The sequence below is a fragment of the Clostridium sediminicola genome, from assembly GCF_050402865.1.
Taxonomy (GTDB): domain Bacteria; phylum Bacillota; class Clostridia; order Clostridiales; family Clostridiaceae; genus Clostridium_AF; species Clostridium_AF sediminicola.
The window spans coordinates 1-57,671 of the sequence record NZ_BAABMF010000008.1; the positions used below are offsets into that span (position 1 = coordinate 1).

General features: G+C 29.6%; 57 protein-coding genes (1 of these 57 running past the window's edge). 2 read left to right on the forward strand and 55 right to left on the reverse strand.

Features of this window, described 5'->3' with window-relative positions; genetic code table 11:
• Nucleotides 1-393: 393 nt before the first annotated feature.
• The 28 genes from ACQ3F0_RS13810 to ACQ3F0_RS13945 form a co-directional block, all read right to left on the reverse strand.
• Nucleotides 394-954 carry a DUF2812 domain-containing protein gene (locus tag ACQ3F0_RS13810; protein WP_428865896.1) on the reverse strand — a complete coding sequence of 187 codons (561 nt, stop codon included), beginning with the start codon at nucleotides 952-954 and terminating at the stop codon, nucleotides 394-396.
• On the reverse strand, nucleotides 938-1,294 hold the full coding sequence (locus ACQ3F0_RS13815; RefSeq protein ID WP_428865897.1) for a PadR family transcriptional regulator: 357 nt from the start codon (nucleotides 1,292-1,294) through the stop codon (nucleotides 938-940). Before ACQ3F0_RS13815 ends, ACQ3F0_RS13810 begins: the two co-directional genes overlap by 17 nt.
• A 310-nt stretch (nucleotides 1,295-1,604) precedes the next feature.
• The gene (locus ACQ3F0_RS13820; RefSeq protein ID WP_428865898.1) at nucleotides 1,605-3,122 is read right to left on the reverse strand and encodes a helix-turn-helix domain-containing protein; all 1,518 of its coding nucleotides are present in this window, start codon (nucleotides 3,120-3,122) and stop codon (nucleotides 1,605-1,607) included.
• A gap of 89 nt (nucleotides 3,123-3,211) precedes the next feature.
• Nucleotides 3,212-5,263, reverse strand: a complete 2,052-nt coding sequence (locus ACQ3F0_RS13825; protein WP_428865899.1) for an FtsX-like permease family protein — start codon at nucleotides 5,261-5,263, stop codon at nucleotides 3,212-3,214.
• The gene (locus ACQ3F0_RS13830; protein WP_428865900.1) at nucleotides 5,253-6,020 is read right to left on the reverse strand and encodes an ABC transporter ATP-binding protein; all 768 of its coding nucleotides are present in this window, start codon (nucleotides 6,018-6,020) and stop codon (nucleotides 5,253-5,255) included. Before ACQ3F0_RS13830 ends, ACQ3F0_RS13825 begins: the two co-directional genes overlap by 11 nt.
• Nucleotides 6,021-6,091: 71 nt before the next feature.
• Complete coding sequence (locus ACQ3F0_RS13835) at nucleotides 6,092-7,114, reverse strand: sensor histidine kinase (protein ID WP_428865901.1); 1,023 nt, start codon at nucleotides 7,112-7,114, stop codon at nucleotides 6,092-6,094.
• Entirely contained in the window at nucleotides 7,111-7,779 is a 669-nt protein-coding gene (locus tag ACQ3F0_RS13840; RefSeq protein ID WP_428865902.1) for a response regulator transcription factor, read from the reverse strand. The genes ACQ3F0_RS13835 and ACQ3F0_RS13840 overlap by 4 nt, the downstream gene beginning before the upstream one ends.
• A 12-nt stretch (nucleotides 7,780-7,791) precedes the next feature.
• Complete coding sequence (locus ACQ3F0_RS13845) at nucleotides 7,792-8,559, reverse strand: sensor histidine kinase (protein ID WP_428865903.1); 768 nt, start codon at nucleotides 8,557-8,559, stop codon at nucleotides 7,792-7,794.
• A 17-nt stretch (nucleotides 8,560-8,576) separates the two neighbouring features.
• Nucleotides 8,577-9,614, reverse strand: coding sequence for a HAMP domain-containing protein (locus ACQ3F0_RS13850; RefSeq protein WP_428865904.1), 1,038 nt, complete (start codon nucleotides 9,612-9,614; stop codon nucleotides 8,577-8,579).
• A 95-nt stretch (nucleotides 9,615-9,709) separates the two neighbouring features.
• Nucleotides 9,710-11,092 (reverse strand): sensor histidine kinase, encoded by a 1,383-nt coding sequence (locus ACQ3F0_RS13855; protein ID WP_428865905.1) that lies wholly within the window; start codon nucleotides 11,090-11,092, stop codon nucleotides 9,710-9,712.
• Nucleotides 11,083-11,742: a response regulator transcription factor gene (locus ACQ3F0_RS13860; RefSeq protein WP_428865906.1), complete on the reverse strand. Its 660-nt coding sequence runs from the start codon at nucleotides 11,740-11,742 to the stop codon at nucleotides 11,083-11,085. The genes ACQ3F0_RS13855 and ACQ3F0_RS13860 overlap by 10 nt, the downstream gene beginning before the upstream one ends.
• Nucleotides 11,743-12,051: 309 nt before the next feature.
• On the reverse strand, nucleotides 12,052-12,798 hold the full coding sequence (locus tag ACQ3F0_RS13865; RefSeq protein ID WP_428865907.1) for a lantibiotic immunity ABC transporter MutG family permease subunit: 747 nt from the start codon (nucleotides 12,796-12,798) through the stop codon (nucleotides 12,052-12,054).
• 1 nt (nucleotide 12,799) lies between these two features.
• Complete coding sequence (locus ACQ3F0_RS13870; RefSeq protein WP_428865908.1) at nucleotides 12,800-13,531, reverse strand: lantibiotic immunity ABC transporter MutE/EpiE family permease subunit; 732 nt, start codon at nucleotides 13,529-13,531, stop codon at nucleotides 12,800-12,802.
• A 1-nt stretch (nucleotide 13,532) separates the two neighbouring features.
• Complete coding sequence (locus ACQ3F0_RS13875) at nucleotides 13,533-14,240, reverse strand: lantibiotic protection ABC transporter ATP-binding protein (protein WP_428865909.1); 708 nt, start codon at nucleotides 14,238-14,240, stop codon at nucleotides 13,533-13,535.
• A gap of 229 nt (nucleotides 14,241-14,469) precedes the next feature.
• On the reverse strand, nucleotides 14,470-15,282 hold the full coding sequence (locus tag ACQ3F0_RS13880; RefSeq protein WP_428865910.1) for a MerR family transcriptional regulator: 813 nt from the start codon (nucleotides 15,280-15,282) through the stop codon (nucleotides 14,470-14,472).
• A gap of 165 nt (nucleotides 15,283-15,447) precedes the next feature.
• On the reverse strand, nucleotides 15,448-16,182 hold the full coding sequence (locus ACQ3F0_RS13885) for a hypothetical protein (RefSeq protein ID WP_428865911.1): 735 nt from the start codon (nucleotides 16,180-16,182) through the stop codon (nucleotides 15,448-15,450).
• Nucleotides 16,175-16,891, reverse strand: a complete 717-nt coding sequence (locus ACQ3F0_RS13890; protein ID WP_428865912.1) for a hypothetical protein — start codon at nucleotides 16,889-16,891, stop codon at nucleotides 16,175-16,177. The genes ACQ3F0_RS13885 and ACQ3F0_RS13890 overlap by 8 nt, the downstream gene beginning before the upstream one ends.
• The gene (locus tag ACQ3F0_RS13895; protein WP_428865913.1) at nucleotides 16,881-17,744 is read right to left on the reverse strand and encodes an ABC transporter ATP-binding protein; all 864 of its coding nucleotides are present in this window, start codon (nucleotides 17,742-17,744) and stop codon (nucleotides 16,881-16,883) included. Before ACQ3F0_RS13895 ends, ACQ3F0_RS13890 begins: the two co-directional genes overlap by 11 nt.
• On the reverse strand, nucleotides 17,731-18,117 hold the full coding sequence (locus tag ACQ3F0_RS13900) for a GntR family transcriptional regulator (RefSeq protein WP_428865914.1): 387 nt from the start codon (nucleotides 18,115-18,117) through the stop codon (nucleotides 17,731-17,733). Before ACQ3F0_RS13900 ends, ACQ3F0_RS13895 begins: the two co-directional genes overlap by 14 nt.
• A 214-nt stretch (nucleotides 18,118-18,331) precedes the next feature.
• A complete protein-coding gene (locus tag ACQ3F0_RS13905; RefSeq protein WP_428865915.1) occupies nucleotides 18,332-18,625 on the reverse strand; it encodes a hypothetical protein in 294 nt (97 codons plus the stop codon).
• A 44-nt stretch (nucleotides 18,626-18,669) separates the two neighbouring features.
• A complete protein-coding gene (locus ACQ3F0_RS13910; RefSeq protein ID WP_428865916.1) occupies nucleotides 18,670-19,383 on the reverse strand; it encodes an ABC transporter permease in 714 nt (237 codons plus the stop codon).
• A complete protein-coding gene (locus ACQ3F0_RS13915) occupies nucleotides 19,383-20,228 on the reverse strand; it encodes an ABC transporter ATP-binding protein (protein WP_428865917.1) in 846 nt (281 codons plus the stop codon). Before ACQ3F0_RS13915 ends, ACQ3F0_RS13910 begins: the two co-directional genes overlap by 1 nt.
• Before the next feature lie 234 nt (nucleotides 20,229-20,462).
• Nucleotides 20,463-21,539 (reverse strand): LytTR family transcriptional regulator DNA-binding domain-containing protein, encoded by a 1,077-nt coding sequence (locus ACQ3F0_RS13920; RefSeq protein WP_428865918.1) that lies wholly within the window; start codon nucleotides 21,537-21,539, stop codon nucleotides 20,463-20,465.
• A 129-nt stretch (nucleotides 21,540-21,668) separates the two neighbouring features.
• A complete protein-coding gene (locus tag ACQ3F0_RS13925; RefSeq protein ID WP_428865919.1) occupies nucleotides 21,669-22,781 on the reverse strand; it encodes a DUF5808 domain-containing protein in 1,113 nt (370 codons plus the stop codon).
• Between the two features lie 128 nt (nucleotides 22,782-22,909).
• Entirely contained in the window at nucleotides 22,910-23,272 is a 363-nt protein-coding gene (locus ACQ3F0_RS13930; protein ID WP_428865920.1) for a GntR family transcriptional regulator, read from the reverse strand.
• A gap of 346 nt (nucleotides 23,273-23,618) precedes the next feature.
• Entirely contained in the window at nucleotides 23,619-24,812 is a 1,194-nt protein-coding gene (locus ACQ3F0_RS13935) for a CD0519/CD1768 family membrane protein (protein WP_428865921.1), read from the reverse strand.
• A 166-nt stretch (nucleotides 24,813-24,978) separates the two neighbouring features.
• Nucleotides 24,979-25,686 carry an AraC family transcriptional regulator gene (locus tag ACQ3F0_RS13940; RefSeq protein WP_428865922.1) on the reverse strand — a complete coding sequence of 236 codons (708 nt, stop codon included), beginning with the start codon at nucleotides 25,684-25,686 and terminating at the stop codon, nucleotides 24,979-24,981.
• Nucleotides 25,687-25,742: 56 nt separating this feature from the next.
• Nucleotides 25,743-28,148 (reverse strand): bifunctional diguanylate cyclase/phosphodiesterase, encoded by a 2,406-nt coding sequence (locus tag ACQ3F0_RS13945; protein ID WP_428865923.1) that lies wholly within the window; start codon nucleotides 28,146-28,148, stop codon nucleotides 25,743-25,745.
• A gap of 229 nt (nucleotides 28,149-28,377) precedes the next feature.
• On the opposite strand from ACQ3F0_RS13945, the gene ACQ3F0_RS13950 reads away from it, so the two are divergent.
• Both ACQ3F0_RS13950 and ACQ3F0_RS13955 read left to right on the forward strand, forming a co-directional pair.
• Nucleotides 28,378-28,998 (forward strand): TetR/AcrR family transcriptional regulator, encoded by a 621-nt coding sequence (locus ACQ3F0_RS13950; protein ID WP_428865924.1) that lies wholly within the window; start codon nucleotides 28,378-28,380, stop codon nucleotides 28,996-28,998.
• 23 nt (nucleotides 28,999-29,021) lie between these two features.
• Nucleotides 29,022-30,275, forward strand: coding sequence for a cation:proton antiporter (locus ACQ3F0_RS13955; RefSeq protein WP_428865925.1), 1,254 nt, complete (start codon nucleotides 29,022-29,024; stop codon nucleotides 30,273-30,275).
• Nucleotides 30,276-30,342: 67 nt separating this feature from the next.
• Here ACQ3F0_RS13955 and ACQ3F0_RS13960 read toward each other — a convergent pair whose 3' ends face one another.
• The 27 genes from ACQ3F0_RS13960 to ACQ3F0_RS14090 form a co-directional block, all read right to left on the reverse strand.
• On the reverse strand, nucleotides 30,343-31,512 hold the full coding sequence (locus tag ACQ3F0_RS13960) for an MFS transporter (protein ID WP_428865926.1): 1,170 nt from the start codon (nucleotides 31,510-31,512) through the stop codon (nucleotides 30,343-30,345).
• A gap of 268 nt (nucleotides 31,513-31,780) precedes the next feature.
• On the reverse strand, nucleotides 31,781-32,239 hold the full coding sequence (locus ACQ3F0_RS13965) for a GyrI-like domain-containing protein (RefSeq protein WP_428865927.1): 459 nt from the start codon (nucleotides 32,237-32,239) through the stop codon (nucleotides 31,781-31,783).
• 214 nt (nucleotides 32,240-32,453) lie between these two features.
• Nucleotides 32,454-32,939, reverse strand: a complete 486-nt coding sequence (locus ACQ3F0_RS13970) for an FMN-binding protein (RefSeq protein ID WP_428865928.1) — start codon at nucleotides 32,937-32,939, stop codon at nucleotides 32,454-32,456.
• Between the two features lie 666 nt (nucleotides 32,940-33,605).
• Entirely contained in the window at nucleotides 33,606-34,316 is a 711-nt protein-coding gene (locus tag ACQ3F0_RS13975) for an MgtC/SapB family protein (protein WP_428865929.1), read from the reverse strand.
• A gap of 22 nt (nucleotides 34,317-34,338) precedes the next feature.
• Nucleotides 34,339-35,403: an ABC transporter ATP-binding protein gene (locus ACQ3F0_RS13980; protein ID WP_428865930.1), complete on the reverse strand. Its 1,065-nt coding sequence runs from the start codon at nucleotides 35,401-35,403 to the stop codon at nucleotides 34,339-34,341.
• Nucleotides 35,404-35,413: 10 nt separating this feature from the next.
• A complete protein-coding gene (locus ACQ3F0_RS13985; protein WP_428865931.1) occupies nucleotides 35,414-37,102 on the reverse strand; it encodes an ABC transporter permease in 1,689 nt (562 codons plus the stop codon).
• A gap of 76 nt (nucleotides 37,103-37,178) precedes the next feature.
• Entirely contained in the window at nucleotides 37,179-38,231 is a 1,053-nt protein-coding gene (locus ACQ3F0_RS13990) for an ABC transporter substrate-binding protein (RefSeq protein WP_428865932.1), read from the reverse strand.
• 157 nt (nucleotides 38,232-38,388) lie between these two features.
• The gene (gene ulaA, locus ACQ3F0_RS13995; protein ID WP_428865933.1) at nucleotides 38,389-39,645 is read right to left on the reverse strand and encodes a PTS ascorbate transporter subunit IIC; all 1,257 of its coding nucleotides are present in this window, start codon (nucleotides 39,643-39,645) and stop codon (nucleotides 38,389-38,391) included.
• A 1-nt stretch (nucleotide 39,646) separates the two neighbouring features.
• The gene (locus ACQ3F0_RS14000) at nucleotides 39,647-39,913 is read right to left on the reverse strand and encodes a PTS sugar transporter subunit IIB (RefSeq protein ID WP_428865934.1); all 267 of its coding nucleotides are present in this window, start codon (nucleotides 39,911-39,913) and stop codon (nucleotides 39,647-39,649) included.
• Nucleotides 39,910-42,036, reverse strand: coding sequence for a BglG family transcription antiterminator (locus ACQ3F0_RS14005; protein WP_428865935.1), 2,127 nt, complete (start codon nucleotides 42,034-42,036; stop codon nucleotides 39,910-39,912). The genes ACQ3F0_RS14000 and ACQ3F0_RS14005 overlap by 4 nt, the downstream gene beginning before the upstream one ends.
• 281 nt (nucleotides 42,037-42,317) lie before the next feature.
• Entirely contained in the window at nucleotides 42,318-43,322 is a 1,005-nt protein-coding gene (add, locus tag ACQ3F0_RS14010) for an adenosine deaminase (RefSeq protein ID WP_428865936.1), read from the reverse strand.
• Between the two features lie 20 nt (nucleotides 43,323-43,342).
• A complete protein-coding gene (locus ACQ3F0_RS14015; protein ID WP_428865937.1) occupies nucleotides 43,343-44,275 on the reverse strand; it encodes a nucleoside hydrolase in 933 nt (310 codons plus the stop codon).
• A 5-nt stretch (nucleotides 44,276-44,280) separates the two neighbouring features.
• Entirely contained in the window at nucleotides 44,281-45,201 is a 921-nt protein-coding gene (locus ACQ3F0_RS14020; protein ID WP_428865938.1) for an ABC transporter permease, read from the reverse strand.
• The gene (locus ACQ3F0_RS14025; protein WP_428865939.1) at nucleotides 45,202-46,242 is read right to left on the reverse strand and encodes an ABC transporter permease; all 1,041 of its coding nucleotides are present in this window, start codon (nucleotides 46,240-46,242) and stop codon (nucleotides 45,202-45,204) included.
• Nucleotides 46,235-47,788, reverse strand: coding sequence for an ABC transporter ATP-binding protein (locus ACQ3F0_RS14030; protein WP_428865940.1), 1,554 nt, complete (start codon nucleotides 47,786-47,788; stop codon nucleotides 46,235-46,237). The genes ACQ3F0_RS14025 and ACQ3F0_RS14030 overlap by 8 nt, the downstream gene beginning before the upstream one ends.
• Before the next feature lie 110 nt (nucleotides 47,789-47,898).
• On the reverse strand, nucleotides 47,899-49,002 hold the full coding sequence (locus ACQ3F0_RS14035; protein WP_428865941.1) for a BMP family ABC transporter substrate-binding protein: 1,104 nt from the start codon (nucleotides 49,000-49,002) through the stop codon (nucleotides 47,899-47,901).
• Nucleotides 49,003-49,195: 193 nt separating this feature from the next.
• On the reverse strand, nucleotides 49,196-50,161 hold the full coding sequence (locus ACQ3F0_RS14040) for a LacI family DNA-binding transcriptional regulator (protein ID WP_428865942.1): 966 nt from the start codon (nucleotides 50,159-50,161) through the stop codon (nucleotides 49,196-49,198).
• 246 nt (nucleotides 50,162-50,407) lie between these two features.
• A complete protein-coding gene (locus tag ACQ3F0_RS14045) occupies nucleotides 50,408-50,899 on the reverse strand; it encodes a DUF4358 domain-containing protein (protein WP_428865943.1) in 492 nt (163 codons plus the stop codon).
• Nucleotides 50,900-51,037: 138 nt separating this feature from the next.
• Nucleotides 51,038-51,472, reverse strand: a complete 435-nt coding sequence (locus ACQ3F0_RS14050) for a hypothetical protein (RefSeq protein ID WP_428865944.1) — start codon at nucleotides 51,470-51,472, stop codon at nucleotides 51,038-51,040.
• A gap of 5 nt (nucleotides 51,473-51,477) precedes the next feature.
• Nucleotides 51,478-51,675, reverse strand: a complete 198-nt coding sequence (locus ACQ3F0_RS14055) for a helix-turn-helix transcriptional regulator (protein WP_428865945.1) — start codon at nucleotides 51,673-51,675, stop codon at nucleotides 51,478-51,480.
• 206 nt (nucleotides 51,676-51,881) lie between these two features.
• Nucleotides 51,882-52,739: a CPBP family intramembrane glutamic endopeptidase gene (locus tag ACQ3F0_RS14060; protein WP_428865946.1), complete on the reverse strand. Its 858-nt coding sequence runs from the start codon at nucleotides 52,737-52,739 to the stop codon at nucleotides 51,882-51,884.
• 41 nt (nucleotides 52,740-52,780) lie between these two features.
• Nucleotides 52,781-53,449 carry a DUF6198 family protein gene (locus ACQ3F0_RS14065; RefSeq protein ID WP_428865947.1) on the reverse strand — a complete coding sequence of 223 codons (669 nt, stop codon included), beginning with the start codon at nucleotides 53,447-53,449 and terminating at the stop codon, nucleotides 52,781-52,783.
• Nucleotides 53,450-53,621: 172 nt separating this feature from the next.
• Nucleotides 53,622-54,356, reverse strand: coding sequence for an ABC transporter permease (locus ACQ3F0_RS14070; RefSeq protein WP_428865948.1), 735 nt, complete (start codon nucleotides 54,354-54,356; stop codon nucleotides 53,622-53,624).
• Nucleotides 54,357-54,368: 12 nt separating this feature from the next.
• Entirely contained in the window at nucleotides 54,369-55,115 is a 747-nt protein-coding gene (locus ACQ3F0_RS14075) for an ABC transporter permease (protein ID WP_428865949.1), read from the reverse strand.
• Nucleotides 55,108-56,028 (reverse strand): ABC transporter ATP-binding protein, encoded by a 921-nt coding sequence (locus ACQ3F0_RS14080; RefSeq protein ID WP_428865950.1) that lies wholly within the window; start codon nucleotides 56,026-56,028, stop codon nucleotides 55,108-55,110. The genes ACQ3F0_RS14075 and ACQ3F0_RS14080 overlap by 8 nt, the downstream gene beginning before the upstream one ends.
• Nucleotides 56,029-56,141: 113 nt before the next feature.
• Nucleotides 56,142-57,050, reverse strand: a complete 909-nt coding sequence (locus ACQ3F0_RS14085) for a sensor histidine kinase (RefSeq protein WP_428866084.1) — start codon at nucleotides 57,048-57,050, stop codon at nucleotides 56,142-56,144.
• Nucleotides 57,050-57,671, reverse strand: the 3' portion of a protein-coding gene (locus tag ACQ3F0_RS14090; protein ID WP_428865951.1) for a response regulator transcription factor. It continues 83 nt past the right edge of the window; 622 of the gene's 705 nt are visible here — the last part of the coding sequence; the start codon falls outside the window, past its right edge; it ends in the stop codon at nucleotides 57,050-57,052. The genes ACQ3F0_RS14085 and ACQ3F0_RS14090 overlap by 1 nt, the downstream gene beginning before the upstream one ends.

Below are 57,671 nucleotides of genomic sequence, written 5' to 3' on the forward strand. Positions count from 1 at the left end.
CGCCAGCGTTCGTCCTGAGCCAGGATCAAACTCTCAATTTGAAAAGTTCAATCATTTACTCATTACTTAAATTCATTGACTGGCATTTATTATCATTCTCTGTTTAATTTTCAAAGATCAAATCTGTTAAATCTTTCTCGCTGTTTTTTCGACAGCTAAATCAGTTTAACATTTCAATTTCTCGTTGTCAAGAGTTTTTTTTATTTTTCTTTCGACCGTTTTTTCGGTTTCTCTTGGCGACAAGGAATATCTTATCAAATAAAATAAGATTGTATTTTTGTATACAACCTTATTATTTGAAATTATATTCTATTTACTCTATATTAGTATTTATTTCTTCATTTTTCGCATACTGATACTCCAGGATGTGTATCCTATACATCTATCCTATATTTATAGCATTTTTGATTTATTATTAAGAATTCTCTTTTTTCTTCTATGATAAGCAATGGCTACCATAACAGATGGTGCAGCAAAAACTGCTGATATAGCACCTATAAAGAATAAAACATTTTCCAGCATTGTACCCAATATTTTATTACTTAATAAGATTTTAATTAAAGCTACTAAAATAAGAAGTGATACTGATATAGCTGCTGTGTTTTTATATGTTTTGTTACACCTAGAATACTTATTCAAATAATTTTCTTTATCTGTATATATTGGAACAGACCCAGGTGAAGCTGCAAAGAAATGAAAAGGACCATATGAACACATATGTTGCCACCCACTATTCTCAAACAATAGAAAATACTCGTCATCCTTTTTTTCTAATTCTTTATAGTCCATCGAATAAACCAAATTCTTCCTTTCACTTTTAACTAGTCTATAACGAAACAATGTCATCTTTTCCAGAATCCATCCCTTTTTCGCCATTGCACTAAATTTTTTTATAGCTCTATCTTCATCAAATGCTAAACCCATATTCAATATATATTTATATTTCTTTTCCATTCTTCTCACCCTCCTCTAAAAATTGCAAAGCTTCTTTACCATGTTCAACCATACTAATCCTTCTATTAATATCTTTTTTCAATATTTCTTTACCCTTAGAAGTTAGAGTATATATTTTTTTTCTTACATCTTCACTAACTACTAACTTTATTAAATCTGCATTAAGTAACTTTTTTATTATTGTATAAAGACTTGCAGGGCCTATTATAAATTGACCTTGTGAAAGCTCTTGAACTTTTTGCATAATACCATATCCATGAATAGGTTCAACCAAAGTTAACAAAATATAATAGGTTGAATCTGTCAGTATATCTTCATCTAATGATTTTCCTCTAGCCATTTGATTACCTCCTTATTAGTTTAACTATCGATGATTTTGGTACATGAACGCTACATTTGTTTCGTCTTTTATTTCATTTACGAACCACATATTCGCTATCAAGATTATTTGAAAGCATAATCATATCATTCAATAATATAGTATTAAATGATATATTATTGAATGATATATCATTTAATGATATATTAGCATTCATTCCAAATTTAGTCAAGTTTTAATTTTGAAATAACTTTCAGTACATTTCTAAATTATTAAGAACCTACCGTTGTGTTTCACGACGGTAGGTTCTTTCAATTCACAGATAAGCTTTTTACAATTCACTATAAATCTGTTTTAAAAGCTCACAAGCCTTATAATCATATTCTTTTGCTTCTATAACTAAAGATGCTATTTCCTTCCTTACTTCGGGCTCCAAAAATTTTCTAAGTGCTTCTTCATTTTGGCAAAAGCCACCTTTAACCTCATTCATTTTAAATGAGCATTGCGCCGCTGCTCTGAATTGTTTTGCAGCTTCATTACATATTACAGAAATATTTTCATTGGTGCTACCTACCCATTCAATAAAACATGCTGCATATGAACGCCCCTCTCCAACCATTGCTTGAGCATCATTTTGGCACATAAGACGTTCAATCAAAATAGGTATTATTGTATTGTTTGTAAATTCATTATCATTTGTGATTTGTTTTGCCCATTCATCATAGGCAAGCTGTCCACCAGCATAAACACGTTCATATTTTCCATCTTGTGATTTTATAGAGATACTTTCTTTTGTCATAACACTAATAGCATTTTTTATTATAGATTTTTGACTTATCATACTATGTTGATTCTCTCCAACAGCAATTAATGCAATAGTGCTTTCATTTTCCCACCAACTACTACATATATAATAGCCACTATCATCTATTGTAACCCCTTTTGAAAATTCCTTATTCTCTTGAAAACAGTTCCAACCTAATAATGTGTTTCCATCTTCTCTGTATCCTGTAACCAGACATGCTTCTGGTGGCCCTATTATTCCTAATGCAATTACAGGTCTACCTTCATCTATCTCTTTTTTGATGAAATTAATAAAATCTTGTTTAGAAGAGTTTTTACGTTCTAAAACTGTATAATCTTTTCCGACACCTTCAAAAGAACGCTTAAAAACTTCATTTGGTTCTTCATAAATATTCATAATATCTACATTGCCACAATCCCAGCAATTTTTATTCCATCTTAATCTGAAAGCTGCTCCTGATACTGCCATTATATATGCATAATCCATTTTTTGACCCATATAGTTTAAACACGACTTAAGCGCAACTGGAAAAGGTGTACATTCTTCAAAAGTATATGCCACTTTAGGGACTCCGTATAAAATACAACTATCTTCTGATTTATTCATTTTTCTTTCCATATTAATACCCTCCTGAATGCTCAGGTGAGAAAATGTCATATCTTCATTTTTATAAATTACAGGAGCATATATTCCCATAAGTATTCGTCTTCGTCCAACCTTATAGGATTTCTTACGAAATTCAGAAGGATAAACTTTTGTATGTCGTTTAAATGCTCTGGTAAAAGCATCATAACTATTAAACTTGTATTCATATGCTATATCAGTCAACTTTTTTCCAGTATGAATAATATCAAATGCAGCATTTGCCAATCTTCTCTCTAGAATATATTTTGATAATGAAACACCTACATATTCTTTAAATGTTTCTCTGATATGCCTATAGGAAAACCCTGTAGCTTTTTCTAAATCATCATATTCTATATCTGACTTTATCCTTGCTTCAATAAATATTGCTGTTGACCATATAAAAAGTGAGTAATCCATTTTCAACCACCTTTCTTAGAAAATTCTTCCGGAAGTAATATTATTATAGAACACAATTTAAATAAAAACTCGACATTTTTGACCTTCATCTATAATTCTATATTTCTCTTAAATGCAAAATATGTTGCAAGAAAATAACTTATATAAACTAAAACTATTAGTGTAATTGAAATACCAATGTTCATTATAAAAACATCTCTACCCATATATGCATGTATCTCCATAGAAGTCTGCTTACTAAATACATATAAGAATATCCCAGAGCCTAACAATGCTACTATGATAGGAATATTAAAGTAAATACCTATTTGTTTCAGAATCAGTTTATTTGATTCTCTATTATCAACCCCAATTTTTCGTAGGATCTTGAACCTTTCCTTGTGTTCAAAAGAATCCGATAATTGCTGAAGTGACAGTATTGTTAAGCATATTATTAGAAAAACACCACCACAGTATATACCTAGGAATTTCATCATCAAGGCTGTTGTCTTAGTTTCATTAACTTGCTCTGTTCTTGTAGTTACACTAATAACCTCTTTGAACCCAGATTCATCACCATATTTATCATATAAATATTTATAATTCTTGATAAACCTTTCTTTTGCAAAAAACTTAACTGTTTTTGCAAACTCATAATCCATCATCTTATCTGTATTTGCATAAAAGTTTACATTTGCAATGGTTAAATCTTCACATGAATTATCAGGTATTATTATAGTAAAGTTTGTATACTTGTTATACACTCTTTCTCCTAAAGGCTCAGTATAGCATTGATTTAAATCTATATTATATGATTTCCCATGGGATTTAATTGAAGGATTTTCCTTTGTATAATTCTCAATATCACTTCTCGTAACAGTTTTTCTCCACTGCATGGCAAATTCATCATCACTTAATCTTATACTTTCATAGCCTGCCATAATTCTAAGTTTATTGTAATCACTTAAGCTAATAGCTAAAGGTGGAAATGAATCTTTTCTTCTTTTATAAAAGTCTTCTTTTTTGAGAAAATACATCTCTAGCTGACAATAATCTTGTATTTTAAATTTACTTTCATTTATATAATTATAAACTTCTTCATAATCAATTATAGCTCTATCCTTTATGTCTCGTATATCCTTATAACTTGTATCTATTTTCACATCAAAAACACTTCTCAAAGGAAGATAACCTGTAACCCATTCTGACATTATGGGTCCCATAATAAAACATACTATTGATGCAAACAATGTAACTGTAATCGTAGCCATTAATATAGATGTAGTATTTATTTTTGAAAGTAATTGACCTATTAAAAATAGGTTAGTATTCTTATATTTAAACCTAATAAACTTGTTTTTTACAAGTACAATCATGTATGCTGCTGAATAAAAGCCTGCATAAATACCTATAATCATCCCTATAGTAACCATCAAGAGAATTTTATTTTTTCCAGGTACATACTCACTAGATATGTGCATCACTTCAATATATTTTCTAATATTAAAAAATGCAAAAACATAAGAACTAAGAGATATTAATGCTATGGTTATATAACCCCATTTTCCCCTTGAAAACTGAATTTCCGTTTTTTTATCATCATTAAACATATCAATAAGCTTGATTTTTGATAAAGTCTTAATATTGAACAAACCTATTACAGTAAAAATTATTAAAAAGAATATAATTGTTTTAAAAATTGTATCTCCATAAAGTCTGAAACCAAAAGCTATTCTGCTATCAACTGTTGCAAGTATCAACACAGTCAACACATGTGAGAAGAGACTTCCTAAGACAATCCCCATTAGAATTGATATCAATCCCATTATGGAAGTTTCGATAAAAAACAGAAAAGCAAGATTTCTTTGTTCCATTCCTAAGAGTATATATGTAGCAAATTCCTTTTTACGTCTTTTTATAATGTATTTATTTACATGTGCAACTAATAAAGATAATACAGCCGTAATAAAATATGATGCATATTTCAAATATGTATATAAGAACGTAAGCTGAAATTGCCCACTAGTTATCAATTCATATTTTGAACTGGACAATGACATAAAAGAATAGAATAGAGCTACGCATGAAGTAAGGGTTACAAAATATATCAAGTAGTCTTTTATAGAACGTCTAGCATTTCTAAGAATTAGTTTAGCATACATCTCTTATATCACCACCTAGTAAAGCTACTACGTCAAGAATTTGATTAAAAAATTGTTTACGTGTATTTTCACCTTTAACCAATTCCGTAAAAATTTTTCCATCTTTGATAAACAAAATTCTATTACAGTAGCTAGCTGTAAATGAATCATGTGTTACCATTAGAATTGTTGCTCCTAATTTCTTGTTCATATCTGAAATTGTTTCAATAAGCATTTGTGATGACTTAGAATCTAATGATCCTGTTGGTTCATCAGCTAGTATAAACTTTGGATTTGTAACAATTGCTCTTGCACAGGCTCCACGTTGTTTTTGGCCTCCAGATACCTCATATGGATATTTATTTAAAATGCTTTCAATTCCTAATTGTTTAGATATCATTAGCACACGTTTTTCAATCTCATCAGCATTACATTTGTTGATTGTAAGTGCTAATGCAATATTTTCATGTATAGTTAATGTATCAAGGAGATTAAAGTCTTGAAATATAAACCCTAAATTTTCACGTCTAAACTTTGATATTCCCTTTTGAGAAATTTCTGTTATATCTTTATCTTCAATATAGATATGTCCTGCACTAACTGTATCAATAGTTGATATTACATTAAGTAAAGTTGTTTTACCGGAACCTGAAGGACCCATAACACCAACAAATTCTCCCCCGTTAATATCAAAACTAATATCATCAACCGCTTTAACTACGTTCCCTTTGTTTCCATAGTATTTTTCAATATTTTTTATACTTACTATTCTTTCCATTGTTATCACCTCTCTTTTAATTCTACAAAATTTAATATAGCTTTTGTATCACTTTTGCTTACAATAACCTTTCAACTTTGTAACATAGAGGCTTGGATAGTCCCTTTAGGGAAAGATATAGCTACCCTTGTATATTGATTTTGCTTTGATTCAATCTTAATCAAAAGTCCCAGCTTACCACATAACTTTCTAGATAGATACAGACCTATTCCTGTTGATTTTTCATTGACTCTTCCATTACTTCCTGTAAAACCTTTTTCAAATACCCTTGATAATTCATTTTTTGATATTCCTATACCATTATCTTCAATAACAAGGTTAACTCCATTTTTTAACTCTTGAGTATATATTTTTATTTCAGGAGATATGTCACACCTATATTTTACTGAATTAATAAGCAACTGATTTATAATAAATTCAATCCATTTACTATCTGAATATACTGTAGTTTGGAGATTAAATAATTCAATGTTTATGTTGTTTTTAATAAACATTTGTTTGTTTCTAATCATAACAGCATTAACGCATTTTTCTAGTGATACCTCTTTAACAAGATAGTCTTTTTCCACATTTTCACAACGTGCATAAAACATAGCTTGTTCCACAAAATTATCTATTTTTTCAAGTTCTGATAAGATAACTCTTGTTGTTTGAGATTTATTATTTTCACTTACAAGCTTTATTGAAGATATTGGGGTTTTAATTTCATGTACCCACTGCTCAATATACTCTTTGTACTCTTTTCGTTCATTCTTTATTCTAGTTATCTCTTCAATCATAGATTTGTTAGCCATCTTTAGCAAAGTATAATATGGTAATGAATCAACATACTTAGGTTCATTAATTATTTCAGAAATAAGATACCTTTTATCTAATCCTTTTGCAATCTTATACAGACTATTAAAATATTTTTTTCTTTGTATGTACTGAAAAATATAAAAAGTTATCAATATTGAATACCAAACTATAAGAATTATAAACAAGCTATAAATATTATTTCCTGAACTCATCAAAAAACATATTAATGCAACAGAGCTAATAATATTTAAAACTATTACAGATATTTTATCCTTTAAAAAATAAAAGAAGCTCATATCATATACCCCTGTCCCCTTTTAGTCTTTATAAAATCTGAAATTCCTAATTCATCAAGTTTATTTCTTATCCTTGTTATATTGACAGTTAAAGTATTATCGCTTACAAATAGCTCACTATCCCACAAATATTCAACAATATCTAGTCTAGAAACAATTTTTTCTTTATTCATTAGAAGATAATAAAATATTTTCAATTCATTTTTTGTAAGTTCCACCTCTTTAGATTTATACTCTACCTTACTTGTCAAAATATCTAGTTTTATACCTTTGTACTGAATAACATCCTGTGAATCCGTATTAGGATATGCTCTTTTTAGCAAGGCTTCTATTCTTGCAACAAGAATAGAAGTATTATATGGTTTTGTAATAAAATCATCTCCACCTAATGTAATGCTCATTAGCTCATCTACATCTGTATTTCTACTTGTGACAAATATTATAGGTATGTTTGAAAAACTTCTAATCTCAGTACACACCTTAAATCCATCATAACATGGTAAGTTGATATCAAGTATTATCAAATGTGGATTAGTTTCCTTAACTAATAAAGGTATGTTAGTAAATTCTTTAGCTAGTATAGCTTTATAACCATTCTTTGTGAGCAAATAACTTAACTCATTTCTTATCTGCTCATTATCTTCTACTATCATTATTTTAAACATTTAATTTCCCTCCTACTCTTCCTCTTCTATTCTCTTCAGACAAAAGTACACTCTTACTCCAGTTGATGTGTTCTCTATACCATATTCACTATCATGGCTCTCGAAAATCGTTTTTGCCATATTGAGTCCTAAACCAGATCCACCTAACGTCTTATTTCTAGACTTCTCAACACGGTAAAAAGGTTCCCATATTTTACCTAAATCCTTTTTTGGAATTTTTGCAGGGCTATTTTCTATAATTAAAAAACATTTATCCTCTTCTTTTTTCATACAAATATTTATTTCACCCTCTTCAGGTGTATATTGTACAGCATTACAATATAAATTACTAATTACCCTTTCGATTTTATCTTCATCAGCTAATACAAAATCTTCGTAAAGCTCCAATAAAACTTTTAGTTTCTTATCCTCAATTAAATGTTTTAATTTACTATGAGTTTTTAATACAACATCAGATAATTGAAAAATTCTTGTTTTAGATTCAACATTACAAGATTCTAGCTTAGAACTTTCTAATAAATCATGTACTAATTTGCTCATATCATTTATTTCATTTAAAATATTTTTAAAGTTTTCATTATCATTACCATCATATATTCCATCTCTTACCCCTTCACAAATACCTTTCATAACTGTTAGGGGTGTCTTTAATTCATGAGATGCATCGGCAATAAATCTTTTTCGAAACTGATCCATTTCTTCTCTTAATATGATATCCTGTTTTAATTTTTCATTAGATTTTTTAACTTCATCTAAAGTCTTTTGAAGCTTATTTGACATAGTATTGATATTTTCGCCTAGATCACTATTTCATCTTTTGATTGAACTTCACATTTTTTAGAAAAATCTAAGTTTGCCATTGTTTTTGTTACATCATTTAAATGTAACAGAGGTGTTGTAATTTTTTTTGAATAAAAATATGATGCTATAATTGCAAGAAGCATTGCTGCCAATAGTATAAATAAAAAATAACTTTTCATGATTTCAGTTGTTTCTTTTATTGGTTGCAAAGAGCTTAATGCAAATATAATCATAGGCTCTTTGTTTGGAAATAAAATAGGTTGTGCGAAAACTAAATTCTTCATCCCTGTATAATTATCTTCTTTTGAATATTGAATTACTTTATTATCTGAAAAAAGGGTATTTAAATTTTTTTGTTGCCCCAAGAACCAAAATGTTTCTTGTAATAATTGACTTTTTCTATATTCCATACTTAAATCTTTTTCACTAGTTAAATTTATTTCTGTGATAATCCCATTCAACTTTACCTCATCAGGAATATCAATTGCTATTCCTTCAGCAAGTGATATTCCTGTTCCATTTGTTATCATTATCCCTTCTTTATCACCAAATACTCCAAACAAATTATAATCTGTTGAATCAATAGTATTATTAGTTTCATAAGAGTAATCTTTACCATCAATACTAATAGTATCAGGATATACTTTATTTTGATTGTAATCAAAAAGTACTCCTTTTACTTCAATTCTTTTATTATCACCAATACTATCTATAAATTCATTATTACTGAAACCATCAATATAAATTTTATAACTCTGATTAATATCATCTTCTATCTCAAGATATGGGATATTGTATTCTTCATTTAATCCAAATTGTGGTACACCATATCTATCAAAAATTGCTACAAAAATATCACTTTCAATAGAAGCTTCCTTTAAAGAAGCCTCTATCATATCTTCTTCCATCATATTTTTTTCAATCTTATCTTTTAATGAGTTTAATGTACTAGTTACCGTTTTTTTCTTATTGTATACATAGTATTCCTCCAACTTGAAATACTGAAAAGCAAATTGAGATACTAATATAATCAATAGTACCCCTGCTGTCATAGTAAAAAGTTTTATAAATTAAGATGTAGTCCTTTTCCACTTATCTTTATATTCTCTTAACTTTTACTTCTATAAATTCATCCTTCATTAATTGGAACACTTATAGATACCTTTCCTCCTCCCAGTTCACAAGAGTTCTCAATATAAAGCTTCCCTTTATGTAATTCCGTAATAGACTTTACAATATAAAGCCCCATACCGTAATGTGTTTTTGACATTCTGCTGCTATCACCCATATAAAATTGCTTTGTAGCAAATTTTAAATTTTCCCCTGAAAATCCTTTTCCGCTATCAATTATTTTAAATATAATACTAGTATCATTACCTATAACATAAACTTCAATGGAATTTCCTTTTGAAGTATGTTCAACAGCATTTATAATAACATTCATAAGAGCTCGAAATAATAACTCTCTATCAATTATTATTTCTTTTGGAAGATTTTTTTTCAAAAATTTTACTTTTATTTCTTTAGGTACTGTAAGTGCTTTAAGTTGATTGAATATATCTTCTGTAAATTCATTTGTATTTACCTTATTTAGCTTTATACTCACCTTTGATTCCGCCTTCGAAGCATCAATAAGCATCTTTACATACTTCACTATTTGATTTGTATTTTTTTTAATAAATTTTATATAAATCTGTTGCTCTTCATCCAAATAAGAATCTTCCAGTAACTCTGCATTTCCTTTAATAATAGTAAGTGGTGTCTTTATATCATGTGCCAATGAAGATATTTGTTCTCTTTTTGTCTGTTCTAGATTCCACTGTTGTTCTAAAGAATTCTTTAATGCTAGTTTCATATCAGAAATTGATGATAATACATCATTGAATTCTTTTATTTTAGAATTTTCAACATCAAAGCTTAAGTCCTGCTCTTTTATTTTTTCAGTTGCATTCATTAAAGGTTTTAAATGCTCCTTTAAATTCTTTGCAAAAAATATGGCTATAACGAATGAAGCAAGTAAGCATCCTATAATAATTAAAATAATTATACACATTTCAGGCTTTGGAAAATGATTATTCAGCCATTCATCACTATAACGCATTTCCATATAATACTGTAGTACACATAAACCATCTTCTCTTTCAATAAAATAGTATTTTTTTGTACCTGTCCCTTGTGTTGTTAAACCTTTTGCGTATTCAGTTGCTTCCTTTAATTCTTTAGTATCCATGTTGTTGTTAACAATATTAAACTCTTTATCAAACACAACATATTTACATCCCTTTGGAATCATACTGTTTGAAATCTCAGGGGATGAAACTAAAATAGGTTTCACTTGCCGAGCCAAATTTTCTGAGTAATTAGCAGGTGTACAAAATGCAATTTTCATACTTGCCTCTATAATAGCCATACCAACTATAAATACTAAAATAAAGGAAATACCTAGTGCCATTATATATTTTAAGAAAACAGATTTCAGTGTCATGGTTCTTTTCTTAGTTTTTATCTCCATTTGTAACCAATCCCCCAAACTGTTTCAATTGTAGTCATATTAAATTTAGCTAACTTTGCTCTTATATTTTTAATGTGTTCAGCAATACAAGAACTATCGCTTTCCCCCTCATATCCAAACACGCCTTCATATATTCTTTCTTTTGAGAATACCTGTCCAGAATTTCTAGCAAGATATTCACAAATGGCGTATTCACTTTTTGTAAAAGGTACTTTTTTATTATCTACATTTACTTCTTTTGCAGATATATTGAAAGTAACTCCTGAAGCCACAAACACTCTATGCTTTTCACGGTGCTCTCTACGCAAATGAGCATTTATTCTAGCACATAATTCTCCCACTCCAAAGGGCTTTGTAATATAGTCATCTCCCCCAATTCCTAAACCATACATTATATCATTTTCCATTGTTTTTGCAGTAATAAAAAGAATAGGACAATCTACAATATCTCGAATTTTTTCACATAAAGTAAACCCATCTATATCCGGCATCATTACATCCAACAAAATCAAATCGTATCCTATAAAATCATTAATCTCAATATCCTTCACCTTACACATAGTCGTTACCAAGTGATTATCCTTTAAAAGCACGTTTTTTATAAGAATTAAAATATCCACCTCATCATCTATTACAAGAATCTTAGCCATTATATCCTCCTAAACTCTTTATCAGTGCACTGCTTATATATAAAATACTTTCAAACTAAACTTTTAAGATAATACAAAAATATAGTGACAAGTTACAAATTATGGACACCTTTCACTAACGTGAAGCTTTTAATTAAAAAGAGATTTAAATAATTCCTTTTGCTCACCAAAAGATCATTATTCCAGTTAGCGAAGCTAATAAGTCTTAGTTAAAGATTTTCTGCAAGAAAATCAACTTATCACTTATCACTTGTCACTTGTCACTAATATAGATAAACTTACGAAGTAATTTATCTATATAATATTTTTTTAGCTTTCCCATCTAGAGAACCATACAAGACTTATGGATAATAAGATATTTATCGCAAATATTATAATCAGCAATGCTCGCTGCAATTCTCCACTAACTATACCAAACATAGGCTTATTAATCTCAGAAAGAATTGCAAAATCGCATAACCTTGTTCCCCAAGCCCAAGGAACGTACTTCCAACATTCATCTCCTAAACCAGTCATCATAAGAGCAGCTATCAAAGAACCTGCTATTCCTAAACCAATTGAAGCTCCTCTACCAAGTTTCAGACTGATAACTAAATGTATTATATACAAAAATATATTTCCAAAAATTAATGCACCAGCTACTTGTGCATAGCAAATAGTTGAAACATTTTTCTCATGTAAAACAAATTGAAATCCAACAAAGAAAATTCCTAATGCTAAAACCACTGAAAAAGCAGCGATCAATAATAATAAAAGGATTTTACTTATTAATGTTGTTCCTCTCCAACTTGTTGCACTAATAAGTTCTTTATAACTACCTGCCTGTTCTTCCTGAGAAATAACCATACTGCATATTAATCCAATTAACAAAGGAAAAGCTATTGCTAAAACTTCAAAATAGCTAGTAATCTTAATTACAGTATTCCATTTTGAAAAAGAGTAATAAGCCAAAAATAATAATGAACCTATAAGGGGTATAATCAAGTGAATTATCAAAATAGGAGTATGTTTTATCTTATAAAAATCTGCTTTTAAACACCTACTTAACATAGTCATATTACGCCACCTCCTGTTTTTGGAACCATTGTACAGTTAAAAGAAGTAACAAAATGAATAAAATAATAGATAAAACAACCCCAACAAAAATAACGTTAGAATTTAACAATGTGCTTCCCTTTTCTGCTAAAAGACCATTTGGTAAAATACCCAATACCGGACACATTAATCTCGCTGTCCAGCTATATGGACACAACCACCATAATGACCCATTTGCCATTATCACACTCAAGACTATTCCTACACCACAATTTATCAATAATGCTGAAAAAACACCCATTTTCTTCGCTAAAAATAAGCAAAGGGGAATTTGCCATAATGTAGTTATTACTATCAGTATCATTGCTGCTACTCCCTTAAATAAAGAAATTAAATGAGATGAAGGAACCCATAAATATCCTACTGCAATACCACATAACAATATAAAACAAGAAAAGAAAACATATATAGTCACTAAAAATATTTTAGCTTTCCACAGTTTTTTTAATGAAATTGGCAAAGGGAAAACCCCTCTATAATTTAACTTTTTTTCTTCTTTATTATTTACTAAAACGCAAAAAAGAGGAATACAGCCCGGTAACATCAACATATACCACCAATTAAATCCATTTACCTGGTACCACATAGGTGCCAAGCCTGTAATAAAAAGTGTAACAATTGGTGCAATAAAAATCAACTTTTTAGCAAATGTTCTTTTTAATTTCATATTTTCCACTTTTATATAATCAAACACATTATTCACCACCCTTAGCATTTCTTTTTATAACATCCATGAATAATGTTTCCAAATCTTCTTCAGAATTAATTTCAGATTGATATCCTAAAACTCCGTTACTAATAATCCCAATATAATCAGCAGTTTGCTGTATCTCTGATAAATTATGGCTTGATACAATAACACTTATTCCCTGCTTTGCAAAAGAACGAATTAGTTTACGCAAATCTTGAATACCTAATGGATCAAGGCCGTTTGTAGGCTCATCTAATATCAACAATTTTGGGTGATTTAATAATGCAATGGCAATTCCTAGTCTCTGCTTCATTCCCATAGAAAACTTTCCAGCACGTTTTTTTCCTGTATTGGTCAAATTAACTATTTCAAGAACTTCTTCAATTCGTGAATCTGGCAATCCAAGAAGGATAGTTCTTACCTTTAGATTTTCTCTTGCTGTTAAATTTTCGTAAAGAGGGGGAGCTTCTATTAATGTCCCTATTTCTCCTAAATCCTTACGACTCCATAAATGATCTTTAAACAATATTTCCCCTGAAGTAGGGTGTAACATTCCAGTTATCATCTTTAAAGTAGTTGATTTTCCCGCACCATTAGGTCCAAGTAATCCATAAACTGTATTTTCTTTTACTGTAAGTTCAATGTTATTTACAGCTAAATATCCTTTGAATTTTTTACTAAGATTCTTTGTTTGTAAAATGTAATTGCTCATATTTATCATCCTTTCTATACTATAGATTTACTATAGATTATAATTTTAAGGATTTTATAAGGATTCTAAAGACAAACCATACGTAAACTTAATATATACATGTACAAAATCTCAGATATCAATGAGTTTTGGACTTTTATAGATTTATAGTGAAATGGTTTGTCCATAAAATTTAAAGTTTTACAAAAAAAATACCTAAAGCCTTTCATTAGACTTTAGGTATTCATAATTATATTTTTTTAACAGGTATCTGTATCTCGTTTAAATAATTATTTGGATTACTTTCATTCCAAGGCCCTTTTATAGGTAATTGACGAGCCATACCACATATTGTATATCCTTTTTCTTCAATCCACTTACCTAGAAAAACAAAAGCTGGTGCAATATTTGAATAATCACCTGGAACTAGAACACTAGCAGCTTGTTCTATAGGTTCAGTTTCTTTATAAACAAACCCATCTTCATCTTTTAACAATTTCTTTACACTCATAACAATTTCCACATCAACATCGCTTTCCTTATATCCCTCATCATAATAAGTTGCATAATAAAGATTGTTGCAAGAAAGTTTTTTCTTTTCAACATAGCCACTTAACTTTTCCCAAAGCATACCTTCTGAATCATAAGTTGGAATTACCTCCCTTAAAGAAATCACTTTGTAAGATGGTACTGATTTTAGTGTAACATTATAACTCATATTGACTCTCTCCTTTTTCAAGTTTTTGATGGCGGAATCGATTTTTCTGAGTTTTTCTTTCTCATCTCTAATATTAAGTTCTACTTCATTTCTTTTTTGCTTTAACATATCTTTTTGTTTTTCTACTGAATCTTCATTAATAACTAATGCTATCTCCGCTACGTTAAAGCCTAAATCACGAAGTGAAACAATAAGATTAAGAGTTTTAATCTGTGTTGCAGAATAATACCTATATCCAGTAAAACTATCTACACTTGCAGGATTAAAAAGTCCCATCTCATCATAATATCTAAGCATTCGAACAGAAACTCTTGTTAATTTTGAAAAATCTCCAATCTTAAACATTAAAACCAACTCCTAAAAATTCTTTATCTCTACATCTAGATGATAATTTAAGTATAGTGCCTCACATCATGTGAGAGTCAACATCTTATTTCTATATTTTAACATAATATTTTTTACCTTGAAATAAATCTACCGTCGTGAATCACGACGGCAGATATTATCAATTTATTTATACATTTTATTCCCAAAAACAACGGAAGATATACATAACATAGTCCCAACAATTGTAGCAAGAATGAGAATAATATTAGCCTGTGGCATTGCAGAAAAACTTTCCATAAAATGAACTTCTAATTTATACGGAGCTAGTGGGAGATTCAATCTCAAAAAGTATAAAAGACCATATCCAATAGCTATCTCCCCTAAATAGCATATAGTTCTCACTCCTTTTTTCTTGATAAAAACAATAGCTGTCCCTACAATCAAAACTATAATTAATACTATAAACATTAGTATGTATGCTCTTATATTCCCCATATCTATTGCACCCATGATAACTTTTACCGGTGCAGCATTAAGTTCTCCATCAATAATAAAATCTATAATTCCATGAAATAAAAGCAAAGAACCACAGGTCAATATAATATATAAACTTATTCCTAAAATAATAGCAAAAATAAATGTATTAACTACTGTAAACTTCCTAGTAACAGGTACATATTCAAATAATCTTTCTTTTTCATGAAATATCATATTAATTTCCCATACACACAGGGCAGGTAAAAATATAATCATAAAGGTTAATGGTGAATCCCATCCAAATATTACTCCATTCATTAAAATCATAATAAATATTCCAAATATTGTTCCAATTAACTTTAGAGGATTATGATTTTCAACTCTATTCATTGATAAAGTATTAAACAAAAGTCTTTGATATGCGATAATACTCTTAACCATATTTAACACCCTTCCCTTTATATAATCTATAAGAAATGAAAAGTGACAACGGCAATGCAATAGCAACAATAGACAATAAGTCAAATAGTATTTCATTAAAATTTGTCATAGTGTTAAGTGTTTTAATAAGATTAATTTTGTTTGAATCAAGTGTAACAAGGAATGTCTTCTTATATATTACCAAGGAAATAAACATCACAAAATACCCTATAATATAGAGAATCCATCTTGTTATTCTTTTATTGACAAAAAACATTGGTATAAAAATACTCATTATAATTAAGTATATTAAAAATAGTACTACCACCACTTTCCATCCATATATAAATGATAATATTGTTTCGAAACCACCAAAATCTAATTTAGGAATAATGTGAGTAATCAACCCAAAAATAGATAATATCCCCATAATAATTAGCCCTGCTAACACTAAAGCGCCAATAATAAATAGATAAATATTTACTATAGTATATATTTTTGAAACAGGAAGAATTTCTAGTATTTTATTCTCTGATTTTATAATGTTTCTAACCATAACTAATCCTAACATTATAGGAACATATGTCATAGCTCCATAACCTAAAATATCAGATAAAAAAAACACACCCATATAAGTAAAGAAATATTTAAGAGCATACATTTTTGATTTACTCTGTAAATCAGTAGAAATTGATAATATCTTATGAAAGTTCACGATTCTATTCATCATTTGCTGCACCTCTATAAATCATAATATCTTCAATAGTTGGTCTAGATGTTTTTATTCCTTCAATATCTTGTAGGTTATACTTTGATAAAGCTACCCCTTGATAACCAAAAATTGTTTCTCTTACACCAATAATTTTTTCTTTTATCTCATCTGTCATAGCTTCTTTATCTACATGAACGACAGAAAATTTATTAACTAATTCATCTTTTTCTTCCGTGAAAACAATATTCCCATTATCAATAGCAGTTATATAATCCGCTATTTTCTCTAAATCACTTGTTATATGAGTAGATAATAATATTGCCATTTCTTCCTTTTGCATAAGTTCCATAAAAAGTTCAATAACCTCTGCCCTTGCAACAGGATCTAATCCTGCAGTAGGCTCATCAAGTATTATTAAATCAGGGTCATGACATACAGCCATTACAATATTGAATTTCATCTGCATTCCCTTTGAATAAGCTGAAAGTTTTTTCTTTGGATCAAGTTCAAATCTTTCCATTAACTCGTAAAATTTATCATAATCAAACTTTTCATAAAAAGGTGCTATCATCTTCATTACTTTTATTGGCTTTATATTTAAAGGATACATTAATTTATCATAAACAACCCCAATTTTTGATTTAACTATTTTTTCATTACCATACATGGGAATACCATCAAAGAGAACTTCACCATTGTCTTTTTCAATTTTATTTATTATTGTATTTATAAGAGTTGTTTTACCTGCTCCGTTTTTTCCTATAAGACCCATTATAGTACCTTTCTCCACAGAAAGATTAATATTATTTAAAGAAAACTTACTAACTTTAGCACTTAAATTATTTATCTCTAATGCTCTATTCTCCATCATTACTCCCCCCATATATTTCATTTAGAACTTGTAGCATTTCATCTCTGCTTATTCCTGTTGTATTAGTAAATTCTTTTATTTCTAAAAGTCTCTCTTTTAACATTTCAAGATGTATCTCTTTTACTTTTTCTTTATCAATATCTGCAACAAAACAACCTCGTCCTTGTAAGTTTACGATAATACCTTCATTTTCTAATTCTTTATATGCACGTTTCACAGTTACAATGCCAACTTTCAAATCCTTTGCCATAAGTCTTATGGATGGTAACTGCTCTTTAGCTTTTAATTTTCCGCTAAGTACCATCTCTTTTATTTGATTTTGGATTTGTTCATAAATAGGTGTTTGTGAAAGAGTAGAAATTAAAATATTCATATATTTTCCTCCTTGCTTACTGTAATTATATAATAGACACAGTAGATAATCAATATGGATACTCAAAAAAAGACTACAAATGATTTTTATTTGTAGTCTAGTTATTTTTATTTGAATTTATCATATCCACTAATAAAATCCTCTATTACGGTTAAACCACAAAAAGTAATTTAGTTCAACTTACTTTTTGTGGTTTAACCTTATTACATTATGACTATTTTAGGAATACTGTCATTCCATATGATACCGCCCAACTTATTACTATTACAACTGAAATAACTGTTGTTAAAATACTTCTTTTTTCACATATACCTTTACCTGATTTGACATTATGAGCTTTTAATGATAAATAATTCACTAATATACCACATAGTATTACAAGGGTAAATCCAATCTGTACAAGTGATTCAGAAACAATATTTGAACAAAACAAAACATTAACTATGGTGCTGCAGACCATCAACGATAAATATACACTCAACAGCACATTATTTCTAAAAGATTTCATAATATATCTCCCCGCTTAACCATTTTTATAATATAATCAACTATTTATTCATCCAGTTTCTTTATTTTATAAACATAAGCAAAAGCTAAACTTGCTATAACTATCCATACTAATAAAACTAAAATACTAACTTTTCCGCTTAATAAACTCTCTCCATTAATTAAATTTTCCATAAGCTTATTTGCATGATATGTTGGAATGAAATTAGCGATTATTTCAAATGTTTTATTCAGACTTGCAAGTGTCGGTATTATAAGAAAACCCATAGTAATAGGCATACCTACAGTTCCTGATGCCATTTGATTCTTTGATAATAAACCAATCACTGCTCCAATAATAACCATGCTAATAGATAAAATAAGTCCAACAATAAAAAACTGAACGAAATATTGAAAATCTAATCCAAATATTATAAAAATAAAAATATTACTAAAGTTAGCTATAAGAATTGTTACTAATGCTTTCCCTAATAAAAACTCCATCGGTGAAACTCCAGATAGCATAAGCGTTTTTAGAGTGTTTTTTTCCTTTTCTTCTGCTATTAACATAGCTATAACAAAAGATGCTACCATACAAAAATTCATATTTGTACAAGTTGCTAAAATCATACTTACTCCCTCACTACTTTTGAAAAGCCTTGAGTATATTAGTGAAAATATTATAGGTAGTGCACTCATTAGTAAAATATTTGCATTTTTCTTTAAATCCTTTGTTTCTTTTATAAATAAAGCATTGACTTTTTTCATCGAAAATTCCATTATAATCCCCTCCCAGTTAAGCTTAAGAATATTTCTTCTAAATTAGGTTCCTTCGAATGAATGGTAAGTAATTTATTGTTCAACATCCAATTTTTAATCTTATCAGCGCCCTCTTTATCATTTTTAACCAAAACCTTTTCCCTATTTGGTTTTAATTTAACTTCAATAATATTTTCAGAATAATTCAGTTTAAGATTTTCCGGTGTATCTATCTCAACTATCTCTCCATCATTCAAGAATGCAACTCTATCACATAACTTATCTGCTTCTTCCATCTTGTGAGTAGTTAAAAAGATTGTTGTACCTTCTTCATTCAATCCTTTAAGTAATTTATGAATTTCTTTTGCAGTTCCAGGATCTAAAGCTGATGTTGGTTCATCTAAAAATAGTATCTTAGGCTTATGAATCAAAGTCCTTGCTAACATAAGTCTTTGTTTCATCCCTTTTGAAAGCTTTTTAGCTTCTTTTTTCTTATCCTCAAAAAGGTTAACTCTCTCTAATATTTCATATACTCTTTTTTTATCTACACCATATATCTTAGCAAACAACATAAGATTCTCTTCTACTGAAAGTCTCTCATATAAGCCACTGTTATCTGATAACACACCTATTTCTCTAAATACATCTCTTTTAATAGAAGAAATATCATTATTTAAAATCTTAGCTTCACCACTTGAAGGTATGAGTTGAGATGTTAATATTTTAATTGTAGTAGTTTTACCTGCTCCACTTGGGCCAAGAAACCCAAAAACCTCTCCCTTTTTTACTGTGAAGTTTATTCTCTTTAAAGCATCTTTATCTTTAAATTGTTTACTTACATTTTTCATTTCAATTATATTTTCCATATCCATTACTCCTTCCTGATTTGACTGTGGTTCAATTATGACACGTAATGAATATAGCTTCTATAAAATACCCATGAAAGGAGTAAAATCACCCTTAAAGGCTGTAGTTTTAATGATGAATAATCACTGTTTTCTCTATGTTAGTTACAAGTGATAAGTGATAAGTTAAGGTTGATTTTCTTGTAGAAAATCTTTAACTAATCCTATATCACCTTCGGTGATAGAATAATGTATTTACAACTTCAAAATTCCCTTTAACTCCTCAACCCTGCCTTTAGATAAAGGTATTGAGCTTTTATTCTTATCATCTAAAATAAGGCTATAGCTATTTCTTGTCCAAGTAATAACCTCTCTTACTTTTTGAAGATTAACCAAATAACTTCTATGACATCTAAAGAATCCTATATACTTTAGCCTCTCTTCTAACTTACTAAGAGTAAATGAACATGGAAATTTCTCTGATCCTACATTTATATAAGTAACTCCATCTAAACTTTCTATAAAATTAATCTCCATAGGATTAAACAATATTATTTTTTCGTTTATTTTAACTGGAATTTTATCTATTTTAAAGGAAGGTTTATCTGATTCCTCTACTTCATTAGGTGAATTTTCGTTTTCTTCAACCTTTAAATTACTCTTTTCAGCTTCCAATTTACTCTCCTCAACCCTAGATTTACTCTCAATAGGCTTAAATCCGTTCTCATCTAACATATAAGAATCTGCTTCTAATAGAATAACCTCCTCCAAAGCTACGGAAAATGCAATTATAGAAATCCCTAAAGAATTCATATATGGTATGCTCTCTCTGATTATTAATGTACTTTCTCTATCCAAATTCATAGTAGGTTCTTGAACTAGTAAAATTTTAGGATCACTAATAAGAGCTCTTGCAAAACTAATCCTCTTTTTTTGAGAATAGGTTAAAGAACTTATTTTATCTTTAGCTATATCTAGTAATCCAAATTTAACCATAACCTTTTTTAAATCAAATTTTGAGTCATGTATTCTATGAAAAAACTTTAAATAATCATAAACATTTAGTCTTTCATAAAATCCTTCTTCTTTTAAAATAACTGATATTGTATTTCTGTATTTTTTCAAATATTGACTATTATTAATATCATTAATATAAACCTTTCCCTTAGGTGGAAGTATATAACCTAAAATGATATCTATCAAAAGTAAAGTTATATCCTCTGAAGTCTTTATACTAATACTTTGTCCTTCTTTTAACTGTAAATTCAAGTCATCTATCAATGTTACGTTTTTTTCTTTCTTGGAAACTTCTTTAATTGTTAATATATCCATATAATTCTACCTCCAAATCTGAAATTAATTATATCATATTATGGAAATGATGGGATTTATAAATTCCTCGTATAGTCAAAAATACCTGCCGTTGTATTTTGACGACGGCAGGTATTTCACATCTAATTCTTATTCTCTAAATATAATACTAAAAACAATGAATAGCAAAATAGCACACATAATAATTACACTGATAGGATTCCCAAAATTAAAAGTATGCCCTAAACCAAGTCTTTTGGGTACCATAATAGATGGGTCATTTTTATTATAATAGATAAAACCGTAAATCCAATGGTCATCATCATCTACTTCTATTACTTCATTGTTTTCCTCTTCTTCAAATCCAACTTTAACTTTATCTCCATGAATTCCTGTAGTCATTACAAATATAATAAAAGAAATAAATATAATAACTAATGGTATTATTGTTAGTGCAAAAGTAACTTTCTCGTTTATCCCTGCAAAACCTAGTGTTACTAATTGAAAATATGTCATAGATACAGTTACCATAGTTCCTATAACTCCCAATAATATTACCATGCGATTCGCAGCAACTTTAAGTTGTATTTCAGAAGTTCTAGGTTTTCTAGGATCTATTTTTCTTTTGCTATATCTAACACTATATATTGCTACAAAATAAATTAGTACTATAGTTCCCATTTGTATTAAAGGTAACATAAAAGCGTTAAATAATGTTTTATCTACAAAATTATTCGCAATACCTTTTTCATTAAACCGAATAGGAATTTGATCAGGTACCAAATGGTAGTTTAGAGCTGTAACTACAATTGAAGCAACGGCCAGTCCTAAAGGTATTATAAATACCCATTTTCCTGTTATATACTCCTTTTTCCTTGGTTCCAAAGAAGCGATAATCACAGATTTCTTGTAATCACCTTTATGAGTTTTAATAATATTTTCTTTAAAAGTTTTTACTTCTAAATTAGCACCTCTATATAATACAATAGTCAATACCATCCATAGAAAAATATAAATTATAATCATAAGATTATGCACATACACAAAGTCTAATAAAATAGCTGCAATTGTTAAGATGCTCCCGAACATAGTATATTTTTTCAAATAATTTCTAGTAACATTAATTATTTTATCATCATATCGATGATTACTTGGAATAGTTACACCATATATAATTTGATTACCGGAAAAACGTCCAATAAACATTCCTAGTAAAAACATACCTACATAAACTATGAAATTTATCAAAAACAATGTTTTCATAATACTCGCCTCCTATAGGTTGGCTTAAGAATTAGTTCTACTTATCTTTTAAAAATATGAAGTTTTATCATTTTTCAAAGGATAATAATAGAAGTTGTTCTTAAACGATCCTTTTTCTTAATTGTGTACTATAAATATTTTCTAATAAGCTGTTTCAACTTATCAGTATCTCCATCCACATAGCGGTATATCATTAATAAAGGATCAATAGCTTCTAATAAAGCTTCCTCTTTGTATTGCAGCTTTATTCTCTCAATGTCAGGATTAATAAAAGTACCTTTTTTCTTATTAATCATAATCCAACCTTCATTTTCAAGGATTTTATATGATTTATTTACTGTATGTAGATTAATTCCTAAGTCTGCCGCTAACTGACGTACAGAAGGTACTTGGACTCCATCTTTTAATTCACCATCAATAATTTTTTTAATTATTTGAGACTTTATTTGCTCATAGATTGGTACTTGGCTCTGAATATCTACTTGTATCACTATTTTACAACCTCCTATATATTAGTTGACAGTTGACGGTGTACAGTTGACAATAAAGGTTGATTTTCCCTCAGAAAATCTTTAAATGATTAAAGAAATAACATTTTTTTATTATATCTGTTATACTTTTAATATAATACCCGTTTTTGGTTTTGTCAACATTTATTAATGGTAAATATCATAATAATATTTATTATTTACGGTATGAGGTAATACTAAAAATAACTATAAAAACTCTTTCTTGAAATAAATTATCACAAGAAAGAGTTTTTAGTTCATATAATTAATATTCTAGTTTTATTGATTAACAAGTGTATTAATTTTATATATTAAATTCATCATCATTTTAAAACACAACCAAATAAACAAAATGTGCTGACACTCCAGCAACCAGGCCACCAATTGTATGACTTATCAAAGCTGGTGATATAAGTTCTCTATGTTTTAATGCATCCATCATTCCTACATGGGTACTTAAATATCCGCTCCAACACATCCCCATGGCAGTGAATACAGCAATATCATTACCTGATATTAATCCTAAATCTAAGAATTTTGGCACCAAACTAATGGCTGCTCCAACAGCTCCCAAAGAAGTTATTGGAAAAGCTATAGCTTCTGGACTAGTAAATCCGAATAATGGTTTCATAATAGGCGATAAAAAATCTCCAACTCTAGGTAATAGTGCAACCCCCTCAAAAGCAAGTCCTTGATATCCAATAGCCGGATCTTGAGGACCGAAGGTTAAAGTCATAATTATAGTACATACAAATAGAAGCCCAGGAATAATTGCTATTCCCATTTTCACTCCATTTTTGCCTCCCTCAAGCATGGCAGTCATAAATCTTATAAAAAATGAATCATCTGAATTTTCTTCTGACAATCCAGCTTTATTAGCTGATAATTCTGAATTATCTTTACAAACTTGTACTCTTTTATTTCTCAAAAATCCTCTTTTACGTTTAATTTTATATGCCATAATTCGTACACTAACAATACTCCCAATTATAGCTCCTAAATTTCCTATCAAAGCTTCTTTGAAAAATCCAAACCCCATCATAAAGGTAGTAAGGATTAAACCCATACCAAAAGACGTTCCTAAATTACAAAGGCATGGTACTTCATCTTCCTTGAAATACTGGAGATAACATTCATCATTAGCAAGTGTTATTATTGCAGGATTATCTGATAGATAAGTTGTTGTAATTCCTAAAAATGCAGCTCCAGGCAAATTATATAAAGGTCTCATTAATGGTGAGAATATTTTATTTAGTATTTTTACTACCCCAAACTCTGACGCAAGATTGCCGAAAGCACCCATTATAACAGATATTGCACATATTTTTATGGCTGTTTCAAGTAAAAGTCTATATGCTGTTTCCATAAGTGATGAAAATAAGTTTGATGTACCCATATTAATACATAAATAACCTACAAAAAGACTTACAAGAGCTATAAAAATAATTGTGTATATTCCTTCTTTATGTTTTTTTGTAAATAGTGTATATTTAGATTCTTTCTTTCCAATAAAGCTATTCATATGGCGCCTCCCACACATGTTAGTATTTGAATATTATATAGTAAATTATATGATAGGAGGCGCTTATATTCTATACAGCAATCCAGTTAATAATTAGCAGTTTCACAGAAGAATAAAGCACACATAGAAAGAAAGTATAAATTAGATTTATACTTTCTTATAATCATCAAGAATTTGATTTTCTGTAACTTCGAGGACTTATATTTTCTAATAATTTAAATACTCTACAAAAAGACGAGCTATGGTCATAGCCTACTTGATTCGTTATTTCACTAATACTATAATTTGTTGTAGTCAATAATTCTTTTGCCTTCTCAATCCTCAACCTTTGAATATAATCCCTCGGACACATTCCTGTTTGTTTCTTGAACCATTCAGAATAATAATTAACATTATAATGTTCAATTGCTGCTAACTGATTTATATTTATGTCCTCATTATAGTGTTTATTTATATATTCCATAGACTTTGATTCTTTTCTTTCAATAATTTTATCGTATAAATAAAAATATAAATATTTTATTGAATCTGAATCTGACTTTTTATGAATTTCCATATTAATAAGTTTGATCAACAAAGAAATTCTATCATCAATTAAAATTCTACCACTGGATTTAAACTTGTCCATATCCGTTTTTTTAATCATCTTTTCTGGTATATTAATAATTAAAGATTCTTTTCCAGACTCACTTCTGTATTTATGGTAACAATCAGGTGGTATAAACCCTAATGATTTATCATCAATTCTGTAATCTTCATATTCTGTTTGTATATATACATATGATTCTAATGGTATTACTATTTGAGCATAAGAATGATTGTGACAATTTACTTCCTTAGAAATTTCTACGATGCTAGTATTTAACTTATTCACAAAATCACCTGCTTTTCAATTATACAATTCAATTTTATATTATTGGCAAGTATTAATCAATTAGAATTATCATTAGTAATTTTAGGTAATTTTATATCATATATATTCTCAAATTCTTCAGCAGTCACTGGTTTACTATATAGGTATCCTTGTATGTAATCACAATTTGATTTTAATAGTAACTGACTTTGTCCTTTATCTTCAACTCCTTCAGCAACAACAACTAAATCAAGGCTATGTGCTAAGGCAATTATATTACTTATAACGTTAATTTCACCATTAGCTAAAAATTCATCAATTAACGACTTATCTAACTTAATCTTATCCACAGGTATAAATGTTAAATAACTAATTGAAGAGTATCCAGTACCAAAATCGTCAAGAGAAATAGAAACCCCCATACTCTTCAACTCATTCAAAAATTCAATGGTTTTATATTCATTGTTCATAAAAACACTTTCTGTAATTTCAATATCTATATATTGCGGTTCAATATCATATTTTTTTAAGGTATCTTTTAAGAATGGTATAAAGTTATGGTCATTAATTTGTTCTGCTGAAAAATTAATAGCTATCGGCCTTAGTTTTATACCCTTTTCCTTCCATTCACTTTGTTGTCTTGCAACTTCTTCAACTACTCGCCTTCCAATCTCAATTATTCTTCCAGTTTCTTCAGCAACAGGAATAAAAACTGCTGGCGAAATTTTACTATCTTTTAATCTAAGCAAAGCTTCTGCTGCAACTTGCTCACCTGTCATTACATCAACCTGTGGCTGATAAAACAGTTCAAAGCTTTTCTCTCTAAGTGCTTGATGAAGTATTTTTTCTACCTTTTTCTTTTCCATTAACTTTGATTTCATATTCTCGTTAAAAAATATATAATTATTCTTACCTGACTTTTTCACGTGATACATAGCCGTATCTGCATTCATAATAAGTTCATTAACCGAGTTACAATGTTGTGGAAACAAAGATACTCCTATACTCACACTAATGTAAATCTCATCATTATCAATAATAATCTTATTATTAAAAATATCAACGATTTTCTTAACAAATAACTTTACACAAGTGGATGAATCTTGAGTATTTAGTAAGATTAAAAACTCATCTCCACCAAACCTTGATATAAAAGTATTTTTATCATTATATCCTGATAAAATCTCGGAAATCTTAATTAATACTTTATCCCCATATATATGTCCTAATGTATCATTTATATCTTTAAAGTTATCTAAATCAAGCATTATGACAGCCCCTGAATTTCTGTCCTCAATGGATTTATACAAGTTCTCAATAAATTGTCTACGATTAGGTAACCCTGTCAGTGGATCTAAATAAGCCAAATCTCTAATATATTCTTCTTTTTCTTTTAGTTTATTAGCATAGGTTTGTATTTCATTATATTGAACCCGAAGTTCCTTGTCTTTCATCAACAACTTATCATTAACTTTACTTAATTCTTTATTGTCATTCTTTAGTCTTAAGATAATAATAAATATAGCAATTATTGTGATGGCAGCAACAAGTAAAAGTATGCTCATAATATTGAACAAATAAATTTGTTTGTCAATCTCTGCTTTAGGTATATAAGCACCTACAGCCCATCCATTGATACCAACTGGTGCATAAGCAAAATAAACTGCAACACCATTATAGTCGTATTCCCCTACACCAATTTCTCCAGCAATCATCTTTTGCCCAAGTTCAGAAAGGGTACCTTCCTCATCAAGAATATTATCCTTTTCTGACCAACCCTTTGGAAAAGTCACGTATTTACCATCACCTGTTATTAAAATTGCATGTCCGTCTTCACCTAATGAGTAATTTGAAATATACTCTTTAATACGTTCAATTTTAATATCAATACTAACTTGACCAATGTTATACTTTACGTCTTTATCTTCCTCACTCTCTTTCATAATAGGAGCAACAACAGATACAACATGTTCTTTTGAAGTAACTTCACTATAAGGAGAAGATACTATAATTTCACCATTATTTTTAAGCAGCTCAATATACCAGGGACGAACTGAATAATTATAATCAGGCCCTCCGTAGAAATATCTCGAGACAGTCAAAAATTCATTTATAGAATTAACTCCTATCCATGTATAGTATAGTTGGTTATCAGAGGATTCTATATTTTGTAATATATCTACAACATTATCAAAATAAAGATAATCATACTTATCTTTATCAGATTTAATATATCTAATATAATCTTTTAACTCATCATCAGCTTTCATCTGATTCACAATCTGAATATACTTTGAAAAAAACTTATTTACTTCCTGTGAAATAATAGTAGTATCCTTAGCTAAATTTTCATATAGATTGACTTTCAAGTTTTTCCTTAGTGCAATATTAAAATAAATACTAAAGAAAACAAATAAAATTATTAAAATAACTAATAAAGGTTTAACAATCCTGAGAATTATTCTATTCTTCACTTTTCTCATCGAATCCCCCTTCCAATTACTTTAACAATTTCTTAATTTGGATACAATTTACTAGTTTTATTATAATGTGCTAATTATATCAGTGTCAACAAATAATAGTACTTGACGAAATACTAACAACCTTGTCGGCAAATAATAAACTGCACTATTGAATTATTTCAAATAACTGTTATACTTTAATACAGACCACCTAGTTTGTTTTTTAATTTATTAGAAAGGAGCTTCTTGAATGAATAGAGAAGAACAAAATAGAATTAGTAGAGAAAAAATTTTAACAGCTAGTTTAAAAGAGTTTGGAGAAAAAGATTATTTTTCTGCATCTATAAACAATATTTGTAAAAACAATAAAATTTCAAAAGGTCTATTATTTCACTATTATAAAAATAAAGATGAAATTTTTCTTTTGTGTGTTGAAAAACTATTTATCGATTTAAGTAACTATTTGAAAAAAGACTTTCAATTTAGTACTGAGAATATAGAAGAAAATTTAAAAGATTATATTGAAAAAAGATTCGATTTTTTTTATAAGTATCCTTATTATGAAAAGATTTTTTTCACTGCAATATTTAATCCACCAAAACATTTACTATATGAGGTCAACACATTAAGAAAACCAATAATCGAAACAAACAAGTATTTCTGGCAACTATTTATAAAGTCTCTAAACTTTAAGTCAACTATCGTTATAGATGATGTACTGGAAGTCATCATAGGTTTTGGTGATTATTTACACATGAAAATGCAATATGGAAATTTAGAATTTTCTGAGGATAAATCATATATAGTAGAGACATATACAAAAGAATACATAGATATGGTTAATATGCTCCTCTATGGAATTATTGAATAGATTTTACGAAAGGAAGATATGAAATGGTTAAAGGAATATTATTATTAATTGTTTTTATTGTTATTGCAATAATGATAGGTCAGTTAGTTGCAAAAACAAAGATGCCAGCTATTTTAGGATGGCTTTTAACAGGAATGTTGATAGGTCCCTATGCATTAGGATGGTTAAGCAGTAATATGTTAGAAAGTACATGGTTTCATACTATAGAAAGTGTCTGCGAAATAACAGCAGGACTTTTTATTGGTACTGAATTGATTTGGAATGATCTTAAAAAATCTGGAAAACAAATTTTAACAATATGTTTTACGGAAGCATTTGGAGCTTTTCTTATTGTATCATTGGCCTTTGCAGGTATATTTATGGTTATGGATATTCCAATATACTTAGCATTTATTTTTGGTACAATTGCATTAGCCACAGCACCAGCACCTTCTTTATCTATTATTAATGAATATAAAGCGAAAGGCCCAGTTACCAGCACATTAATGCCTTTAGCTATTTTAGATGATGTTATTGCATTAGTTGTTTTCTTCATGGTAGTAGGTATCATTTCAAATATCCTAGCTGGTGGTGGTATTCCTCTTTATTATGCACCACTTATGATTGTTCTTTCTATTATAGTAGGTATTGTAATAGGATTTTTATCTTCATTTGTTCTAAAAAAAGACGTTAATAAATCAAAAACTATTCTATTAGTATTAGCCTGTGTAATAGTAACTACTGGGATAGGTATTTATATAAATGAGTATCTTTTGTCAAAGCCTATGATGAATTTGATGCTGGTAGGTGTAACTTTTTCAGCTACTTTTGCAAATCTTATACCAAAAAAGAGACTAATTAAAATAAAAGAAGATGTAAATATAGTGATTATCTTAACTATGGTAATTCTTATTATTAATTTGGGTGCACCATTAGATTTTCATTTAATTCTAGGTGCTGGGATATTTACTGCTGTTTATATAATTGCTCGCGGAATTGGCAAAGTAGGCGGCTCTTATATTGGGGCTGTAATTTCTAAAGCTCCTGTAACTGTCAAAAAATATTTAGGGCTTACCTTACTACCGCACTCAGGTGTTTCATTAATTTTCACAGGAATAGCAGTGAGTACCATCGGGCAATCTTCACCGGAATATGCTGAAATTATTAAAGGAACTATTGCAGCAGCTGCAGTTATTAATGAAGTGATAGCAGTAATATTAGCAAAGCAAGGATTTAAACTTGCTGGTGAATTAAATGGTGGAGTAGACCTTACTACTGATTCTGTAACAATAACGTAAATTTCATATTTTATAATACTAAATCAATAGAACCTCAATAAGAAAAAAATTCTTATTGAGGTTCTATTCAACTTCTTTGACTTCTTCTCATCTCAAATCGTGAAATTAATATAGCAGCTATAATACCAACTACTAAAATTACATAAGAAGTATTATAGAAAATTCTTGTAACACCATACTTCTTCATGATAATTCCATTTATTGATGTCCCTACTGCTCCACCTACAAACATATTAAAAGACGCCATTGACATAGCTGTTCCTCTCATTTTAGGAAGTTTTTCTTGAACTGTTGCAACTAATGTTGATTGTAAGAAAATAAATGCAACACCAAAACCTAAAAATCCTAGAGCTAATATTACTACATTATTAGATTTAGACAATGTAAATAGTGAAATATATCCTATAACTCCAGCTGATACTAAGAATCCTTTTTTCAAAGTTTTTCTCAGTTTTGGAGCTAATCTACCCCCAATAACAGTTCCAATACCAAATATTGATAATATTAAACCTACAATAAGAATATTAAATCCAGTTAATTCTTGAAGTAATTTTCCTGAATAAGTAAAACTTCCAAATACACTGAATCCAACAAAAAATATAGTTAAAACTAATCTCATAAATCTATAGTTAGTTAATGCACCTTTATAAGCTGAAAAAATATTGAGTTTATCAACTACTGCTTTATCTCTTTCTAGTATTTTAAACATAACTATTGCAACAATAAATTCGCCTATACCATAAGCTAGATAAACCAAACGCCATGATCCTAAATATGCTAATGCACCACCTATAGCAGTTGCAGTTGCTCCTCCAAGAAACATTAATCCCATAACTTTTCCTAATGCCTTTTGTCTATTTTCATTATCAAAACTTTCACCAACCAATGCTAATGTAACTGGAAAAATTCCTGCTCCAAAAGCACCATTCATCGCTCTAAAAAATATTAATGAAGGTAAATTAAAAGCTGTTGCTCCTAACATACTAAATATGGCTGTCCCTATTGCTGCAGTGTTAATAACTTTAACTTTTCCAAATCTATCTGATAAAGGTCCAAATAATAAAGTAAAAACACCAAATGATAGCATATATGCAGTAACTGACATAGCTGCAGTGCTTATTGTAATATTTAAATCATTTGCAATATTAATAATTAAAGGCGCTGCTGCATAATTATCTCCATTAGCTAAAAACGCCATTATTCCTAATATTAATAACATTTTATTTTTATCTTTCATTTCTATAAAACTCCCCTCAGTCTTTTAAATTAGACATTTTGTAATGCCAATAAATAACCAGTAAAATTAAGTTAACAATTAAATTCACTCCTTTTATCTAAGTTCACTTTATATCGCTTAATGCTTATATACTCATATAGGTATATATTTATATAGGAATTATATTCCTATTTTTTCTCTTTGTCAACCCTAAAGAAAAGAACTAACATCATAAAAATGACATTAGTTCTTCTTTCATAGCATAAACTTACAATTGATTTTATAAGACTTAGTTTAATGATACAAATATATCTATAGTTTGATTATTCATATCCTCTGAATCATTGTGATATAATTCAAAATCACTATCATATTTTCTATCCAAATCCATCTGCCATATTTCATTCCAAGCTTCACCTACAGCTTTAACCATATGTCCTTTAACCGTAAATTTTGCATATTTGCCTTCACTAATTGTTTTTACATCTAGGTCTCCATTATCCTTTATCGTTGTTACTTCACAGCAACACATAAATGTATATGGTGCTGTTGCATCGCTATCATACTCAGTATATAAACCTATTCCTTTTCCATCAACTTTATTATTAATAGATTGAAAATCACCCTCTTCTATAAATTCTTTCCACATGTCTCCAATATCTTTCATCGATTGCCCATTTTCATTTGTTGTCCTAATTGATTTTCCAACAACTATTTTTTTTGATAATGTTACTACTTCATATTTCATATCATTCACCTCATTATTTTATTTGGTTATTTTTCATGTTTAACCAAGTAAAGTATAACAAAGCTAATATGACATCAGTATGTCTTATTATATATAAAAGATTGTGCTATGCTGCGGTTAGCATCTTTAAAACCCAAAAATAAATAGCATAAAAGAATATGTTTGAATACATACTCTTTTATGCTATTGCATCAATTAGTTAAAATATAAAATTTTATATCTTCGCTTTTTCTATGGCTCTTTTCACAGCCATTTTCCAATTATCAGAACTTACTGTAGCGCCAGAGATTGAGTCAACTTCATATGTTTGATTTTCTAGCATTTTTCTAGCTAAATCCAATCTATAATTTTTTAAGTTTGGATATATTTTTCCATCCTTCTCTTCGCCACTCCACTCATCATAATTAACTTCATTACCTTCTTTATCAAGTTTTCTTAAAGTGATATCTGAAATCAATCCTTCCTTAATTACTACCGTAGCATCTTCCGAACCGTATTCCCAAGAATCTCCTTTACCTACATACTCTCCATCCTTATATTTGCTTTCTGGCACCTCAGTTTTTCCTATAGATATTGGTTCTTCTGTAGTCTCAGTTTTATCTTGAGGTAATTTAGTCTCTTCTACCTCATTCCTATTTGTACAAGCAACAAGAGAAAAGTTTAAAGTTATTAAAAGTAAGCCAAGAATAATCTTTTTCATATTTATCCTCCGTTCATTTTAATTTATTGCTGTGTCTTAAAACAATGTTGATATTAATTAAAAAGTTCTCAATTGAAATAAAAGACAAAGTAAATTGGTTGTAAGTTTTAAGTATTCAATGGTAAATTAAGGATAATTTTCTTGCAGAAAATCTTTAACTAAGCCTTTGTAAGCTTCGCTAACTGGAATAAGGTACTTTTGGTACGCAAAAGTAATCATTTATCTTTTGTTCAATTAAAAGCTTTCACTTTCGAAAGGTGTCCATAACTTACAACTTACAATTAGTTTACCCTTTCTTTTAACCCTCTATCCATTTATACCACCATATGTCTTCAATTTTCTTTCCTAAAAAGATCCCAAGAATTTCCTAAGGTTGGAATTGATATATTCCTCAATCAAAAATACCTGCAGTCGTGAATCACGACTGCAGGTGCTAAATCCTAACTAATTTTTATTTAACTAAAAAAATTAGTTTCCTTTATGTTAAGTTACTTTAACTATTATTTAGTATTTTCTTATACTATGATAGATAAGAATTCACATTACACTTAGGTAATACCATTGCTTTGATGAACTTTGTGATTTTTTTCTACCCAGAATTTCTTGACGAACTCTGGGGTACACCTTACTATTTTTCAAGAACATAAAAATTTAAGTTATATATGATTAAATTTTTATTACCTTCGTAACTCCATTAATCTCACTAAGTTCTTGTATAATAGAAGATGTTCTTACATGCCTTGGAATTAGTATTGTGTAGAAAGTAGTTCTACTCTGTTGTACTATTTCCTCTTCGTCCTCTTCTTCCTCAATGTCAAATTCTATATTTTTAATTTTAACTCCATTTGATTCAAAACATTCCTGCATAGCTCTGATAAATTCTTTACCAAAGTACTCTATTTGAAGTCTAACCATTTTTCGCTTATCAATTAACCTTGCTTCAACTTTTTTTAGAGATACTAAAGCAATGAACACTGCTACAGTTGATACAATACTTAAAAAATAATAGCCAAGTCCTACAGCTAATCCTATGCACGCTACTGTCCATAAACTTGCTGCAGTTGTTAAACCTTTTACTGATCCTTTATCTCTAATTATTGTACCAGCACCCAAAAAACCAACACCTGTTACTACTTGAGCCCCTAATCTGCCAATATCAGCCTTAAGGGCTCCTGCTAATTGAGGATTTTCGGCTATTTGTCTTATTATAACTTTCATATCATAAATCTGAATCATAGAAACTACTGTAGCGCCAACACATACTAAAATATGTGTCCTAAAACCAGCAGGTCTATTTTTATATTCTCTTTCATAACCTACTATACCACCTATTAATATTGCCAGTGCTAGTCTAACTATAACTTCATAATATGACATCTATTCCTCCTAATGATTAATATTACTTTAAAATATGCAATGCCTTTTCATCAAATCCTATCCACATAAGTTCATCAACTTCATATACTCTTTTTCCAAATGGGTTTGTTTGATTAATCTGAATGTTTTGGCCATTTTTTTCAACTTCATACTCATGATTCTCGCCCATGAACCTACTTTTAGTAACTTTAGTTTTAAAATCTTCTTTTCCTATTATAATACTTTCTGGACGAATAACCATTGCAACTTCATTTCCTATAGTATAGTCATTATCTGAGTTAACAGAGTAAATAACGTCTTCAATAGCGATTTTATACTCCTTCTCATTTCTTTCTTTTACTATACCTTTTACAATATTTGCTTTACCAATAAATCCCGCTACAAATTCATTTGCTGGCTTTTGATAAATTTCTCTTGGACTACCTACTTGTTGAATAACACCATCTTTCATTATTACAACCTTATCTGAAAGTCCCATTGCCTCAGCTTGATCATGTGTTACATATAAAGATGTTATACCAACTTCTTGTTGAATTTTTCTAATTTCATCTCTCATGTGTATTCTAAGTTTAGCATCTAAGTTAGAAAGTGGTTCATCAAATAAAAGAACTCCTGGTTCCATTACAAGTGCTCTTGCAAGTGATACTCTTTGCTGCTGACCACCTGACATTTGAGAAGGTACACGATCCGCAAAATCTTCCATCTTCATTAATTTCAATATCTTTTGCACACGTCTATCCACTTCTGATTTTTGCAATTTCTGAAGTTTTAATCCATAAGCAATATTATCATACACATTCATATGTGGAAATAGTGCATAGTTTTGAAATACTAATGCTGTGTCTCTTTTATCTGGAGTTAAGTCTGCTACATTTTCATCTCCGATAAAAATTTTACCCATGGTTAAAGTTTCAAAACCTGCTACCATTCTAAGAATTGTTGTCTTTCCGCAACCAGATGGTCCAAGTAATGTAACAAATTCGCCAGGTTCAATTTCCAAATTTACATTATCTACTGCAATTACCTGCGTATTTTTATTAGTAATAAATATCTTTGTCATATTTTTAATTGAAATACCTTTTTTCATGTTTTCCCTCCTAAAAATCAACACCTTTTGTGTCTACACCCATTTTAGAAATTATGAACTTCATTAGGGCAATCATAGATCCTACAATAATAATTAACATTGTTGAATACACACTGGCAACACCAATTTTACCTTGATCAATCTGACTCATAATAGTTACAGTCAATAAACTATGTCTTGCCGAAACAAGGAAGATAATTGTACTTACCAAAGTCATACTTCTGGCAAAAGCATATACCAATCCACTAAAGAAAGCTGGTTTTATCATTGGAAGTGTAACTGATGTAAATACTTTTTTACTTGATGCACCCAAAACATTTGCTGCTTCTTCAATAGACGGATCTATTTGTTGCAATGAGGCCATACCTGAACGAATACCTACTGGCATAGATCTCATAATAAATGCAATAATTAATATAATTGATGTACCTGTTAGTACTAGTGGTGGTTTATTGTATGTGATAACATATCCTAAACCAACTACTGTACCTGGAATAGCAATTGACAACATTGTTGTAAAGTCTATATAATTTCTACCAAAGAATTTTTTTCTAACAACCAAGAATGCAATAATCATAGATAATACTCCAGTGATTGGTGTTGCAACAAGCGCTAACATTGTTGTATCAATTATAGGCTTGATTCCTAAATTCAAAACATACTTAAAATGATCTAGTGTTAATGAGTAGTTTACACCCCATAATTTAACGAAAGAACCTATTGGAACCAAAATATACATCATTCCAACAAAAATACTTATTAATATTATTACAAAATAAAGTGGTCTAATAATCTTAGGATCGTCAATTAGCTCTCTTTGTCTTGACACTTTTCCCGTTACTGTAACATAGGACTTTTTACCAATATAAAGCTTTTGAATTAAAAATGCTGATATTGATATTAATAAAAGCATGATTGCAAGTGCTGTTGCCCCACTCATGTCAAGGCTACCAATTCCCTGCATATAAATTTGAACTGCCATTGTTGTAAAGTTACCGCCAATAACCATTGGATTACCGAAATCAGCAACTGATTGAATAAACACTAATAGTGCTGCGTTTGCAATACCAGGTACCATTAATGGTAATGTAACTGTTCTAAATACTTGCCATCTGGATGCTCCAAGGTCTCTTGATGCTTCTTCTACAGAAGGATCAATTTGATGCAACAAACCAACTAGCATTAAATAGGCTACTGGAAAGAAAGTTAGTACTTGTACCAAAACAAGCCCCTTGAAACCATAGATTTCTGCGTTTTGCATTCCTAACAACCCTTTTGTTATAAGACCAACTCTTCCAAACAATAATATAGCTGATAATCCTATAACAAAAGGTGGGGATATAATAGGTAAAATTGCTATTGCATTTAGAATACGCTTATTGGGCAATTTAACATATGCTGCTCCATAAGCAAATATAAATCCAATTACTGTTGATATTAAACTTACTGTAATACCTAATTTTAATGTATTCCATATAATGTCAATATTATATGAAAGTTTAAATATTTGAGAATAATGATGGGTTGAGAATTTATCATTATAAATGAAACTCTCCTTTAATATATTTGCCAATGGAAAAACAATGAACATTGTAACAACTGAAAGTACTGCAATAATTGTTGCGAAAAGCATTGGATCATTTGTGATTTTCTTCATATTGGCAAGCTCAGATTTTATTTTCAATAATTTAGTTTCCATTTTTACCTCCTTGCATAGAATGAAAGTTGCATTTTTTAGAAAAAGTGCCCTTTGAAGGACACTTTTATTTGTTTTTCTATTCTGTTGGAGGAGTTGTTTTTGTTAATTCCATGAATTTTTCTAGGAATTTATTTCTATTGTCTCCAGCCCATTCAAAATCATAATCAATTAATTTAGTATCTTTCAATTTGATAGCTTCCTCTGGTGGAATTGCTTCAGGATTAGTTAAGAATTGGAATGATCCAACTGTTTTTCCTAATTCCTGTGCTTCTTTTGTCAAACACCAGTCAACAAACATTTTTGCTGCTTCTTGGTCTGGTCCACCTTTAATAATAGCTACTGCACCAATTTCATACCCAGTGCCTTCTTTAGGTGCTGTAATTATTAAATCTTTGTAGCCTTCTTGTTGATATTTAATAGCATCATGAAGGAATCCTAATGCAATAGGTGCTTCTCCCATACCTACCATTCTACCAGGTGCACTACCTGATTTTGTATATTGTCTTACTTGCTCATTAAATTTTTGTAAGTATTTAAAACCTTCTTCTTCGCCTTTCAATTGCAAAATAGTTGCAAGAAAAGTATAGGCTGTAGATGATGAACCTGGATGTGCTACAACTATATTACCTTTAAATTCTGGCTTCAATAAGTCATCCCAAGTCTGTGGTAATTCAAGTCCATTCTCTTCTAACCATTTTTTATTTCCTTCTATTCCAAGGTATCCAGAATATATTCCTGTCCAAGCTCCCTCTGAATCTTTGAATGTATCTGGTATTTTATCTGCTTCTGGTGATTTATATTTTTCTAAAAGACCTTCATTGTTAGCTGCAATAAATGTATCCACTCCACCGCCATACCAAACTGATGCTGATGGATTATCTTTTTCAGCTTTTGCTCTTGCAAAAATTTCTCCACCGCTCATTCTTACCATTTCAGTTTTTACACCTGTTGCCTTTTCAAATTCTTTCATAGTCAACATAGCATGGTCTTCCATCAATCCAGCATATACTGTTAATTTCAAATCTTTCTTCTTTTCTGTTCCCTCTGCTGCGTTTTTGCTGCCGCAACCTGTTAAAATTGTAGTAAAAGAAACTAAGAGAATCATTAAAATTGATACTGCTTTTTTCATAGATTTTACCCCCTTATTGATTAACACTTATTGTATTCCCAAGTGTTAATTAAATTATACTTGAAATCGTTATCTATGTATTTACCAAAGTCTTTCCGTGGTAAACGGCAATTAGTAATTAAATAAAAAAATCTACAGGAAATCTTCCCATAGATTTTTACATGAATATGGATAATATTTTTTTAATAATTAATGCAACTATGGTAAAGTCAAACTCACCCATGGCAACTTTATAAAAACCTAGACTATTCATTTCTGGTTGAAGAGCTAGTGGTAACATGCCAATAGCTACACCAAACAACACTGCTGACACTATTGCACCTTTCTTACCACCTTTAACACTGCCATAAAGTCCTGCTGCAGACCCACTGAAAAAACAAATAGTAGAAGATGGAATAACCACATATAAACTAAATCTACCCATAATAAACATTGAAAGTATTCCACCTAGCATACATCCTACAAAACCCAATATAATCATATTTTGTTTGTAAGGAAAGAGTACTGAACAATCTAAAGCAGGTATAGCATCTGGAACAAGTTTATCTGCAATACCTCTAAAAGCTGAAATTATCTCACTAATCATCATCCTAACACCTGTTAAAATTATATATACTCCTGTTGCAAAATAAAGCCCCTGTTTTATGGCAAATATTAAATAATTTGTATTTGTTACATCTTCAACATAGGATTTCCCAGCAATTAGCGATGCAATTGTAAATAAGATAACCATACTAATTGCCGTAGCTAACATGTTGTCTACAATCAAAGGATGTCCAGACTTCTTTTCATTTTGTTCTGCATCCTTTTTATTAAACAAATAGCCAACTTTGGCACATAAATAAAAACCTAAACTACTAAAATGTCCAACTGCAACATTTTCTTTACCTGTTATCTGTTTAGTATATGGTTGAATAAGTGCCGGAAAAACACTCATCATAACTCCTAAAAGTGCTCCTCCAAATAAAACGATTACAATATCAGGCAAATCAAAATAACTTAAGATAATAGTTAGTACACAACTCATATATAATATTTGATGTCCCGTCAAAAAAATATACTTAAACTTAGTTTTCTTTGCCATTACTAAGTTTACTATTAACCCAAACACCATTAAACTATAAATTATATATCCAAATTTAATTTCCGAATATGCTACCAGTCGCTCATTGTTTACTACAATACCAAGTAATTTAAAACTTCTCTGAAAAAGATATGTGAAACTTACTAATGCTTCTCCAACGACACTACCACCTATGGACATCAAAATAATAGCAATAGATGATTTAAAAACTGCACTTACTGTTTTTTCAAATCCTTTTCTCTGAAAAATACATCCTAATGCCACATAAATACCAACAAGTATGAAAGTATCTTTAAATAAGGAACCAGATAAATCTTTCAACAATTCCATATTAACGCTCCTTTAATCCTTTGATATGTGTTCTTAATTCAGTATGGTCTAAAATATCTTCAAGTCCAATTATTACGCCTTCACAATTAAGCATTCCCATCAGGTAGTCAGCACCAATATAAACATCTGCTTCTGTACTTTGAGCTGTAAACAAATCGCAATTGTCAACCTGTGCATCGAGCCCAAACTCTTTTACCAACTTTATAACTTCTAAAAGTAGATAGTGACTACTCCCCAGTCCCATTCCACAGACAACAAGTATCTTCACTCTATACCCTCCTCAAATTTTTCAATCCAAAGCTTTACTGAGTTGTAATCATTAAGTCTCAAAATTTCTTCTACAAATCTCTTTTCTTTAATAATACGTACAAATATATCTAATGCTTGTAAATGAGAAGTTGAGTCTTTGTTTGCCATAACAAACAATAGTCTTACAGGGTCATTTTTAGGGTGCCCGAACTCTACCCCCTTATTTAAAATAACAATACTCAAACCTAATCGATTTACACCATTTTCTGGTTTAGCATGAGGTATTGCTACCCCAGGTTTTATAACAACATAAGCTTTTAGCTTTTTAATATTTTCAATCACTGCTTCTTCATAAGATTTTTCAATGTATCCTTGTTCAATAAGAGGTTTAGTACCAAGCTTCACTGCTTCTTCCCAAGTATCAACACCCTCATTAAATATAACTCTATCCTTAGATATTAATTGACTTAATTTAAACTCATTTGACTTTTTAGTTAAGCCAACTACTTCTTCTAACTCTCTCGTTAATAATTTTTCTGAATGTATAGTACAGTATTTCTCTATTACTTCTATTATTTTCTTCATTGAAACAGTCTCTTTTTTATCACCCATAGAAATTTTTTCAGATAAATATTTCTTCAATTCTGTTACATCACGAATATGAAGTAGCGGATTAACAACTACCACCGGAACTTTTTCATGATGCATTTCAATAGTACTAACTATAATATCAGCTTTGATAATTTTTAGCTTCAAGTAATCAGAATAACTACAACAATCCATTATCTCTATGTTCTGAAACTCTTCCTTTAGTCTTGTTTCTAAAATCCTAACTGTTGACATACCAGCATTACACACAAGTATTACTTTTGCTTTGTTATTATCTTTCTGCCCTTCCATGACTCCACCAAAATATAACGCGATGAATCCAATTTCTTCATCAGGCACTATTACATGAACACGTTGAGACAAATACATACAAGCTTTGCTGGCAGCATCATAATATTTTTTATACTTTGTCTTTATTTCCTTTAATAACTTATTAGTAATTCCAATGTCATATCTCATTCTATAGATTGCTGGTTCTAGATGAAGCATCAATCCTTGATAAAGTTTTTGTTTCTCTTGTTCTTGTAACTTAACTTGTAAATCTTTTTCTAAAACATCTATCATTCCATAAGTAATTTCCTCTATTCCTTCTATATGACCACCTAAAAAACTGCCTTCTTCCTGCTCTAATATTTTATTAGACAGCATATGCATTGCAATATATGCAATTTCATGTTCATCCTCCGCTAATATACTCCCAATTTCCTCTAAACAGACCTTTAATATTTTATATTCTTGGGATAATTTTATTGTTTCAAGGTGAAATGTTTGAAGCCTTATAAATTTCCCTAAGTCACAACGCTTTTTACTAAGTGAGAAAGCTAAAATCATTGTATTTATGCTACCATCAGTATACTTCCTTTTTATCCTTTGTTGCAAATTTTCCATGAACACAAAGATTTTCTTTAAATCAATACTTTCGAATAAATTTTTCCATTCAATCTGAAGAACAATTTGAAAATTCTTATCTAATCCTTTAACTCTACCTGAAGAAAATTCCCACTTACTAATATTAAAATGCTTAATAAATAAATCCATATACATTTGTCTTCGTTGGAATTCTGTTATTTCTAAATACATTCCTATTTTTCTTTTCTTAACTAATCTAAAAGGTTTCCCCTGAAAAAAAGCATCAATATTTTTGATATCTTCTACCAATGTATTTTTACTAAAATTCATTTTATGAGCAATATACTCAATAGACACTGGTTCATCCTTTTGTAATAAAAAGAATAAAATATAATGCATTCTTTCTTCATGATTTAAAATATAATATTCATCGTCTATTTCACTAATTTCCTGCCAAATTTGTTGGAGAACTATATCTGGTAAATCAAGATATATCCCTTTAGCCTTTGTCCTGTTTAAAATGGGTAATTTTTTACTTTTTAAATGGTCATCAATTTCTTTAATATCATTTCTAATAGTTCGCTCAGAAACTAAATACTTATCTTTTAAAAAATTATTATCAATTTTTTCTGTTGACTTTAGTATGTCCTTGAATATCTCTATATGACGTTTCTTTACCAACATATGGATGCACTCCTGTTTTTATATTATTAAAAAAATGCTTTTACAAATTTAACTTATTAAAACTAAATTATATGCAGCTTTTTGTCTTCTTTTTATAATTATAACAAAAATTTTGTTTGAATGTTCCTAAAATTATTTCATTTTCATTATATAGTTAAACCATAAAAGTAAATTTAACTAAAATAAACCACGATATCTGCAGCAGATTGATGCATTCTGACGCTATATATCGTGGTGGAAGTTCAACTAAATTACTTTTTGTGAAATAACCATTATATATTTTAATGATTTACCTCTAAGCATTTTATCAACTTTTTCTTTGTTTCCAAATCAACAAAAGAAGCATCAACACTATTATAATAAAATCTCTTATAATCTTCATAAGTTAAATTAAATTCCTCAAACACAACACTATATTCGTTAGTCAAAGTAGTATCTGATACAGTTTTGTTGTCAGTATTAAGTGTTACTTTGATTCCATCTTTATAAAAATTATTAACGGGATGGTTGCCAAAAGTATCAACGGCTTTCGTTTGAATGTTACTGGTTGGACACATCTCAAGTATTATTTTATTATTTCTTACAATATTATATGCTTCAGAACAATCCTTGATAAATACTCCATGACCAATTCTTTCAGCACCTAGTATTTCAACTGCCTCAAGAACATTATTTCCTATTCCAGTTTCACCAGCATGTATTGTTACCTTATATCCATACTTTCTAGCCAATGAAATAGGTTCCAAAAACTTTTGAGAGAATCCTTCCTCTTCATTTCCACACAAATCTATTGCAACTACTCCTTTTCCAAGAAATTTTTTGCCATTCTCTACAATATCAAAAGCATAATCAACAGGCATATTTCTTATACATGAGAGTATCAAGTTACCTTTAATATCAAACTTTTCTTCTGCACCTTTAATTCCACTCAATACACTCTCAATTACTTCTTCAATGGTTAACCCTTTTTCAATATGAAGTATAGGAGCAAATCTTATTTCAATATATTTAACATTTTCCTTTGCAGCATCTTCCATAAGTTCATAAGCAATTCTTCTTAGACTTTCCTTAGATTGCATAACTAATACAGGAATTTTAAACCTTTTGAGGTAATCGTCAAGAGAAATACAGTCCAAAGGGGCAGTTAATATGTCTTTCATGGAATGAATATTATAACAAGGAATGCTAACCTCTTCTTTTATGGCTATATCAATAACAGTTTCCGGCCTAACACTTCCATCTAAATGACAATGTAATTCAATTTTGGGTAAATGCAATAAATTCATTTTATCCTCCTTGTATATCTTTAAAATCTTTTGTCCAGTTTTTCTAAAGCTTGAAAGATTATATTTACAAATTTATCTCTATCTACATCTAATAAAACCCTAACATTAGGATTCACATAAGAGTTTAATCTATTGTCTGCAACTGTCATCCCTCTTGTAAGTTCTCCTTTAGTTTCAACATCTACAAATAACTCCTTATACTTAAACAACTCTGGTTGTAACAAATATGCAATTGCACATGGGTCGTGTAAAGCACTTCCTTTAAATCCATGCTTTTTACTAAAAAGCGAATAAAAATCAAGAAGCTCTCCAACTACCCTTGAAACTTTACCACCTTCTTTTAGCTTGTCTATTTCATCAAAATAAATCAAAGCTTTATGAGTTACATCAAGTCCACTCATCACAATAGGTATTCCAGAATCAAATACGATTTTTGCCGCTTCTGGATCAACATAAATATTAAATTCAGCCATAGGAGTAACATTGCCTACTCTTACTCCACCTCCCATAAGAGAAATCAATTCAATATTCTCCTTTACTTCGGGATATGTTTTAAATAATATAGCTATATTAGTCAAAGGCCCTATAGGAACTAGAGTTATCTTTTCTTTCGAATTACATATTATTTCTCTCATAAATTCTATAGCACTTTTTTCTATCGGCTTATATTTTGGCGGATCCATAATAGGGCCGTCCATCCCAGAATCACCATGCTCATTAGCACCTGTTTCAAGTTTTCTAAAGAGAGGTCCTTTTGCACCTTTTGCAAGTTTAATATCTTCATTGACTAAACTTAATATCTTTAATGCATTATCTGTTATTTTTTCTAAAATATGATTTCCACCAACAGTTGTTATACCTTTTATATTTATTTTATCTGAATTAGCAATGGCCATCAAAATTGCTATGGCATCATCGTGTCCAGGATCACAATCAATTATGACATTCCTCACCAGCTTCATCTCCTTTTTTTCATTCTATTAGTTGTTTGAACTGCATAGAGCCATAGCCCAAGCACAGTTGCAGCATATGGTATTATTGAAATTAATTCAGATGGTATATTTAGTATTTGTAGAGAATTTGATAAAGCATCCGCAACACCAAATAGAAGAGAAGTAATTGCTGTTCCAATAGTCGTTCCTCTACCCATAGCTTCTGCCGCTAGAGCTATCCAGCCTCTTCCAGCGGACATGTTTCTAGAAAACCAAGATACATACCCCATAGATAAGAATGCACCACCAAGTCCTGCAAATAATCCACTCAACATCAAGGCAATATACTGTATCTTTTTCACTTTTATTCCTACTGATTCAGCTGCATTGGAATTCTCTCCAATAGCTTTTATCTTCATTCCCAAAGGAGTTCTATTAAGCATATAATATACACATATAACTGCTAGTATAGCAACATATGTTAAAACATTGTGACCTGAAATTATCTCACCTATTACTGGTATTTTATTTATTAATGGCAATTCAATATTGGGCAAAACTTTACTTGGAAGTGATGCTGAAGTTCCTTTATCTCCAGTAAGTAAATATAGTATAAATATGCTTCCTCCATCAGCTAATAAATTCAATGCAATACCTCCCAGTATGATATGGGTTCTTAGCTTTATGGTGAAATATGCTAATGCACCAGATAACAATATACCTGTGCATACTGCCCCAAGCAAACCTACTATTGCACTTTGAGTTGAAGCACTAACTATTACTCCTGATAATGCTGAAAGCAGCATTACACCTTCTAATCCAATATTAACCACACCAGCTCTATCAGAAATTAAAGCTCCTAAAGCTGCAAATAATATCGGAGTAGTTACCCTAAGTATTGAAAAACCAAAACTTGCAGTAAAAATTATTTCAAGAAAACTATCCATTTATCTTGCCTCCTTCAGTAACATTTTATGTCTCCAAACTTCTAAAAACTTTTCTGCTGATATTAGTAAGATAATTACTGCTTGAATTATTGCAACCATTTCAGCAGGCACGTCAGTTAAGCGAGCCATCAAATCAGCTCCTATCCTTATATATGCCAAAAACATAGCAGCTCCTATTACTGAAAAAGGTTTGTTTTTGGCTAACATGGCCACTAATGCACCATCAAATCCCAATCCAGGTAAACTACTCCATCGAAATCTATTGTACATCCCTAATACTTCTACAGAACCACCCATGCCGGCAATAAATCCAGCAATCAAATGTACATATATAATAACCCAAAATGTATTTATGCCTGAAAATTGAGCAAATTTAGGATTAATACCGGTCATTCTTAATGAATAGCCCCATTTAGTTTTATATAAAAAGTAATATACTATGATAACCATGACCAACGCAATAATCAGTCCAGCATGGATTCTCGTCCCAGGAATTATTTTGCTTAAACTTGCTGATTCAGGAAATTTTAATGACGCTATTTCTGTAAGGTTTGAGTCTCTTAGATGATAATTCAAAATATATAACCCTATACCTAAGAAAATACTATTGAACATCAGGGATGTTACCAATTCACTTGCGTTCCACTTAGCTTTTAATACTGCTGGTATACTGGCAGCAATCATCCCTACTAAAGATCCTGCTAATATAGCAATAATAGGATGAAAGAAAGGTGTAGATTTTAAGAATAATACTACTGCCGTTGCAGTTATACCACTAATAAAAAATATCCCTTCAGATCCTAAGTTGAATAAACCAGTCTCAAATAAAAGTGATGTTGCCAATCCCGAAAATATTAATGGAATTGCCAATTCTATTACATTTCCTACATATCTTTTTGATTTCAATGGCCCTGCAACAAATGTAAACAAAGTTTTTATTGGTTCATCGCTTACCATAAAGATAATCAAGAAAGCCAGAACTAAGGCTATTGATACCGCAACTAACGTTCTTAATATTTGAAATTGCTTTTCTTTATTCATGTGCAGCCCTCCTAATTTCTTCAGATGAATGACGTTTAATACCTAACATACACAATCCCAATTCTTCTTCTGTTAATTCTGCTAGATTATCAAAATATGCAACTATTTCACCCTCATACATTACAAGGAGGCTATCACTAAGTTCCATTACTTCATTTAAATCTGCTGAAACTAATAATATTGCATTATTATCATCTCTCATCTTTATCAATTGCTTGTGAATGAATTGTGCAGCTCCAATATCTACACCCCTAGTTGGTTGCTCAGCTATAAGTAAATCAGGACCTATAGAACATTCTCTTGCCACCACAACTTTCTGAATATTTCCACCAGAAAGCATTTTTATCTTCTGTGAAGAACCATTGCATTTTACCAAGTACTCTTCAATGAGATTTGTACTTAGGTTTGCTAATTTCTTAGTATCCAGAAATATTCCTTTATTAAATTTTTGTGAGAAGATTCTGTTTGAGATAATGTTTTCTTTAATAGAAGCCTCTTTTGCAACTCCTTGACTCATTCTATCTTCTGGAATATAAGAAACGCCTAGATTTCTTTTTTCCTTTATTGTCAGATTGTTAATCTCTTTGTTTTTAATAAGCACTCTTCCCTTTTCAATTTCTTCACTTCCAGTAATGAGGCTTATCAATTCACTTTGTCCATTTCCTTCAACACCAGCTATCCCAACTATTTTCCCACTGTTAACTGTAAAATTTATATTTTTAAGTATTTCTTTATTATTTTCATTTTTATAACACAAGTTTTCTACTCTAAGTACTGGACTTCCAACTTTATTAATTTTTTTATCGTATTTCAGTATTACGTCTCTCCCCACCATTAACTTAGATATTTCCTGTTCCGTTACATCCGCTGTATTGAAAACTCCTTTTGTTTGTCCTTTCCTTATTATTGTAATTCTATCGCAGATAGCCTTTACTTCTTTCAGTTTATGAGAGATAAAAATTATAGTATGACCTTCATCTCTTAATTTTTTTAGTTCTATAAATAGTTCTTCTGTCTCTTGCGGTGTTAAAACTGCTGTTGGTTCATCTAATATTAATATTTTTGCACCTCTTAAAAGAGCCTTTAAAATTTCTACTTTCTGCTTCATTCCTACAGATAAATCCTGAACCTTTAAATTTGGATCAACTGCTAAGTTGTATTTTTTAGATATTTCTTCAGTTATACTAACTGTTTTTTTCATATCAATACTTGTTCCTTTTTTAGGTTCAATCCCCAACAACAAATTTTGTGCTACTGTAAAAGAAGGTACCAACATAAAGTGTTGATGAACCATACCAATACCAAAATCAATGGCCTTTTGAGGAGTATCAATTGTGATTTTTTCTCCTCTCATTAAAATTTCACCTTCGCTAGGTTGTTCCATACCAAATAGCATTTTCATCAGTGTAGATTTTCCTGCCCCATTTTCTCCACAAATAGCATGAATTTCTCCTTTTTTCAGTGAAAAATCAACGTTTTTATTTGCTACAACTCCATTAGGATATACTTTTGTAATATTTTTTAACTCAAGTAAATTATTACTCATTTGGAGCCTCCTTAAATAGTTTATAAAATCCTATTATTGATAAGTCAATATATTAGGATGAACTAATATATTGACTTTAAAACTTATCCTTATTCACAACTACATTGTTTTTAGTTAGGTTTAACAGATTCTCTAATCTTATTTATTTCTTCAGAACTTAATCCAAAAGCACTAGTTACTTCAATCTTTCCACTTACCAAATCAGCTTCTATTTGTTCTAATTTATCTTTAATTTCTTGTGGAAGTATTCTTTCATAGTATTCGTTTTTAGCAAGGCCAACTCCACCTTCTTTTACTCCCATTTCTTCATGAACCCCAAATTTTAATGAACCTTCTTGGTACATTTTAACTGCTCTCAAAATAGAGTTATCAATTCGCTTAAGTGCAGATGTTACAATATGATTTGATTTTTCCTCATCGGTTTCCTTAAATGTCATCGCTTGATCAGCATCAACACCTATAGCATATTTATCTTTTTCTTTTGCTGCATCAATTACTCCAAGACCTGTGCCACCAGCAACGTTAAAACTAATATCTACACCACTATTAAATTGAGCTAGTGTAAGTTCCTTACCTTTTGCGGGATCTCCAAAATCTCCTGCATAAGAAATTGCAACTTTTGTATCTTTATCAACATATTGAGCTCCCTCTATATATCCAATCAAAAAATCATTAATTCCTGGTATATCCATACCACCTAAGAAACCTATTTTTTTATCTTCGTTTGCAAATTCAATATCTGATGAAGTTACTAAAGCTGCAGCAGCTCCTGCTAAAAATGATCCTTCATTGCTGCTGTAAAACATTGCGTAAACATTTTCAGGAGTTTCTTTAATATTTGTATCAAAATTGATAAATTTCTTATCAGTATAATTTGGTGCCATTTCATTTAGTAACTCAGTAATACTACTACCAGTAATAATAAGATCCCAATCCCCTTCAATTGCATCAAGTAAATTAGGTTCCCATTTTGTTGAATCAGTACCCATTTCAATAACTTTAGTTTCAGCATTTAGTTCTTCTTTTACTAAATTTAAACCTCTGTTTGCTGCATCGAAAAAGGACTTATCTCCTAAATTTCCTGGAATTAATAAAACAACTTTCAATTTTTCTCCTGCGCTACTTTCAGCTTCCTCTTTATTCTTTGTACCACATCCAATAAGAGCAAAACTCACCACTAATAAAGCTGCCATTAATAAAGATAATTTTTTCATAATAGTATTCCTCCCTTTAATCTATTTTTTTAGTTTTAAAGCTTTTATATTCCTCTCCCCTTATAGCATTAATCAAATTCTATATCTATGAAAAACACAATAAAGGAGAATAATATCATGGTTTAATAATGATCAGCTATATGGAACATGTTCCATAATGTTGAAAAAAGAAGACTGTGACACAGTCAAATTTTTACTTTTCAATTATGTTAGTTGAACTTCGTTGAATAAACTCGATATCAAAAATATGTTCCTTTACTAATGCTTTTTTATTTTGAATTTGCTCAATCAATAAATCTACTGCGGTTTCTCCCATTTTAGGAATTAATTGTCCAACAGTGGTTAGCGCCGGACTTGTCTTACTGCTATAATATATATTATCAAATCCAATTACTTGAATATCATTTGGTACATTAAGTCCAATTTTATAACACTCACTCAAAACAGAAATGGCTAAATCATCATTCCAAACGAATACAATCTCATAATTACTAAGACGATTTTTTATAGAAGAAATATCCTCTCCATAAATTCCTTCAATAATATCAAATTTTAATCCTACCTCATTCAATTTAGACTCAAATCCCTTAAACCTTTCCAAAGAAGTCGTAATACTATCAGGGCCTTTTATATGCAATATCTTTTTTAAGTCATTTTTAATAATATACTCTGCTACTAGTTCTCCGCCTTTAAAATTATCTGAAGCAAGAAATGTAATATCATTAGAAATCCTCTTCTCTATAGAAACTACGGGAATTTCACTATTTATATATTCATCTGAGCATTGTGCATTAGCAACTATAATTCCATCTACACGATGCCTCTGCAGCATCTCTATAATATCATGCTCATTTTTTTTACTATACTCGGTATTAGATAATACTATATTATAACCCTTTTCTCTAGCTCGGTTTTCAATACCTGTTGCTAGCTCAGGATAAACTGGGTTTACGATGTTAGGAATTATTAGTCCTATCATCATAGAACTTTTAGTAAAAAGAGCTCTGGCTAATGCATTTGGTTTGTAATTCAATTCGTCTATTGCGCTTTGAATTTTCTCTCTCACCTCATTGCTCACATAACCATCATCATTTATATACCTTGACACCGTTGCTATACCAACACCAGCTTTTTTTGCAACATCTCTAATATTCGCCATAATATCCTCCCTATATGGAACATGTTCCATATCTGAATTATAAAATATATTTTATACAATGTCAATAATTCTTTTTACTAAATTAATGATTAAATAAATAATTTGGTATAATCAATCACAAGGTAGTAGTGTACTAAAAAATACAAATAAAAAACCGTGCTTATCTATAATGTACCACTGTAGAGTGGATATTATAGATAAGCACGGTTTTTGTATTGCAACACACTCATAAAGTGTATTTAAAGATTAATTTAAAGCAGTGTTAAATATTTCTTGGATTTTTTCAGCATCTTTAGAAATTGTAAGTAAAATATATTTGCCATTAGATTCTAAAATGTGATTTTTAACTAGTTCATAGTTTTGTGGTACGTAATTCTCAAAAGCTTGTAATTGAACATCAATATGTCCTTTTAATGCTTCTTCAATTTCAGCTATTTTTACTTTATCATTCACCTTGATAATAATAACTTCATCTGCTTGTAGGTTAATCATAGGGAATTTCATAATACCTTCAGCAACATCATCAGTGTTGATATTGTAAGCTTTAATTACTTCTTTATTAAAATCCTCTAGCTCTTCACTCTTTAAATCAATCTCTGATAATTTTGAAATTCCTTCAACTTCCTCTTCGATACTATTCATAATATCTCTTACAGGCACTTGAGGTTCTGCTTTCCCACAACCAACAAGTGTAAAAATTAACATAACTACGATTAACAAACTTAGATTTTTTTTCATGATTTTCCTCCTAATGTTTTAATTCAATACATATTATATACGTATTTTTTTATAAAAAGTTTGTTTGTCTAGAAATTTTTTTGATAAAATAATACCTGCAGTCGTCTCGAATGCAGGTATCAAATCCCAAATGAATATCTACGCTATTCTATTAGATTGTATAAAAGTAGAAATAATACTAATAATATTTATACCTACAAAAACTATTATACCGATCCAATACATACTAAGTTCAATGGTTACTATTTGAGTCCCAGTTAATATTATAAACAGAAATGCTATCACATTTAAAATATCTAAAGTTAATTTAGCAGATTTAGCTCTTATTTCAACGAACATTTCATCATTTTTATTAATTACTCCTGTACTTTTTAACGGTCTCTTTGAAAAATATTTAGTTATCGCTATTCCCAGAACACTAATTATTAAAAACATTATAGATAAAGTTTTAATAAGTTCCATTCCTTCACCACTAATACCCTTTGAATTAGAATACATCCATGCTATAAGCCCAACTAATCCCATTAAACCACTTTTCATATAACTTACAATATCTACATCCATTTTTTTCATGTTATTTATTCCTCCTCATATATAAATATTTCTTCTATTAATTTTCCAAAAATCTTAGAAATCTTGAAGGCTAAGTTTATCGAGGGATTGTATTTTCCTTTTTCTAAAGAAATTATAGTTTGCCTAGATACTCCAAGCTTGAAAGCTAAGTCATCTTGAGTTAGATTGTGTAATTTTCTAAATTCTTTAATTTTATTAGTCACTTTATCCCTAAGTTGATTTTAAAAACTTAGGTTATACACCTCCTTTTTGAAAAGTAAAGCTACCTTTACATTAAATATAGCAACTCCCTCCTTAAATGTCAAGCTCATTTTACATTTATTTGTATAAAAATTCCATATAAGGTTTTATAGACGACCTCTTGTATAACAAAAAACCTGCCGCATATGCAACAGGTTTTAGAATCAAATTAATATTTTTTATCTACCTTAAGATATTTGAATAATATAATATAAAATAATATAGCTATTATTACAAAAGAAATCAAATTATATTCAGGACTAAATCTGCTAGTTAGCCATATTGAATAAGTTCCTTCTAGTGCTGAACCTTTAAAATTCATAACAAAAGCACCAAAAAAATTATTAGCTGCATGAGCACCAATAGCCAATTCTAAGCTATCGCTTTTAAGAGTTACTAATGCTAAAATAAATCCCACACCAAAATAATAAGGTGGTAATAAAAGCATTGATTTTGAAACCTCAGGATTTGCTAAATGAGGAACCATAAATATAACTCCAGATATAATAGCTAAGGTTATAGGATTTTTAACTCTTTGTCCAAATCCTTGAAGAATATATCCTCTAAAAAATAATTCTTCTGTTGAAGTCTGTATAAAAGTAAATATAACAGCTAACGGTAAAAACATAAGAAGTTTTGGTAAAGACGAATAAAAACTCACAGCAGTTGGTTCAATAAAATATTCAATTACTGAACTAATGGCAACTAAAAGAAAATAAACTCCAAATCCTACAAAAAACCTCTTCCAACTTATTTTATCTTTCGGTGTAATAAGTGATTTAAATGTCCTTTTATGGATCGACTTATTAGCAATAACTATCCCTAATAAGAAAAATATAAATCCTACATTTAATGAAATATAAAATGCTAGTTCAGTTTTGATAACATATCTACCAATTCCATCTATAATAACAGTAAAAATTCCTCCTACTATCATCCACATAAATAAAATTAATAAAACAGAACCTACATATCTTCCACAAGAATTCTTACCTTCACTAGCTTTATTAATATAATCTGAACTCATAATTTCACTCCTTTAAATTTTCAGAAACACTTTAAATACTACTAAGCTTCTAACCATTTCTTTTTTAATAAACTGCTTTCATTATTTTTACACCATGTTCCCTTACCATTAAAGATTTTAGTTATTATTTTTACATTTAGATTAACCAAGGGTCCTATCAATATAGCAATAATAATGGTTCCTCCGTTAATTTGGCCTGTCCCTATTCCTCCGAAATATGCAACCGCTAAAGCGATAATAATTGCACCTATTTCTACAATAGTCTTTATAAATGCAAAATTAAAATCTTTTATATCTCTTAATGTAACTACGAAAAACTCAACTGGAGGCAACATTCCTTTAGTATAAATTTGAGCACCTACCCCAAAACTCATGATATACATTCCTATAATAAAGAGTAAATAGTTATTAACTAGACTTATTTGTGCAAATAAAGGTGTAAAAACACAGTTCCACCCATTTATAATAAATCCCATAAAAAATCCAATAATTACGGGGTGAAAATAAAGTTTCTTTAGTAAATATGAACTAATCAAAGTAGTTATTGATGTTATTATAATCATCCATGTTCCAATAGACATACCAAATACTGCTGAAAAATTAGCAAACAAAGCATCCCAGCCACCAGCACCTATATGTGTATTTAGAACTATAGATGCTCCAATTCCCCAAAAAACATATCCCAAAATATAAATAATCCACTTAATCATAGCTACTCCATTCTAATTGTACCTAAAGATTTATACATATACTAACTCTTTAACAATTATAAGTTTTTGAATTGTTTAAAAAATAACAATCCGTCTATGATTATACCTTTTTTTCAATATATTTACTATATATTTTAAAGACTTTTTTATTTTATTATTCACAAGAGATTATTTATTGAATTTCCATTTTTTCTATATACCAACATCCATATAGCAGTCCACCAATAAACATGATAATTGCTATTATAACTGCACTTGGTATAATTGAAATATCCTTTAGAAATACATAATCATCTTTTATAATCATAAGATTAGATACCACTGGAAGAGGAAAAGGTATTACTTTTCTTAGCATTGGATTAAATAAGTACATTAAACTTATAACAAGTTGCCCACCAATATACATTAATGGAACAATTATTTTTTTACTAACAAGAGCTATTGATGCTGTCACCGTAATCATAAGCATTTGGAAGAAGAATGCCTTAGCTGTTAATACTAAATGTTTTATTATAACCGCAGAAGTTAATGTATCTTTAAAAGATAAATAACTAAAAATAGTTAGCATGATAAATTCTAAAATGTATAGTATTAATGATACAAGTATTATTGCCATTATTTTACCGACAAATATCTTCCATCTTTCATGCCTATAAATTACCATTGAAGACATAGTGTTGTCCTTGAATTCCTGTATAAACATAATTGCTGTCATAATATTTACTGTTGCCAAAAAACCATAGGAGAATACCCCTAGATTTATCCACGTATATAATTGATCAGCATTAATAATAGTATCTGAATTTAAGGAAGATGAACTTCCGTTTACTAGTAAAAATGCACCTATTATTAAAAATATCCATTGTCCCTTAAACTTCTTTAATTCGCATATTACAATATCAAACATACTTAATCCTCCTTAATATATATTAGCTTTCTTATAAAATATTACACATGCTATAAAGCCAATTATGAATACAATGCTTCCTAAAAATATATCAAATCCACTCACAACATCTCTAATTGGTATTGGAATAGAGCATATTGGTGAACCAAGTTTTGCAACAGGTGCTGCAGGTAAAATCGAAAATACCCATTCTTTGTACTTAACTCCAAAAATATAATTTGAATTAAGAATTAATATTGCAATAGAATATATACTTGAAACAATAGTGCTTTTGCCAATCAAAGCCACTAATATAGCAAAAGGCATTAGAGCGATTTGGAAAACTAATGAAATTAAAAATACCTTAGAATGATTTAGAATAACTCCCACCTCTAGAGGTGTTCTCAATAAAAGAAATCCGCTTAAAACAACAAGGATATAACCAGTTATATAAATAATAGCAACTATCAATGTACACATTAAGAATTTGTTTATAAAAACTCCAAATCTCCCACTTGGATAGGAAAACGTTATTGAAGCTATTTTTTCTTTGAATTCTTGAATAAATACAAAGGATATTATAAGAGGAATAATCACCGCAAAGAAAATAGTAAAAGCTAAATATTCAAAATTTGAAAAATATCCATACCAATTAAGTGATGATACTAACTTTTTATTCATTGTAAAGAAAAATAAGCAAAGTAAACTGACCATAGGTATAAAAATATAATATCCTGTCCTTTTTAATTTCAAGAACTCACAATATAATCCATCAAGCATTTCCGTTACCTCCAGTAAGCTTTACAAAGTAATCTTCAAGAGTATCAGTCATAACATTTACCTCATAAACATCTACACCAGCAGATATTAAATTTCTTGCAATTTCATTGGATTTATCTAATTTTTCATATACCCTAAATGTATTTTTGTTCCATACTTCGTAATCTTTTATTTGTATTTCATTTTCTAGAATAGTTGCCGCTCTATTATCATCACTAACTTTTAGATTTATATAATGTCTATTCTTTTTATAAAAATTATTGTAATCTATCTCTTCAAGTAGTTTTCCATTATGAATAATTCCAATATTAGTTGCAAGTTGCTGAATCTCTCCAAGTATATGGCTTGATGTAAGGACAGTTATCTCTCTTTTTTTATTGAGTTGAAGTAAAGTCTCTCTGATTTCCTTTATTCCCACAGGATCAAGGCCATTAGTTGGTTCGTCTAGAATTAGTAACTCTGGTTTGTGAAGTAATGCTCTTGCAAGACCTAATCTTTGCTTCATACCTAGAGAATATTTTTTAACCTTTTTCTTTTTTATATCATAATCACTAAGTCCAGCAATTTGTAGAGCTTCATCAATATATTCCTTATTAGGTATACCCATCATTCTTCTGTGAATATCAAGATTCTCTCTTGCCGTTAAGTTAGGATAAAAACCTGGAGTTTCTATTACCGCCCCTATTCTCCCATATACCTCTCTATCTCTCATCTTCTTTCCAAAGATTTCGCATTCTCCTTTTGATGGTGAAATAAGTCCCATTATCATTCTTAGAGTTGTAGTTTTACCGGCTCCATTTCTCCCTAAAAATCCATATATTTCACCTTTTTTAATATTCATATTTACATTATCAACTACAGCTGTGGTGCCGTATCTTTTTGTTAAATTATAAGTTCTTATTATATGTTTCATTAATATTTCCTCCTCTAAAATAATTAAGGATTATCTCCTGTTAATATAAATAATAGAAGATAATCCTTAAATCCAAACTACATAATTATTACAAATTTATTAAATAATCAAACTTATCTATATCTAGGAAGTGTTACTATAAAGCTTGTTTTTTCATTAGAAATACTTTCAGCTATTATATTTCCATCCATATTTTCCACTAGCTTTCTTACAATAGAAAGGCCTAAACCGCTTCCCTGAAATTTTCTATTTCTCGAATTTTCTGCTGTGTATAATCTGTCAAAAATATATGGAAGTTTATCTTTTTCAATTCCTTTTCCTTTATCCCATACTATTAATTTAACATTCTTATCATCTTGATTTAAACTGATACCAACAAATTTTCCATCTTGTCCGTATTTTAAACTATTTGATATAAGATTTGTAATAACTCGATTCAATGCACTCTTGTCGCCAAGGACAAAAGCTTCTTCCTCTCCAATATCTATTTGCATTGTTATTTCTCTTTCATTAATTTCATTCATAAAATTAATTACATTTTGCCTAATAGCTTCTGTTATATTAACCTTTTCATTTTGTAATTCTGCATCATTACCTTCAAGCTTTGCCATTTGAAAAAACTCTTCCATAAGTTCTACTAACGCATTTCCTCTTTCATAAATAATATCTATATACTCATTTTTTTTGTCTTCTTTAAGAGTATTATCCTTCAGTAAATGAACATATCCCATCAAAGCAGTAAGAGGAGTTCTTATATCATGAGAAATGTTAGAAATCATTTTTTTATGTCTTTCTTTATAATTTTTATTATCAACAGAAACATGCTGATATCTATCTAGAAAAATATTAATTTCCTCTACTAACTCTTTCTTATCCATACTTAGATTATTAGCTCTTATTCTTTCTCTTGAATCTTCTTTTAGAATATTTTCTAATTTTCCACTAATCATTTTAGTCTTCTTTTTGTCATTAAATAACAACAAGGACAGCACTATAATTATAATTAATAATATCCAGTTCATCATTTATTACCTGCCAGTTTATAACCTATACCCCAAACTGTTTCTATAAGACTAGGTTTGTTTGGATCATTTTCAACTTTACTTCTAAGCCTTCTCATATGTACTGTTACAGTATTATAATCTGTTACAAAATCCTCTCCCCATACGTTGTCATATATCTGAACCTTAGTAAACACTCTATTTGGATTCTTAAAGAAAAGCTGTAAAATTTTCATTTCCTTTGCAGTTAGCGTAAGTTCTTTTCCTGCTTTTGTAACTACATAGTTTTTCATATCAAATCTTATATCACCAAACTCATATATGATATTTTCTTCTGTAGGTGTAGTTTCGTTATAATAAACAGCTCTTCTTATATTAGATTTAACTCTTGCAATAAGTTCTGGAATTGAAAAAGGTTTTACAATATAATCATCTGCACCCATGCCAAGCCCTATAATTTTATCTGTTTCCTCTCCCTTAGCAGAAAGTATAATAATAGGTACCTTGCTCTTTTCTCTAATTTGTCTCATTGCCTCAATACCATCCATAACAGGCATCATTATGTCCATTATTACCATATGATAGCTGCTATTATTAAACTTTTCTACCCCTTCAAGTCCATGAAAAGCTTGTCCTATGTCA

Excerpts from the sequence above, each read along its gene's own strand:
- ACQ3F0_RS13895 (WP_428865913.1), bottom strand. The coding sequence starts at position 17,744 with ATGATGGAGAATAGAGCATTAGAGATAAATAATTTAAGTGCTAAAGTT.
- ACQ3F0_RS13885 (WP_428865911.1), bottom strand. The coding sequence starts at position 16,182 with ATGGTTAAGAGTATTATCGCATATCAAAGACTTTTGTTTAATACTTTA.
- ACQ3F0_RS14030 (WP_428865940.1), bottom strand. The coding sequence starts at position 47,788 with ATGAGTAATAATTTACTTGAGTTAAAAAATATTACAAAAGTATATCCT.
- ACQ3F0_RS13985 (WP_428865931.1), bottom strand. The coding sequence starts at position 37,102 with ATGGAAACTAAATTATTGAAAATAAAATCTGAGCTTGCCAATATGAAG.
- ACQ3F0_RS13960 (WP_428865926.1), bottom strand. The coding sequence starts at position 31,512 with ATGAAAGATAAAAATAAAATGTTATTAATATTAGGAATAATGGCGTTT.
- ACQ3F0_RS13945 (WP_428865923.1), bottom strand. The coding sequence starts at position 28,148 with ATGAGAAAAGTGAAGAATAGAATAATTCTCAGGATTGTTAAACCTTTA.
- ACQ3F0_RS13830 (WP_428865900.1), bottom strand. The coding sequence starts at position 6,020 with ATGGAAAGAATAGTAAGTATAAAAAATATTGAAAAATACTATGGAAAC.
- ACQ3F0_RS13950 (WP_428865924.1), top strand. The coding sequence starts at position 28,378 with ATGAATAGAGAAGAACAAAATAGAATTAGTAGAGAAAAAATTTTAACA.
- ACQ3F0_RS14065 (WP_428865947.1), bottom strand. The coding sequence starts at position 53,449 with ATGATTAAGTGGATTATTTATATTTTGGGATATGTTTTTTGGGGAATT.
- ACQ3F0_RS13865 (WP_428865907.1), bottom strand. The coding sequence starts at position 12,798 with ATGACTATGTTAAGTAGGTGTTTAAAAGCAGATTTTTATAAGATAAAA.
- ACQ3F0_RS14020 (WP_428865938.1), bottom strand. The coding sequence starts at position 45,201 with ATGGATAGTTTTCTTGAAATAATTTTTACTGCAAGTTTTGGTTTTTCA.
- ACQ3F0_RS13880 (WP_428865910.1), bottom strand. The coding sequence starts at position 15,282 with ATGTTTAAGATTGGAGATTTTTCAAAATTAACAAGAGTTTCTGTTCGA.
- ACQ3F0_RS13820 (WP_428865898.1), bottom strand. The coding sequence starts at position 3,122 with ATGGATTACTCACTTTTTATATGGTCAACAGCAATATTTATTGAAGCA.
- ACQ3F0_RS13965 (WP_428865927.1), bottom strand. The coding sequence starts at position 32,239 with ATGAAATATGAAGTAGTAACATTATCAAAAAAAATAGTTGTTGGAAAA.
- ACQ3F0_RS13815 (WP_428865897.1), bottom strand. The coding sequence starts at position 1,294 with ATGGCTAGAGGAAAATCATTAGATGAAGATATACTGACAGATTCAACC.
- ACQ3F0_RS14070 (WP_428865948.1), bottom strand. The coding sequence starts at position 54,356 with ATGTTTGATATTGTAATATGCGAATTAAAGAAGTTTAAGGGACAATGG.
- ACQ3F0_RS13810 (WP_428865896.1), bottom strand. The coding sequence starts at position 954 with ATGGAAAAGAAATATAAATATATATTGAATATGGGTTTAGCATTTGAT.
- ACQ3F0_RS13970 (WP_428865928.1), bottom strand. The coding sequence starts at position 32,939 with ATGAAAAAGATTATTCTTGGCTTACTTTTAATAACTTTAAACTTTTCT.
- ACQ3F0_RS14005 (WP_428865935.1), bottom strand. The coding sequence starts at position 42,036 with ATGTTGGTAAAGAAACGTCATATAGAGATATTCAAGGACATACTAAAG.
- ACQ3F0_RS13875 (WP_428865909.1), bottom strand. The coding sequence starts at position 14,240 with ATGAGCAATTACATTTTACAAACAAAGAATCTTAGTAAAAAATTCAAA.
- ACQ3F0_RS13990 (WP_428865932.1), bottom strand. The coding sequence starts at position 38,231 with ATGAAAAAAGCAGTATCAATTTTAATGATTCTCTTAGTTTCTTTTACT.
- ACQ3F0_RS13925 (WP_428865919.1), bottom strand. The coding sequence starts at position 22,781 with ATGAAAACATTGTTTTTGATAAATTTCATAGTTTATGTAGGTATGTTT.
- ACQ3F0_RS13915 (WP_428865917.1), bottom strand. The coding sequence starts at position 20,228 with ATGGAAAATATAATTGAAATGAAAAATGTAAGTAAACAATTTAAAGAT.
- ACQ3F0_RS13860 (WP_428865906.1), bottom strand. The coding sequence starts at position 11,742 with ATGGCTAAGATTCTTGTAATAGATGATGAGGTGGATATTTTAATTCTT.
- ACQ3F0_RS13900 (WP_428865914.1), bottom strand. The coding sequence starts at position 18,117 with ATGAATATTTTAATTTCTACTCTTTCACAAACACCTATTTATGAACAA.
- ACQ3F0_RS13910 (WP_428865916.1), bottom strand. The coding sequence starts at position 19,383 with ATGGAATTTTCGATGAAAAAAGTCAATGCTTTATTTATAAAAGAAACA.
- ACQ3F0_RS13955 (WP_428865925.1), top strand. The coding sequence starts at position 29,022 with ATGGTTAAAGGAATATTATTATTAATTGTTTTTATTGTTATTGCAATA.
- ACQ3F0_RS14080 (WP_428865950.1), bottom strand. The coding sequence starts at position 56,028 with ATGAAACATATAATAAGAACTTATAATTTAACAAAAAGATACGGCACC.
- ACQ3F0_RS13855 (WP_428865905.1), bottom strand. The coding sequence starts at position 11,092 with ATGGAGATAAAAACTAAGAAAAGAACCATGACACTGAAATCTGTTTTC.
- ACQ3F0_RS14085 (WP_428866084.1), bottom strand. The coding sequence starts at position 57,050 with ATGAACTGGATATTATTAATTATAATTATAGTGCTGTCCTTGTTGTTA.
- ACQ3F0_RS13920 (WP_428865918.1), bottom strand. The coding sequence starts at position 21,539 with ATGGATATATTAACAATTAAAGAAGTTTCCAAGAAAGAAAAAAACGTA.
- ACQ3F0_RS14025 (WP_428865939.1), bottom strand. The coding sequence starts at position 46,242 with ATGAATAAAGAAAAGCAATTTCAAATATTAAGAACGTTAGTTGCGGTA.
- ACQ3F0_RS14035 (WP_428865941.1), bottom strand. The coding sequence starts at position 49,002 with ATGAAAAAATTATCTTTATTAATGGCAGCTTTATTAGTGGTGAGTTTT.
- ACQ3F0_RS14060 (WP_428865946.1), bottom strand. The coding sequence starts at position 52,739 with ATGAGTTCAGATTATATTAATAAAGCTAGTGAAGGTAAGAATTCTTGT.
- ACQ3F0_RS13825 (WP_428865899.1), bottom strand. The coding sequence starts at position 5,263 with ATGTATGCTAAACTAATTCTTAGAAATGCTAGACGTTCTATAAAAGAC.
- ulaA (WP_428865933.1), bottom strand. The coding sequence starts at position 39,645 with ATGGAATTGTTGAAAGATTTATCTGGTTCCTTATTTAAAGATACTTTC.
- ACQ3F0_RS13975 (WP_428865929.1), bottom strand. The coding sequence starts at position 34,316 with ATGTCATATTATGAAGTTATAGTTAGACTAGCACTGGCAATATTAATA.
- ACQ3F0_RS13835 (WP_428865901.1), bottom strand. The coding sequence starts at position 7,114 with ATGAGCTTCTTTTATTTTTTAAAGGATAAAATATCTGTAATAGTTTTA.
- ACQ3F0_RS14050 (WP_428865944.1), bottom strand. The coding sequence starts at position 51,472 with ATGAAAAAAATGGATGTAGATATTGTAAGTTATATGAAAAGTGGTTTA.
- ACQ3F0_RS13905 (WP_428865915.1), bottom strand. The coding sequence starts at position 18,625 with ATGAAATCTTTTAGAAATAATGTGCTGTTGAGTGTATATTTATCGTTG.
- ACQ3F0_RS13845 (WP_428865903.1), bottom strand. The coding sequence starts at position 8,559 with ATGTCAAATAAGCTTCAAAAGACTTTAGATGAAGTTAAAAAATCTAAT.
- ACQ3F0_RS13890 (WP_428865912.1), bottom strand. The coding sequence starts at position 16,891 with ATGATGAATAGAATCGTGAACTTTCATAAGATATTATCAATTTCTACT.
- add (WP_428865936.1), bottom strand. The coding sequence starts at position 43,322 with ATGAATTTATTGCATTTACCCAAAATTGAATTACATTGTCATTTAGAT.
- ACQ3F0_RS13840 (WP_428865902.1), bottom strand. The coding sequence starts at position 7,779 with ATGTTTAAAATAATGATAGTAGAAGATAATGAGCAGATAAGAAATGAG.
- ACQ3F0_RS13980 (WP_428865930.1), bottom strand. The coding sequence starts at position 35,403 with ATGAAAAAAGGTATTTCAATTAAAAATATGACAAAGATATTTATTACT.
- ACQ3F0_RS13935 (WP_428865921.1), bottom strand. The coding sequence starts at position 24,812 with ATGAATAGCTTTATTGGAAAGAAAGAATCTAAATATACACTATTTACA.
- ACQ3F0_RS14040 (WP_428865942.1), bottom strand. The coding sequence starts at position 50,161 with ATGGCGAATATTAGAGATGTTGCAAAAAAAGCTGGTGTTGGTATAGCA.
- ACQ3F0_RS14075 (WP_428865949.1), bottom strand. The coding sequence starts at position 55,115 with ATGCTTGATGGATTATATTGTGAGTTCTTGAAATTAAAAAGGACAGGA.
- ACQ3F0_RS14045 (WP_428865943.1), bottom strand. The coding sequence starts at position 50,899 with ATGAAAAAAAATCTAAGTTTGTTAATCGTAGTTATGTTAATTTTTACA.